This window comes from Pasteurella oralis (genome assembly GCF_002850605.1).
Lineage (GTDB): Bacteria > Pseudomonadota > Gammaproteobacteria > Enterobacterales > Pasteurellaceae > Pasteurella > Pasteurella oralis.
Window position 1 is genome coordinate 115,343 of record NZ_NXGB01000001.1, and the last position, 57,671, is coordinate 173,013.

Sequence of the window (57,671 nt, forward strand, 5' to 3'; positions counted from 1 at the left end):
TCAAGCCAAGTATTTTGCATTAAATTTGTGATGTTTAGCCCAAAAATATGGGTAAAATTTTAAATTGTGCTGCAACTTGTGCCACGATGTTTAATATGCCAAATAGCATCACAAAATAAATCATGAAGTTACCGCCATAGACAGTATAGCTACTTTGTGGAAATTTTTTTCTTGTGGCTTTAGCTAATAAAGCAGGGACAATGACAGCCCAAATTGTTGCCGCTAAACCAGCATAACCAATAGCAATCACAAATCCATATGGAAATTGAAGACTTAGTAAGAGTGGTGGTAAGAACGTAATTAAGGTCGTTTTGCTTCTACCCAATAGGCTATTGTCAAGCTTAAATAAGTCGGCAATATAGTCAAATAAACCTAAACTCACTCCTAAGAAAGAACTCGCAATTGCCATATAAGCAAAGAAATTTAATACTACGCTGATGTAATCTGTTTGAATGTATTTGCCTAACGCCGTTAATAATTCAGCGATATCACCACCTTTGGCGATGACGGGGGTAAATTCGTGGCGAGGGAGGTTCCCTTGTACTGCGAGTTGCCAGAAAACATAGATGATTAATGCGATGATGGTACCTAAAAATATTGCTTTCATCACACGTTTACCATCACGATCGTAATATTTCACTAGGCTTGGTACGTTACCGTGAAAACCGAAAGATACCAAGCAGACGGGGAGAGCACTAAGAATATAAGGTAAGTAATGTCCTTCATGTTGTGCAAGATAATTAAATAATACTTCTGTTTTTACAGAGCTGATTAGTCCACTGGTTGATAAGATAAAGGCGATAACCATTCCACCAATTAAGACGGTAGTAAAACGATCAACAGCTTTAGTTGATAACCAAACAAAAGCTGCTAATACCATACAAAAAAGTAATGAGGCCGAAGTTCGCCCAATCTCGACCGCACTTCCACTGCTGCTTAATACTTGGTTAAGGAAGTTTTGAGTGATGCTACCACCTGATGTGATATAGGCATAAGTTAAAATATACAATACAAAAGCAATAGAGAGCCCATTTACTATGTTCCAACCTTGTCCAAGTAAATCTTTAACTATGGTGTCAAAGCTCGCACCTGTTGGGTAATGCAGGTTGGCTTCCAGAATCATTAAGCCAGAAGTTGTCATACAGAACCAAGTATAAACGAGTAAAATAATGGATCCTAAGAACCAAACTCCTGCGGTTGCTGTTGGATTTGCTAACATACCTGCGCCAATTGCCGTGCCCGCAATAATCATTGCTCCGCCCAATAAAGAAGGGGTTTTTGTTGTTGTCATAAAAGTACCACTGTATTGTTGTTATAAATAAAATTATGCACTATTTTAATAGTGCAAAAACAAAAGGCAATAACTTTTTTGAAATTGGTGTATTTTTTATTTGTATTGGTTATTGGATTTTTCTGGAATGTTGTGGACCACAAATCTGTCAATAGCTCGACAACTTCGCTTAAATAAAGCTATAATTGAGCGATTTTATTTGTAATTAACTTGAAAATAAGGAATTAAAAATGGGTTTAGAAAATGTACCAGCAGGTAAAGAATTACCAGATGATATCTATGTTGTAATTGAAATTCCGGCGAATTCAGATCCGATTAAATATGAAGTCGATAAAGAAAGTGGTTCATTATTTGTTGACCGTTTTATGGCAACAGCAATGTTTTATCCTGCAAACTATGGCTATGTAAGCCATACGCTTTCTTCTGATGGTGACCCTGTGGATGTATTAGTTCTAACACCATATCCATTACAGCCAGGTTCAGTGATTCGTTGCCGTCCTGTCGGTGTGTTAAAAATGACTGATGAAGCAGGCGGTGATGCTAAAGTTGTTGCTGTGCCACATAGCAAATTAACCAAAGAGTATGATCATATTAAAGATGTGAATGATCTACCAGCCTTGTTAAAAGCACAAATTCAGCACTTTTTTGAAAGTTATAAAGCCTTAGAAGCTGGTAAATGGGTGAAAGTTGAAGGCTGGGAAGGTGTCGAAGCTGCACGTAAGGAGATTTTAGATTCATTTGAGCGTGCGAAAAAATAAAATTTTTGTTTTAATACCGCTTGAAAGAGCGGTATTTTTTCTCTGAGTGATAATCTTGAGTGAGGGATGTATGACTAAATTGATGAAAAGAATGTTATTGGTTTCTTCTGTGGCTCTCTTACTAAATGCTTGTGCTGATTCTGCCAGTATTAATGAGCAATCAGCTTCTTCTTATTTACAAGCAGTAAATAAAGCACGTAGTGAAGGAGTATTAGATACGACATCGGTAACAGCGAAACGTATTCATACTGTTTTTAATAAAATGGTGCTTTATGCTAATGCAGAAAATAAGACAGGACAGCCTTTTAATTGGCAAATTAGCGTTATCAAATCAAAAGAGCTAAATGCATGGGCAATGCCTGGCGGTAAAATGGCATTTTATACGGGGCTAGTGGATAACTTAAAGTTAACTAATGATGAAATAGCAACCGTAATGGGACATGAAATGGCACATGCTTTAAAAGAGCATGGTAAGAAAAGAGTGAACATGGGACAGTTTACGAATGTGCTAGCACAAGTCAGTCATACTGCCTTGTCAACTGTGATTGGTTCTGATAGTAGTGCTTTAGTTGTCACTTTAACTAAAGATTGGGCATTAGATAAACCTTATTCACGTAGTAATGAAACGGAAGCGGATGAAGTTGGCTTAATGTTAATGGCGAAATCAGGCTTTAACCCAGAAGCTGCACCAAAACTGTGGGAAAAAATGCAAAAAGCTGCTTCAGGGTCAAAAGGGGTATTGGCAGCTTTATCTTCTACTCACCCAAACGATGCTGATCGCCAGCAAAATTTGTTACGTTTAATGCCTGAAGCTGTCGCAATTTATCAGCAATCTAAACATTAATTATCTTAAATATCAATGACCGTAAAACGGGGTTAAAGTTTATCGCTTTAGCCCTTTTTTGTTAGTTGAGAAAGTAAATGATATTGAGTGATGATAAATAAGAGAAGAAATGCGTTGGCGCGATGTGGCTTATCAGGGGTTATTGGCGTATTGCAATAAAAAGTGCGGTAAAAATTACCGCACTTTTTATTAATTTGTGATTTTAAAACTCACTGGAACGCTGACATCATTTGCCATGCCTGCTGGAAGTGGTCCAATTGGGCGAGCATTATTTACGGCTGCGAGAGCGGCATTATCTAGCTCTTCTGTGCCTGATGATTTTACAATGCGCGCATTACTAATCGCTCCTGTATTATTGATATGAAATGATACAGTGACAACTCCCTGTTTACGCATCATTTTTGCTCGGTTTGGATAACGCTTATGTTTTTCAATTTCACGGCGTAAAGCAGAACGATAAGCATTAATTTCATTGGTATTCGTCCCTTTCCCAACTAAATTAGGGTTAGTACTCGTTACATTACCGGTTGTCGTTGCCTGTTGATTGATCGAAGAATCAGAATTAATTTCACGATCCGATTTTGGTAAATCTTTTCGTTCTTTCTTCGGCTTTTTGGGCTTATCCTTAGGTTTTTCCTTCGGCTTTTCTTTTGGCTTTTCAGGTTCCTTCGGTTTTTCTGGCTCTTTCACCTTTTCTGGTTCTTTTGGTGGCTCAGGTTTTACTGTTGGGTCTGCTACTTCTTCTTTTGGCTGCTCAGGTTCTACTACAGGTTCTGACGTAGGTTCAGGCTCTGGCTCTGGTTCGTTTAATATAGTTGCCGCTAGCATTTCCATTGAAATATGCGTACTGACGATGTCTGCAGCAAAGCCATTTGCACTTTCATCATCTTTTTGTACAGACCAATATAAGAACGCAACAAAACTCACGTGAAATAGCAAAGAAAAAGCAAACCCGACAAATGAGCGATTTTTTTGTATCATTGAGTTGCCTTTTCTTTCACAGTAACAATAGCAACATTACGAATTTCATTTTTTGCCATCATATCAGTAATGGAAACAAAATCTTGGAAAGTAGATTTAGCATCGACTTTCAGGGTCACTTTTTGATCTTTTGGCCAAGTACTGATTTCTTGCTCTAAAGCTTCAGCAGTAATTGGTTTGTCATTAAAAAAGATCTCGCCTGCTTCTGTCACAGTGAGTAGCTTAGCTAAGTCATCAGATTTAAAGGCAACAGTGGTACTTGCTTTAGGTACATTGACTTGAATTTTACCCTGCGAAATAAATGAGGCTGTAATTAATACAATTGCCAGCAGTACCAACATAATGTCGATAAAAGGAATAATGTTGATTTCATCAAACTTTTTCACGTTATCACCTATGCTTGTTTTGCTTTTTTCTCATTTAAGGCAAACCATTTCAAACGGTTGACTTCGATTTTTCGACCTAACCCGTTATAGAAAACCATTGATGGGATCGCAACTAAGATACCGACTGCCGTCGCTTTGAGCGCTAAAGATAAGTGTACCATGATTGAAGCTGCATCAATTTCGCCGCCAGAATGACCTAATTCAAAGAAAGTTAATAAGATACCAATAACAGTACCTAATAAACCAACATAAGGTGCATTTGAACCGATAATAGAGATCGCAGTGAGGTTACGCTGTAAATCAATGTCCAGTTCATGCACATTATCATAATTTGCTACATTTACTTTGCTTAAGAAAATAAAACGTTCCACAACTAGCCATACCATAATAAAACTCATCAAAGCAAGTAAACCAAGAATGATATAGTCGATATAGTTTTGTAAAAATTGAAACAACTGTGGCATAAAAAGAGTCCTTTAATTTGCAGCGAAAAATAAGTTTTGCATTATACGCTATTGAGAATTAATTTCAATTGCAAAATTCTAGCAAAAGGCATGCTAGAGGTAAACAAAAAAGACGATAGATTTTTGTACAGATAAAGGAGGATATTGAGGTAGATCAAAAGGTATTTGTACAGCATAAAAAGGCGATGATATTGATTTCATCGCCAGTAAAAGAGGATTAAAGTTTAACAACTTGTGCTTGTTTTATCATATTATCACCTACTTCTAAAATGGTGATTTGTAAGCCATTAATTTCACATACTGTGCCTTCTTCTGGGATCTCTTCTAAATGTTCAAGGATTAGGCCATTAAAGGTGCGAGCCTCTTCAGTATCTAGATTCCAATCGAATAGTTTATTTAAGTCACGTAAATTCGTTGAACCTTCAATGATCATTGAGCCATCAGATTGTGGGATAACTTCTTCTTCAATAGAAGGCGCTGTTGAAGTTGTAAATTCGCCTACAATTTCTTCCAAAATATCTTCTAAAGTAACTAATCCTTTGATATCGCCATACTCATCAACGACTAAACCAATACGCTCTTTATTATGGCGAAAGTTTAATAGTTGAGCATTTAATGCGGTACCTTCAGGAATGAAATAGACTTCATCGGCTGCTCTAATTAATGTTTCTTTGCTAAACTCGTTTTTGTCTAACATTAAACGATAAGCCTCACGAACACGTAACATACCAAGAATATTTTCATCCATGCTGCCTTTATATAACACGACACGACCATGTGCTGCATGATTAAGTTGGCGCATAATGGCTCTCCAGTCATCGTCAATATCGATACCGCCAATATCATTACGCGGTACCATAATATCATCGACAGTTACTTGCTCGAGATCTAAGATAGAAAGCAACATTTCTTGGTGAGCAGATGGAATAAATTTGCCAGATTCATTAACGATAGCACGTAGTTCTTCTGGGCTTAATGAAGGAGATTTATTATCCGATTTTAAACGTAGTAATGCCAAAATGCCTTGAATGATTAAATTCATTAAGTACACCAATGGTGTAAATAGGCGTAAGAAAATCGCAAGCAAATGGCTTGAAGTAAAGGCGACTCTCTCTGGATAACGCGCAGCAATTGTTTTCGGTAAAATTTCAGCAAAAATCAGCATAACAAAAGTGAGCGCTCCCGTTGCAATAGCCACACCTGCATCACCATATAGGCGCATACCAATGATAGTTGTAATTGCTGAGGCTGTAATATTGACTAAGTTATTACAAATTAAGATCAGACTGAGTAGTACATCTGTTTTTTTCAACAATTTTTCTGCTTTTTTGGCACCGCTATGACCTTTCTCAGCAAGATGACGAAGACGATAGCGACTGGCTGAGAGTAGACCTGTTTCTGAACCTGAAAAATAAGCCGAGATGATTAATAAAATGATAAGCGCAATAAATAAGGTACTAAGGGGAATACTGTCCAAAATGCATCCTTTTGTGAGTTAATCAAAAATTGAAAAGTGCGGTCATTTTTATTTGTTTAGACCGCACTTTTACTGTGTATAAGGATAAATAAATATTGTTTATATTTCAAGCATTACACGACTACCAAAATAAGCAATACTGAGTAATATCATACCTGAAATTGCACAAGTGACCATTTTCTTGCCACGCCAATGCAATCGCCAGTGCCCAATTAATCCAAACGCAAAGACTAACCAAGCAAGAAACGAAAAGACTGCTTTTTGGATATCTTGTAAGGCAAAGTCTTTGGCTAAGTGGAAAGAGCCAGAGATAAGGACAATAGTGAGCAATATTTCACCTGTCAGCATTAGGCGGAAAAAATGGCGTTCAACGGTCATTAAAGGCGGAATCATTGGTGAAAATGCTAGTTTTTTGTTTTTTAAGCTGTGATCAATCCAAAGTAATTGAATAGAATAAAGAGCGCTCATAAAGCAAATGGAATAAGTGAATAATGACAAGCCAACATGGAAGAAAAGTGCAATATTTTGGCTCAAATGGTACATGAATTGAGTTGGGAGTAATGTGCTTAAAATGAGATTGATGATAGTAAAAGAGTAGATAATTGGTAATAAAAACCACAATGTACGTACATGAAAAAGAAGTGCAAAAGTGGCGAGTGATGCGGTAATGACACTAATTAGTGAGCTGATCTCCATGACAGTAAAATTTTGTCCGCTAGTTAAATGCGTAAAAAGCGGCGTTAAGTTAGCAAAATGGAGTATGATTGCTAAAAGTGCGGTCGTAAAAAAGAGAATTTTATTAGGTTTCGATGCTGGCTCACCTGCTTGAATTTTTAATAGCATAGGCGTAATAAGCAATACACTAGCAAGATAGAAAAGCATTGAAAGAATTGCAAACCACATAGAGACTTCCTTATATCAATAATTGATTTATTCTAGCTTTCTCAGCGTTAAATCGCTATTAATTTATTTCAAAGGGTGAAAATCTATCGGATTTCAGTATAATTAACACAATTTTTTGTTGTGTAACTAGGGATAATTCATGTTTGAGAATTTATCAGAACGTCTTTCTAAAACTTTACGTAATATTAGTGGGCGTGGTCGTTTAACTGAAGACAATATTAAAGACACCCTACGTGAAGTGCGTATGGCATTATTAGAAGCAGATGTTGCCTTACCTGTAGTACGTGATTTTATTAATAAAGTAAAAGAACGCGCGATTGGTGTTGAAGTGAATAAGAGCCTCACGCCAGGTCAAGAGTTTGTCAAAATCGTACAGGCTGAACTTGAAATGGCAATGGGTGAAGCCAATGAAAGTTTAAATCTTGCGACACAGCCACCAGCTATTATTTTAATGGCAGGTTTACAAGGGGCGGGGAAAACCACTAGTGTTGGTAAGCTGGCTAAATTTTTAAAAGAGCGTCACAAGAAAAAAGTATTAGTGGTGTCCGCTGACGTTTATCGTCCTGCTGCGATTAAGCAATTAGAAACGCTTGCACAAGCAGTTAGTGCAGATTTTTTTCCATCGAATGTAAGCCAAAATCCTGTTGCGATTGCTCAAGCTGCTTTAGCTGAGGCGAAGCTCAAATTTTATGATGTATTGATTGTGGATACAGCAGGTCGTTTACACGTTGATAGCGAGATGATGGATGAAATTAAGCAAATTCATACCGCACTTAATCCAATCGAAACGCTATTTACTGTGGATGCAATGACTGGGCAGGATGCTGCGAATACAGCGAAAGCCTTTAATGAAGCATTACCTTTAACTGGGGTAGTATTAACTAAGGTAGATGGTGATGCGCGTGGTGGTGCAGCGTTATCTATTCGACAGATTACAGGTAAACCAATTAAATTTTTAGGGGTTGGTGAGAAAACCGACGCATTGGAACCTTTCCATCCAGAACGTGTTGCTTCACGAATTTTGGGTATGGGTGATGTGTTATCTTTGATTGAAGATTTGGAACGTTCGGTAGATCGTGAAAAAGCTGAAAAAATGGCACAGAAATTCAAGAAAGGTGACAATTTCACACTGGAAGATTTTCGTGAACAACTCATTGAAATGAAAAAAATGGGCGGCATGATGTCAATGTTAGACAAGTTGCCTGGTGCGAAAAATTTACCAGATCATGTTAGAAATCAAGTTGATGATAAGATGTTCAATAAGATGGAAGCAATCATTAATTCAATGACATTTAAAGAGCGTGCTAATCCAGAGATTATTAAAGGTTCACGTCGTCGTCGTATTGCGATGGGATCGGGTACTCAAGTACAAGATGTCAATAAACTATTGAAACAATTTGATGAAATGCAACGTATGATGAAAAAAATGCGTAAAGGTGGTATGGCGAAAATGATGCGAGGCATGCAAGGTATGATGGGGGGACTTGGTGGTTTAGGCGGAATGTTTAGACGTTAAGTTCGATCCTGTTTTATTAAAGAGAAAAAAGTGCGGTCAAAATTTTGGAAATTTTAACCGCACTTTTTGTTTTAGTGAGTTTAATTACTCTTCTTCAATTTTGGCAATTGCACCTTTGATTGTCAGCGTCACTTCTGTTGAAATCACTTGATTTAGAATTTCGATAATTTCACTGAGTTTTTCAGTATTTGCAATACCTTCATCATTGAAATAACCTTCTTGTTTGAGGCTAGCAATAAATGCGGAGAATACTGCTTTATCAAAAAATTCTGGCGCATTAATACCGTGCAATACAGAGAGACGTTGTGCTACTGATTGGCTATCTTTTTCTAAACTTGCACGTGGCGTAGTTGGATCTTTTTCTAAAATACTGACCGTGATGTAATAACGTTGTAAGATTTCACGTACACCAGAAGACCAAAGTTGTAACATTCTGACTCGTGATTTATTAATAGACAGCATATTAGCATTACATTTAATCACCTCTTGGCGTTCAAATTCAGCGATTATCTGGTCAACACGCTCTTGCAGTGCTTCTTGTGAGAAAGACAAGAATAATTCGCTTCTCAAGAATGGATAAATTTTACTAACAGCATCGTGGACTAATGGTTTTTGGATTGCTTCATAATGCAACACGATACTGGCTACTAATGATGGCAACACAAACAAATGTTGAATGTTATTACGGTAATATGTCATTAACACTGCCGCGTTACGTTCTAAACGGATAATTTCACCAAAATTATCTTTTTCCACAATCAGCCCTACTCGCTCTAGTTTGAGGATGTGTTCTAGCATCGTTTCAGGCGAATCACTTGGTACGACAATATCTTGTGAATAAGGCACATTTTGTAGAAATTGCTGGTAACTTTCTAACTGTTCTAAGAGCTGTTCACGTGATAGTGCACGTTGGCGCGAAGATAATAATGCAGTTCCAGTTAAGTTCATTGCATTAACTGCTGCAGCATTATTAATATTGACCATGACTTGATGCGATACGCTGTCTACTGCGTGGTTAAACCACTGTGGACGTTCTTCATTATTAATATTTTCTTTCCATTCAGGATAATGGCTGTTTAGGAAATTACTTAACGTGATTGGCTCACCAAAGTTCACGTAAGCTTTACCTAAGTTACGTAATTTTTTTATAACACGTAACACTAATCCTGCATTTTCTTTTTCTTTTGCTGCACCACGTAATTCTTTTGCATACGTATCAACCTCTAATACGTGTTCATAACCTACATAAACTGGCACTACAGAAATTGGGCGAGTTTGGCGTTGCAGAAGAGCTTGTAATGTCATTGACATCATACCTGTTTTAGGCGCAAGTAAACGACCAGTACGTGAGCGGCCACCTTCGATAAAATATTCGACAGGATAGCCACGATGGAAAAGCTCTGCCAAATATTCACGGAAAATTGTGGAATATAGTCGATTACCTTTGAAAGTACGGCGAATGAAGAATGCGCCTCCACGGCGGAACATGCCCCCCACAGGCCAGAAGTTGAGATTAATACCTGCGGCAATATGTGGTGGTACTAAACCTTGATGGTAAAGTAAGTAAGAAAGTAATAAATAATCAATATGGCTACGATGACAAGGCACATAGACAATCTCATGTCCATCGAGTGCTAGTTTGCGGACGCGATCGGCATTTTGTACATCAATACCTTGATACAACTTATTCCATAACCAGCGTAAAAAGCGATCGGCTACGCGTAAACCTTCATAATTTACGTTGGCTGCAATTTCATTCAGAATTTTTTTCGCTTCTTCTGTTGCTTTTTCTTCGCTAATGTTTTTTGATTTTGCTTCATCTTTTATAGCATCTAAAATAGTGGGCAATTCAAGTAGTTTATTGAACATTGCTTGACGGTTAGGTAAGCGTGGTCCCGTTGCTGAAATACGTTGTTTAGAAAAATGCATTTTGGCAACACGAGCTAATTTATGTGCAATCGCTTCATCAGAACCATGTTCATTAACCATATAGCGTAAAGAGACAGCTTGAGAGAAACGAACAAAGGTATCACGACCAAACCAAATGGCAGCAATGACTTTTTGAATACCACTTAATAAACGTAATTGTGGTAAACCTGATTTGCTTTCATGACCCGGTGAACGTCCCCATAACACCGAGCCAGGAATGAGCTGTACATCAAGCGTAGGCAAAGTGCGGTGTAATTCTAAGTATTTGTTAAATACATTGATCGTTTCTTGTTTTGCCCCTTTTGATTTAAAAAAGCGACGTCCCTCATCTAAAAAGACAAAACGAGGTAAGGTTTGATTTTCGATTTCATTTTTTTCAAAAGGATCGGGCAAGCCAACACTGAGGCAGTTTTTGCGGAAAATAACTAAATCAGTCTGCGATGTGTAGGGCAAAACATAAACGACTGGCTGAGTTGTATCAAGTTTCAATTCTTCAATAGGATTGTGTGGAATTGGATTGTTTTTTACTAAAAAGGATAAAGGCAATTCCAATACTTTGCGGTACATATTTAGAAAACTAAACATAGTGAATTTCCGTTTTTTATAGGTTTATTAGAAAAATTTACGTTAGTTTACCATAAAAATTAAAAAGCGTGAGTCGTTGAATAAAAGAACTGCATATACTTTTTTGTATAAAAAATAGTTAGCCTTAAGAAGTCAAATCTAAGTCGGGACAGAAGCATTAAGTGGCAAAAATCAAGTCGATGGCATAATAGTCGTGAGATTGAGAGTATCCTATTGTCATAATAGTGAATTTGTGATGGATAGCGCTACGGTTGGCAACATAATATGGATAAAATAAACAGCTTATTGCTGATTCAATAACAGTCCATCGCCATTTGGTCTAATGATTCCACTTTTTTGCTTGGATAAAATGGGGAGAGATATTTAATCAATCAGAAACTATATGTATTGTTTATATGGTTAATATATTACAAAAGTAATAGAAATTGATAATCGAAAAATTAAATTTCAAGCATTTGATAATGGTTTTTTAACGCTATATGATTATCTTACTTATGATATAGCTGAGTGACTAATTCATGTCTAAGTATTATTCACTGAATAATTGTCTTAATAATAAAGAAGAAAAGATTGCAATATTAGTATATCTGTATATAATGACAGTTATTCTGTATATAAAAACAGGGGTGATTTATGAAGCCATTTAAAGCACTGACAGCACGTCAGCAAGAAGTATATGATTTTCTAAAACATCATTTAGAAACTACTGGTATGCCACCGACTCGTGCGGAAATTTCGAAAGAACTTGGTTTTCGTTCACCTAATGCAGCTGAAGAGCATTTAAAAGCCCTTGCAAGGAAGGGAGTAATTGAAATTCTTTCTGGTACGTCACGTGGTATTCGGTTGTTGTTTGAAGATGAAGCCGTCAGTAATGAGAATGATGGATTGCCATTAGTCGGACGAGTAGCGGCTGGGGAGCCTATTTTGGCAGAACAACATATTGAAGGAACTTACAAAGTTGATGCAAATATGTTTAAACCACAAGCTGATTTTTTATTGAAAGTTTATGGACAATCAATGAAAGATATCGGCATCTTAGATGGTGATTTACTCGCAGTTCATAGTACAAAAGATGTACGTAATGGTCAGGTAGTTGTCGCACGTATTGAAGATGAAGTGACAGTAAAACGTTTGGAACGTAAAGGTTCGGTTATTTATCTTCATGCTGAAAATGAGGAATTTGAACCCATTGTTGTTGATTTGAATCAACAACCCAATTTTGAAATTGAGGGCATTGCGGTTGGCATTATTCGCAACAATGCGTGGATGTAAATTTAGGCTATTTATTAAGAGAACCGCGATCAAAAGTGCGGTTCTTTTTTATGTGATTTAGCGAGTGTAAAAAGAGTAAGATTTTTAAAAAACAGACCGCACTTTATCTTGCAAAACCCCTAATTATCTGTATAATTCACCACCTTACAGCTACATTGAATTTTCGTTCCTTGCTTCTGCAGATTGGTAGCTGGTCTAACAGTCAGAGGCTGATTAACCCGTAAGGAGCAGTAATGCGACACTACGAAATCGTGTTTATGGTTCATCCGGACCAAAGCGAACAAGTACCAGGCATGATTGAACGTTACACAGGTTCTGTAAAAGAAGCTGGCGGTCAAATTCATCGCTTAGAAGATTGGGGCCGTCGCCAATTAGCGTACCCAATCAATAAATTACACAAAGCACATTATGTGTTAATGAATGTAGAAGCGCCTCAAGAAGTCATCGACGAGCTAGAAACAACTTTCCGTTACAACGACGCAGTTCTTCGTAACGTAATCATTCGTACTAAGCACGCCGTAACAGAAGCGTCCCCAATGGTTAAAGCAAAAGACGATCGTAAAGCTTTAGCTGAAGTTGAAAACAACGATTTTGAGGATGCTGAAGAGTAATTTAAAAATTGATAATCGTTTTTCCTTGATGGGTCAAGTTGCCAGTCAATTAAAACGAACAAAAAGCCCTAATGGAATTGTGCATTGCCAATTTTTGTTAGAACACCGTTCTATACAGCAAGAGGCAGGATTAAGCCGGCAGGCTTGGTGTAAAATGCCAATTCAAGTGAGTGGTAATCAATTAATAGAAAAAACTCAAAGCATTACGGTCGGCAGTCAGCTTTTGGTGGTGGGTTTCGTTAGCTCACATAAAACCGCAAATGGTTTAAGCCAATTAGTATTACATGCCGAGCAAATCGAATTTATAGATTAGGAGACTAGCCAAATGGCACGTTATTTCCGTCGTCGTAAGTTCTGCCGTTTTACAGCGGAAAATGTAGTTGAAATCGATTATAAAGATGTTGCTACATTAAAGAACTATATCACAGAGAGCGGCAAAATTGTTCCAAGCCGTATTACCGGTACTCGTGCGAAGTATCAACGTCAATTAGCTCGTGCTATTAAACGTGCACGTTATTTAGCGTTACTTCCGTACACTGACAATCATCAGTAATTAAAGAGAGGATACGGTAATGCAAGTAATTCTTTTAGATAAAGTAGCTCACCTTGGTAACATAGGTGATCAAGTAAACGTTAAATCAGGTTTTGCACGTAACTTCTTAATCCCACAGGGTAAAGCAGTGATGGCAACTAAAGCTAACATTGAATATTTCGAAGCGCGTCGCGCAGAATTAGAAGCGAAAGCAGCTGAAGTTTTAGCTGTAGCACAAGCTCGTGCAGCAAAATTAGCAGAACTAGGTTCTGTAACTATCGCATCTAAAGCTGGTGATGAAGGTCGTTTATTCGGTTCTATCACTACTCGTGATGTTGCTGAAGCAGTAACAGCAGCGGGTGTTGAAGTGGCTAAAAGTGAAGTTCGTTTATCAACTGGTCCACTCCGTACTTTAGGTGAACACGACGTTAAGTTCCAACTTCATGGCGAAGTATTTGCAACAGTTAACGTTATCGTTGTTGCTGAATAATTTTCTGAAGTAAAAATTAAAAACCCAGCGTTTGCTGGGTTTTTTTATTTTACGTTTAATAAAAAATTATTTAATTTTTAGCATGAAGAAAATAAAATACCAACTCTGTGTGGCTATGATCTAATACCATTATTTTATGTAGTGGAGAAATTTTTAGTAAAAAAGTGATTAAATTATTCATTATGTCTATTTATAAAAATATATTTTATTCTACCTGACTCAGTAAATAAAGAATCTCAATAACGCAAGGTTAAAAATACACTTTATTACAATTAATATTTTTGACAGCGAGTAGTTAATAGCTTACCTGTTGTAGAATAATCACGAGCAGGATAAGTAAATATGTTTGTACCACTTTGCTCATGCCATTTTAATGTTCTTTTATCATTAACATAGAGTGTACCTGATTCAGTAGAAATCTTATTAATATAAGTGACATAATTATCCTTACCATCGCTAAATGCGATGCTTACTCGACCATTGTTTCTATATTTTATAGAGCCTTTATAGCCATTTTCACAACGAAATTTGCTAAATTGACCTGGTTCATCTTCTATTAAAGTACCAATTTCAACGTCAGTCAGGCTAAGGCAACCTGCTACTGAACAAGCTAATATGATAGAAATAGATTTTTTAAAGATATACATAATAGTAACTTCCTAATTTAGCGTAAATTTAGCTCTCTTATAGAGAGCTTCAGTGATAATGAAATTGAATAGTCTTTTTTATCTATGCGTAATACATTTCAAATTCCACAGGATGGGGCGTCATATTTAAACGTTCTACTTCTTTACGTTTAATAGCGATGAAAGCGTCAATGAACTCTTTAGTGAATACATTTCCTTTCGTTAAAAATTCATAATCTTTTGCTAATGCGCTGAGAGCATCTTCTAATGATGTGGCAACCGCAGGGATGTTTTGTAATTCCTCAGGCGGTAAATCATACAGATTTTTGTCCATGGCGTCGCCTGGATGAAGTTTATTCGTAATCCCATCTAATCCAGCCATTAGAAGCGAGGCAAAAGCAAGGTATGGGTTTGCTAGTGCGTCAGGGAAACGTGCTTCAATACGAATCGCTTTCGGGTTTGTGACTGCTGGGATACGAATTGAAGCCGTACGGTTGCTTGCAGAATAAGCTAATAAGACAGGAGCTTCAAAACCAGGGATTAAACGTTTATAAGAATTAGTGGTTGGATTAGTAAAAGCATTTAATGCTTTAGCATGTTTGATGATACCACCGATAAAATACAGTGCAGTTTCTGATAAACCTGCATATTTATCTCCTTGGAAGACATTTTTACCCGCTTTACTTAATGAAATGTTGCAATGCATTCCAGAACCATTATCACCTGTAATGGGTTTAGGCATGAAACAAGCAGTTTTGCCGTGCTCATAGGCAACATTTTGTACAACATATTTATAAATTTGGGTTTCATCCGCTTTTTTTGTTAAGGTATTAAATTTCGTGGCAATCTCATTTTGACCAGCGGTAGCGACTTCATGATGATGAGCTTCAATGACTAATCCCATTTCTTCTAAAATAAGACACATTTCAGAACGGATATCATGTGAGCTGTCAATAGGGGCAACGGCACAATATCCGCCTTTTTTTAATGGACGGTAGCCGTTGTTACCATCTTCATAGCGTTTATTACTATTCCAACTTGCTTCGATATCATCAACTGAATAAGCATTACTATTCATCGAAACATCAAAACGCACATCGTCAAATAGGAAAAATTCAGGTTCAGGACCTACGAATGCCTCATCTGCAATTCCTGTTGAACGCATATAATTTTCTGCGCGGATAGCAATTGAGCGAGGATCACGATCATAGCTTTGCATTGTTGTTGGTTCATAGATACTACAGCGAAGGGAAAGAGTGGGGATTTGTGCGAAAGGGTCAACGACGGCAGTTTCAGGTATTGGCATTAATAACATATCGGCTTTATTAATTGCTTTCCAACCTTCTACTGAAGAGCCGTCAAACATTTTTCCATCTTCAAATAAATCTTCGTCAACTAGACTTATTGGCAAGGAAACACCGTGTTCTTTGCCTTTAATATCTGTGAAGCGAAGTAGGACAAATTTGATATCGTATTCTTCAATTAACTTGAATACATTGGCGATGGCAGCTGTGTTTGGCATATAGTGAGTCCTTAGATTTAGAGTAGTATTTGGAATTAATGAATATAATAAAACTTATAGTATAAATCTAGTTTTAATTCGAGTTTTTATCACATGTATGTTACTCTTAAAATATATGTAACGTATAGTATGGGAGAATGATATGGACGAGGTTGAAAGGAGCCGAGAATGTAAGAGTGTTGTGGTTGCTGGTAATGGTGCTAGTTTAACTCAAGTTGATTACAGTTTATTACCTGTGAACTATGATGTTTTTCGTTGTAATCAATTTTATTTTGAGGATCATTACTTTTTAGGTAAAAAGATTAAAGCTGCTTTTTTTACTCCAGGAGTACTTTTAGAGCAATACTATACTTTATATCATTTGAGAAAGAATAATGAATATTCTGTTGATAAAATTATATTGTCTTCTTTTAATCATCCGACTGTAGATTTAAGCAAAAGTGAAAATATAAAAAAGTTATTCATAGATGTGATTAACGGGTATGAAGAATATTTATCTAAATTATCGGATTTTGATATTTATCTCCGTTATAAAGAATTATATGAAAGTCAGAGAATTACATCGGGTATTTATATGTGCGCTGTTGCTATAGCAATGGGTTATACTGATATTTATTTAACAGGTATTGATTTTTATGAGAGTAATAGCAAAAGTTATGCTTTTGAACCTAAAAAAACTAACATAATTAGCTTGTTACCTGATTTTAAAAATATTTCTAGTAAATTTCATTATCATAATAAAGATGCCGATCTTGAAGCACTATATTTTTTACAGAAAAATTATAGTGTTAATTTTTATTCTATTTCACCTGGTAGCTTATTATATGAACATTTCCCAACTTCTACTAAGAATATATCTAGTCAAACTAATTTAATTCCAGTTAAAAAAGAAAATTATATAAATGATATATTATTGCCTCCTGACTTTGTATATGAAAAATTAGGATTTGTGAACTCTAAAAAAGAACGATTAAATGCAAATCTTATATTTCGGATAATCAAAGACTTCATAAAGTTGCCAAGTGCAATTAAGCATTATTTAAGAGAAAAATAGTAGTTTTTTAATGACTAGAGAAGGGGCATATTGTATAATCTTGCCCCTTTCGCACATTTTTTAGCTAGAAGTGCGGTCAGAAAAAGAACTTTTCATATTTTCAATACATAAGATTTTTCTCAATGACAGATAAAATAGATATCAATAAATTGCGTAATATCGCAATTATCGCTCACGTTGACCATGGTAAAACCACCCTTGTTGACAAACTCTTACAACAATCAGGCACATTAGATGCATCACGTAATGATGGTGATGAGCGTGTCATGGATTCTAATGACATCGAAAAAGAACGTGGCATCACGATTTTAGCCAAAAATACAGCAATTAACTGGAATGATTATCGTATTAATATCGTTGATACACCGGGACATGCGGATTTTGGTGGTGAAGTAGAACGTGTGATGTCAATGGTAGACTGTGTGCTATTAATTGTAGATGCTTTTGATGGTCCAATGCCACAGACGCGTTTTGTGACGCAAAAAGCTTTTGCTCATGGTTTAAAACCAATTGTGGTTATTAATAAAGTTGACCGTCCCGGTGCGCGTCCTGATTGGGTAGTTGATCAAGTTTTTGATCTGTTTGTTAACTTAGGTGCAACGGATGAGCAGCTAGATTTTCCAATTATTTATGCTTCTGCGTTAAATGGTGTCGCTGGTTTAGAGCATGACCAGTTGGCATCTGATATGACACCATTATTTGAAGCAATCATAAAATATGTAGAACCGCCAAAAGTAGAACTTGAACAACCTTTCCAAATGCAAATTTCACAGCTTGATTATAATAATTATGTTGGTGTCATTGGTATTGGGCGTATTAAACGTGGTTCAGTGAAACCGAACCAAACAGTGACAATTATTGATACTGAAGGTAAAGCACGTGCAGGAAAAATTGGTCAAGTATTAGGTCATTTAGGCTTACAGCGTTATGAAACTGAGCGTGCTTATGCTGGTGATATTATTGCATTAACGGGATTAGGCGAATTAAACATTTCTGATACGATTTGTGATATCAATAATGTAGAAGCATTGCCTGCATTAAGTGTGGATGAACCAACGGTCACTATGTTCTTCTGTGTAAATACTTCACCGTTCTGTGGTAAAGAAGGTAAATATGTGACTTCTCGCCAAATTCTTGAGCGCTTAAATAAAGAGTTAGTACATAATGTAGCATTACGTGTTGAAGAAACGCCAGATCCAGATGCGTTCCGTGTATCTGGTCGCGGTGAATTACACCTTTCAGTATTAATTGAGAATATGCGCCGTGAAGGCTATGAGCTTGCTGTATCGCGTCCACGTGTGATCTATAAAGAAGTAGATGGTCGTAAACAAGAGCCATTTGAACAAGTAACGATTGATATTGAAGAACAACATCAAGGTGCAGTCATGGAAGCTTTAGGTATTCGTAAAGGTGAAGTCCGTGATATGGTGCCAGATGGTAAAGGTCGTACTCGTTTAGAATATGTTATTCCAAGTCGTGGTTTAATTGGGTTCCGTGGTGAATTTATGACCATGACTTCAGGTACAGGTTTGTTATATTCAAGCTTTAGTCACTATGATGATGTCAAAGCAGGCGAAATTGGTCAGCGTAAAAATGGTGTTCTTATTTCGAATGCAACAGGTAAAGCACTTGCCTATGCGCTATTTGGTTTACAAGAGCGTGGTAAATTGATGATTGATCACGGTACTGAAGTGTACGAGGGACAAATCATTGGTATTCATAGTCGTTCAAATGACTTAACCGTAAACTGTTTACAAGGTAAAAAACTAACCAATATGCGTGCTTCTGGTAAAGATGAAGCTTTAGTATTAGTGCCACCAGTCCGTTTCAGTTTAGAACAAGCAATTGAGTTTATTGATGATGATGAATTAGTTGAAGTTACACCAAGTTCGATTCGTATTCGTAAAAAATTATTAACAGAAGTGGATCGTAAACGTGCAAGTCGTACTACAACGAGCACCAGTACTTACTAATTTAAAATTTTGCCAACGTCGACCGTACTATTAAGTGCGGTCTTTTTTTGTAAAATTTTAACCTTTTGCTACTTGAATGGTCTTTTTGATGTGCTTTAAGTTCGCCACAATAGTAAAAGTCATCACAACTAACAATGTCCAAGCATTCCATTTACTAACATGCACTATTGACCACGCACCGATTTGATTTGGATAGCGCCAGATACCTATAAAAGTGGCTAGATTTTCAGCAATCCAAATAAAGAAGCCAATTAACATAAATGCAAGCAGGAGTGGCATTTTGCGAGGTTTATCATAAGGGGTGAAATATACAGTTGTCCTTGCATATAATCCTAAGACAAAAGCGGCTAAATACCAGCGATAATCCCCAATATAATGGTGTGTGAAAAAGTTAAGATAAATGAGAAGTGCAGTTAAGGTAGATAAAAAGTAAGGGGGATGGCTTTCTATCTTGAGATCAAATAAGCGCCAAGCTTGAATGATATAGCTACCAACAGCAGCATACATAAAGCCTGTAAATAAGGGTACACCAAATACTTTGCTGTAAGCAAAATCAGGATAGGACCAAGATTGAATGCTACTTGAGGTTTTAAAAAGTTCTAGTATAAAACCGATAAAGTGAAACAAAGTAATGGATTTGATTTCATCTACTGTTTCAAATTTTGTATAAAACATAATGAGTTGCACGAGAATAGCGAAAATCAGCAATACATCATAACGTGGCAAACCAAGTAGCCCTGATTTTGGTGTGATGAACATGGCGATAAAAAATAATCCTGCAAATAGGCAAGCGCGTATTTCTTTTAAGCCAAAAAATAAAAATTCAATATTAAAACGTTTGATGCCTATAAGATGGGGTGCGGGGAGTTGTTGAGTTAACCAGCGATCAATTTTATTTAACATTCTTATCTCAATTTGAAGTAGAGTTTATCGATATTATAAAAGAGAAAATTCATAAGTAGCGATTTTTTGAATAAAAAACACTCAATTGAGTAATTGTTAAGCTTTTCTTAATATTTCTATTGTTTAATACAACCATCAAAAGGCAATAAGCCATTTGAATACTCACTCAACTTACTTTTATTTATATAGGAATGTATTATGAAAAAATTAATCGCATTAGTTTCCGTATTAGCTGTATCAAGCGCTGCTGTTGCACAAGGTGGGTTTGCACCTAAGCATGATGGTAAACAAGGGAGAGGTGGCTTTTATGATGGTTCGACTGTCGTAAAAACAGCAAAAGAGGCTTTAAATTCAGCAGATAAAACACCTGTTACGATTGAAGGCCACATTATCAAACAAATTGATGATGATGAATTTGTGTTTCGCGATATCGCAGGTACTGAAGTCCAAATTGATGTAAGCAAGCGTGCTTGGCGAGGTCAAACGATCCAACCAACAGATAAAATTACTATTCAAGGATATGTTGATAAAGAGTGGAATAGAACTGAAATCGATGTGAAAAATATTTCTAAATAATTTGCTCGGTGCAGTCAGCTTTTGCTAAGTATGACTGCACTTTGATTTACAACGATACTGTAACTTCTTCAATATTTAAGACTATCACTTCATTTAAGCTATTTTCTTGCATTTTCCAACGAACATTAAATTCATGTAATCGAATACCATAGATGCGATCTGACAACTTATTTTGTTGGTAAGCAGGACGCGGATCTTGTGCAATAACTTCGGTAATAAAACGTTGAAAGTGCGGTCGATTTTTTTCAATTTTTTGTAGTGTACTTTGTGCTTGTTCACTGAAAGTGACGTGTAATTGGTGTATAGGTTTATCTTGGGCAAAACCAGATTTGGCGTTGGGCTGATTATCTGCATAAGCAAGATAGGGTTTGATATCAAAAATAGGTGTGCCATCAACTAAATCAATTGCACCTAAATGCAGTAGTACTTTACCGTGTTGACATTCGATATGGCGTAATTCAACTTTTGATAAGCCGAGTGGATTAGGACGATAGGTGGAACGTGAGGCAAAAACACCAATACGTTGATTACCTCCTAATCTAGGCGGACGAACGGTTGGACTCCACTTACCTGTTGGCACTTTATTAAATTGAAAAATTAGCCATAGATGGCTAAATTGTGCTAATCCTCTCACACATTCAGGTTGATTATAAGGGGGGAGTAATTCGATAATTCCAGTACCATCTTGTACTAAATCAGGTTGGCGTGGCACAGAAAATTTTTCTTTATAGGGGCTATGTACGATTGCAATAGGGGTCAAAGTAAGAGATAAGCCAGACATATTTTCCTTAATATTATGATTTCGTGTAGAATAAGGGCAAATTATGACTATTTTACGCAAAAGTGCGCTGTAGATCGTGCTTTTTTCTTTTTATAAGTGATTTTTATGACAAAAAATGCCGTTAGGATGTGGATTGAAACAGCAAGACCGAAAACATTGCCGCTTGCCATTGCCTCAATTATTACTGGTGCAGCATTAGCAGTGTGGTCTGGTAAATTCAATTGGACAATAACGTTACTTTGTTTACTTACCACAATTTTATTACAAATCTTATCAAATTTTGCTAATGACTATGGTGATCATCAAAAAGGCTCGGATACTGCGGAGCGTATTGGTCCTTTACGAGGAATTCAGCAGGGAATAATCAATGCTGAACAGCTAAAAATAGGCTTAATTGTTGTTGCGATTGCAAGTTTATGTTGTGGCGCTTTGCTTATTGTTGTGGCATATCAAAATATGGCAGATTTGTTAGCGTTTAGTTTATTGGGTGTATTAGCTGTTGTTGCAGCAATTACTTATACTGTGGGAACAAAACCCTATGGCTATATGGGGTTAGGCGATCTATCTGTATTACTCTTTTTTGGGATTTTAGGGGTGGGTGGCACTTATTATTTACAAGCTCAACAACTTAATTTTGCTATTTTATTACCTGCTATTGCTACAGGGTTACTGGCCAGTGCAGTGCTAAATATTAATAATTTGCGTGATATTGAGCAAGATCGTAAAGTTGGAAAAAATACGCTGGCAGTTCGTCTCGGTACAGAAAATGGACGGCGTTATCATTGCTTATTATTGATAGTTGCGATGTCATGTTATTGTATTTTCAATATCGTTTATGTGCAAAAGATGACTGCTTTTTTATTTGTTTTAGCTTTGCCTTGGTTAATAAAACATGGAGTTTTTGTTTATCGGCATAAAGATCCTCTTGCGTTACGTCCAATGTTGGCACAAATGTCGTTAATTGCATTACTTATCAACGGACTGTTTAGTTTAGGCTTGCTTCTCAGTTAGCAATAGGCATATACTAACAAAATTAATTTTCTGCAAAATAAGGTAATGTTATGTACATTGATACTTCTGAGCTTTGTGATATTTATCTTGATCAAGTAGATGTAGTAGAGCCTATTTTTTCAAGTTTTGGCGGTGTAAGTTGTTTTTATGGTAAAGTGACAACGGTAAAATGCTTTGAAAATAATGGACTGATTACAGAAATTTTAGAAGAAAACGGTGAAGGACGCGTATTACTGATTGATGGTGGTGGCGCTGTACGCCGAGCGTTGATTGATGCGGAGCTAGCTCAATTAGCAGCAGATAATGGTTGGGAAGGTATTATTGTTTATGGTGCAGTACGCCAAATTCAACAATTAGAAAATATTGATATTGGCATTCATGCCTTAGCACCAATTCCTGTTGGCGCGGATAGAGATAATAGTGGTGAAACTGATGTGCCTGTTAATTTTGGTGGTGTGACGTTTTTTCCCGAAGATTATGTCTATGCTGATTTAACTGGCATTATCCTTTCTCAAGAACCTTTAGAACTTGATGAATTTAGCGAAGAATAGCGTATTTTAATTTTAAGTAAAAATAAAGAGTGCGGTTAAAAAATTGTTAAAATTTTGACCGCACTTTTTTATTATTCGCTCATTTTTATGCGTTTGTTCACAAATCCATAAGAAATTTGTTGCTTTTTGTTAACATAATGCTAACTTTCTGATGAATTCTGCTTATAAGCTGAGCAGTCTTGTCTCTTTTGGTTGTTTATTTTAGAAGGATAATATTATGAATGTCGCAGAGACCCCAGTAAAAAATGGCTTGAATCGTAATGCCATTATTTTTCTATTAGATATTGTCATATTTTTTGTTTTACTCAATGCGCTACCTTTTGATGCAAAAGCTAATAAAGGTTTAGCATTACTTGTTTTTATTGCTGTACTCTGGTTGACAGAGGCATTACATGTCACAGTAACAGCACTACTTGTTCCTTTACTTGCTATTAGCCTAGGCTTAGTCACAACTAAAGCTGCTCTTGCTGAATTTGCGAATCCAACAATTTTCCTTTTCTTTGGTGGTTTTGCCTTAGCAACCGCATTACATATTCAACACCTTGATCGTATGATTGCCAATAAAATTATGGCATTAGCAAATGGTCGCTTGTTCCTAGCAAGCATTTACCTTTTCTCTATTACCGCGTTTTTATCAATGTGGATGAGTAATACGGCAACCGCCGCGATGATGTTACCACTCGCAATGGGTGTATTAAGCCAAATGGATAGAGAAGCGAATCATAATACTTATGTTTTTATTTTGTTAGGTATTGCTTATAGTGCCAATATCGGTGGGATGGGTACTTTAGTAGGTAGCCCGCCTAATGCAATTGTCGCTTCTCAATTAAATCTAACCTTTTCTGATTGGTTAGCTTATGGTTTACCAATTATGTTGATTTTAATGCCAATCATGATTGGTACACTTTATATTGTGTTTAAACCTAAATTAAATGTCCATTTTGAAAAAACATTTGATGCAATTGAAATGAATGGTAAACGCATTACAACATTAGTGATTTTCGTTGTTATTGCGTTGTGTTGGGTATTCAGTAGCAAGATTAATCCTGCGGTATCTAGCTTGCTTGGTTTAGAAAAGAATATTGCCAGTTTTGATAGTGTAATTGCATTATTAGCGGCTGTGGCAATTTGTACGACAGGCGTCGCAACTTGGAAACAAATTCAAGAAAATACGGATTGGGGAGTCTTGATGCTATTTGGTGGTGGTTTGACATTAAGTGCAGTATTAAGAGATTCTGGCGCAAGTAAAGTACTTGCAGATGGTATTGTATTCTTGATTGATGGTGGGCACTTCTATTTAATTGGTTTAGTGGTCGCAGCCTTTATTATTTTCTTAACTGAATTTACTTCCAATACAGCAAGTGCTGCGTTACTGGTACCGATTTTCATCTCAATTGCACAATCATTGAATATGCCAGAACTTGGTTTAGCCTTAATCATTGGATTAGGAGCATCTTGTGCCTTTATGTTACCAGTGGCTACACCGCCAAATGCAATTGTGTTTGGTACAGGTGATATTAAACAAAGCGAAATGATAAGAGCAGGTGTTGTACTGAATATTATTTGTGTCTTTGTGATTGCAACCATTGGCTATTATTTCTGGTTGGCAAGATAAGTCATTGAATAAACAAGATTTGTTACGAGTTAGATGTGTTTAGAACAAAGTGCGGTTGGAATTTTTAAAATTTTGACCGCACTTTGTTGCTGATCATTTACCAATACAGAATGAACTGAATATATTGCCTAATAAATCATCCGAAGTAAATTGACCTGTAATTTCACTTAAATGATTTTGTACCATTCGTAATTCTTCTGCTAATAGCTCGCCTGCGTAGAATTGAGTCAGTTGAATATAGCCTTGTTGTAAATGTTCTGCTGCTTTTTCGAGGGCTTCTAAATGGCGACGACGAGCAAGGAAACCACCTTCCATACTTGTTTGATAGCCCATAGATTGCTTCAAGTGTTCACGCAGTAAATCGATGCCTTGCTGTGTTTTAGCTGAGAGTGTTACCACAGTGTAACCATCTTGTTTTTTTAATGCTTCTGTTTCACCGCTTAAATCTGCTTTATTACGTACAATTGTCACTGGAATCGTTGTTGGGAGCTTAGTTAAAAATTCTGCCCGTACATTCTCTAAATCTTGGTTATTAGGCTCTGTACTGTCCAACATGAGTAAAATCCGATCTGCTTGTTCAATTTCACTCCATGCACGCACAATACCAATACGTTCAACTTCATCAGTTGCTTCACGTAAGCCCGCTGTATCGATAATATGCAATGGCATGCCATCAATATGAATATGCTCATGTAACACATCACGTGTTGTCCCAGCAATATCAGTAACAATAGCAGCTTCACGTCCTGCTAACGCATTTAATAAACTTGATTTACCTGCATTAGGTCGACCAGCAATAACAACTTTCATTCCTTCACGTAGAATTGAGCCTTGCTTGGCTTCAGAACATACTTTATCTAGTTGAGCAATAATTTCATTTAGATGCGCTTCAATTTTGCCATCCGCTAAAAAATCGATTTCTTCATCTGGGAAATCAATTGCAGCTTCTACATATGTTCGTAAATAAATCACACTATCTACTAGTTGATTTATTTTTTTGGAAAATTCACCTTGTAAAGATTTCAAAGCTGAACGTGCAGCTTGTTCAGAACTTGCATCAATTAAGTCTGCAATAGCCTCTGCTTGGGCTAAATCAAGCTTATCATTTAGGAATGCTTGTTCAGAGAATTCACCAGGACGTGCTAAACGTAATCCATCGATTTGTAAAATGCGTTTAAGTAGGAGATCAAGGACTATTTGACCGCCATGGCCTTGTAATTCTAGTACGTCTTCACCAGTAAATGAATGAGGTGATTTGAAATAAAGTGCAATGCCTTGATCTAATATTGTGCCATCAAGATCTTTAAAAGGTAAATAATCTGCTATACGTGGTTTGGGACATTTACCTAATACTGCATTTGCCACTTCGATAGCTTTAGGACCAGATACGCGTAGAATCCCAATGCCACCACGACCAGGTGCAGTTGCTTGTGCAACGATAGTTTCTTTCATAAAAATTCTCTTAAAAATAACCGCACTTTAGTATTAAAACAAAAGGCACCAAATTGATGCCTTTTAGATTCATTTAGCTCAGTTTATTTATGGCGAGAATGTAAACCTTTTTTCTCTAAGCCTCGATAAATGAGCTGTTGCTGAGCAATAGTAATCAAGTTGGATACTAACCAGTATAGCACTAAGCCAGATGGGAAGAATAGGAAGAATCCTGTAAATAATATTGGCATAAAGTTCATTACTTTTTGCTGTGTTGGATCAGCTACTGGCGTTGGTGACATTTTTTGCAATAAGAACATTGATGCTCCCATTAAAATTGGTAAGATATAGTATGGATCTTGTGCAGATAGATCTTGAATCCAACCGAAGAATGGAGCATGACGTAATTCTACTGCTTCTAAGAATGTCCAATATAATGCAATGAAAATTGGCATTTGAAGTAGAATTGGTAAACAACCACCTAATGGGTTTACTTTCTCATCTTTGTACAATTTCATCATCTCTTGACTCATACGTTGACGATCTTCACCAAAACGCTCGCGCATTTCTTGTAATTTTGGCTGAAGCATACGCATTTTAGCCATAGAAGTATATTGTGCTTTGGTTAATGGATATAGTAATGCTTTGACCACTAAAGTAACACCAATGATAGCAAGACCCCAGTTTTGTACAATGCTCTGGATGAATGTAAGTAACCAGAATAATGGTTTAGCAATGAACCATGCCCAACCATAGTCAACACTTAAATCTAAATGATTTGCAACTGTTGCCATTTCATTTTGTAGTTTTGGACCTGTCCAAAGCGTACTTTTAATCGTTTCTGTTGCGCCCGTTGGGATAACTGTCGCTGGACCACGATAACCAATAGACACAAGATTATTGGCTTTATCTGTTAAGCTGTAAAGTTGATTGTCATCATCTTGATTTGGGATCCAAGCGGATACAAAGTAATGTTGTAATACTGCAACCCAACCCGCTTTTGTTGAAATCGCCAGGTTGGCTTTTTGCATATCATCAAAACTATACTTTTTATAATTAGTTTCAGAAGAAGAATATGCACCACCAGTATAGGTTGGCATTGCAACATTACCTGTATCTTCAACTAAAGTATGGCGTAATTGACCATAAGGCTCAACTTCAATATTGTTACCACTTTGGTTATTAATTTCAAAGTTAACAGCAACATCATAAGCACTGCGTTTTAGAATGAAAATCTTACGATAAGTGATGCCTTCTTTTTCAAATACAAATGGAACAACAAGCTCGTTTTGACCTTCTGCAAGTTTAAATACATCGCTCTCAACTTGATAGTTAGCACGCCCAGCTTTAGTATCAATACCATCTTTACCCACTAAACCACTTTGCGCGATATATACATGATTAGGTTTATTTGTTAATAAAGTAAATGGTGTATTTGAGTTTAGCTCTGCATCATATTTTAATAATTCAGAACTAATAACATCACCACCTAATGTATCAACTTGTAAACGGAAAACATCATTTTCTAACGTAATAATACGTCCCTGCATTTGTGTAACAGTAGAAATATCTGATGTTGATGAGGCTGAACTTGCAGGCACATCGGAAGAAACTTTTACTTGTTCAGTTGCAATAGGCTTTGGTGCGTGATAATCAAGCTGCCATTGCTGATAAACAAGAAAAGAAATGAAGAGTAGTGCGATGACTAACAGGCTACGTCTTGAGTCCATTATTTTTTCTCTTTTTTGTTATTGATCTTTGGTGGAACTGGATCGTATCCACCCTCGGTTAAAGGATGACATTTTAATATACGTTTTAGTGTAAGCCAACTCCCTTTTATTGCACCATGTGTTTTTAATGATTCAATACCATAACAAGAGCAAGTCGGGGTAAAACGACAGCGAGGACCAATAAGTGGACTAATGACAACTTGGTAAATACGAATTAATCCAATCAAGATTTTTGAGCCAAACGAATATGTCGTTGCCATAATTTATCCAGTGTTTGATTCAAAGTACGGTTATCTAACCTGCCTATACCTTGTTTTGCTACAATCACAAAATCGTAATGAGGAAGTTTGTGTTGTAATAAACGAAAACTTTCACGGCATAAACGTTTAACACGGTTACGCTCATGCGCTCTTTTTAAATGTTTTTTCGCAACAGTAAGACCTAAACGTGGGTGTGAAAGGTTATTTGGACGGGCAAGAATAGTGATTTCAGGCGTACTAGCACGGAACGGCTGTTCAAAGACGTATTTAAAATGAATGGGAGTTAACAAACGTAACTCCCTCGAAAAATTCAGCTTAATCACACTAATAGTGTGTGGATTATGCCGATAACGATTTGCGACCTTTAGCACGACGACGAGCTAAAACTTGACGGCCGTTTTTTGTCGCCATACGCGCACGGAAACCGTGTGTACGGCTACGTTTTAATACTGATGGTTGAAATGTACGTTTCATAACTATAATTTACCTAAATCAAAAAATTGTTCAGTAATCTTGAAAACAAGGATTAATAAAATTAAGGAACGGAATTGTAATCATAAATTCAACGTTCGTCAAATTAGAATAGGCAAAATGAGTAAATAAATCTCAGTTTTCCTAGTAAAAAGCAAAAGTGCGGTCAAAATTATACGGTTTTTAGTGAAAATCTCAAGCAACCTTTTTCGTTTTTTTTAAGCCTTAAATGCAGATCTTTACCCGAGTTTATTGTAGAATTGACTTTCTTAAAACCGCGCTTTTGGCGGAATTTCTTTCAATAAATTTTTAACTATAACGATAATAGAATATGAAACCAGACCTGTCTTCCCTTTGGCAAGAATGCCTATTACAGCTGCAAGACCAAATTTCACTGACGGATTTTAGTACATGGCTACGTCCGTTACAGGCAGATTTTAGTGCGCCAAATATGATTGTTTTGTATGCTTCAAATGTATTTATTAAGCAGAAAGTGGATGAAAGTTATTTAGCACAATTAACCAAAGTGGCACAAGAGTTAAGTGGGCAGGCTGAATTAGTGGTTCAAGTGAGAGTGGGAGTGAAACCTGAAGTAAAACCTATCCAAGCTGAAAATAAACAACCTAAGGTTAACAAAGACGAAAAGCCACAAATGGTAATTCGTTCTTATTTAAATCCCAAGCATCTATTTGAAAATTTTGTTGAAGGTAAATCTAACCAATTAGCGCGTGCTGTTGCACAAAAAGTCGCGGATAATCCTGGTGAACAAAGCTCTAATCCATTATTTCTATATGGTGGAACGGGTTTAGGTAAAACGCACTTATTACATGCAATTGGTAATGGCATCTTATTACGTAACCCCAATGCACGCGTGCTCTATATTCATGCTAATAATTTTATGCAGCAAATGGTCAATGCCGTGCGCGATAATAAAATGGATGAATTTAAAAAATTCTACCGTTCTTTAGATGCGTTGTTAGTCGATGACATTCAATTTTTCGCAGAGAAAGAGAAAACACAAGAAGAATTTTTCCATATTTTTAATAGTTTATTTGATACTGGGCGTCAAATTATTTTGACTTCTGACCGTTATCCAAAAGAAATTGAAAAGCTCGAAGAACGTTTAAAATCACGTTTTGGTTGGGGTTTAACCACAGCGATCGAACCTCCAGAATTAGAAACTCGTGTTGCTATTCTGCTAAAAAAAGCTGAAGAAAAGAATATTTATTTACCTGAAGAAGTGGCATTTTTCATCGGACAAAAATTACGTACCAATGTACGTGATTTAGAAGGGGCATTAAATCGAGTGAGCGCGAATGCAGAATTTATGGGCGCGCCAATTACGATTGATTTTGTGCGAGAAACGTTAAAGGATATGTTGGCGTTACAAGATAAGCTTGTGACAGTTGAAAATATTCAGAAAGTGGTCGCAGAATATTATCGGATTAAAGTCTCTGACTTGAAAGGAAAAAGCCGTTCCCGTTCCATTGCCCGCCCGAGGCAATTAGCGATGGCACTATCAAAGGAATTAACAAATCGGAGCTTGCCAGAAATTGGTAAGAATTTTGGTGATAAAGATCATACAACAGTATTGCATGCTTGTCGAAAAATTGCTGAATTAAGGGAGCAGGAACATTCTTTGCAAGAAGATTGGTCAAATTTAATTCGCACACTATCTGTGTAAAAAGGGGAAAATATGCAGTTTATTGTTTCAAGAGAAAATCTATTAAAGCCATTGCAACAAGTTTGTGGTGTATTGAGCAGTCGCCCGAATATTCCTGTATTAAATAATGTATTGCTGCAAATTCATGCGGATAGTTTAGTCATTACTGGTACAGATTTAGAAGTTGAGCTGTCAACTCAAACTGAGTTATTAAGTTCACCTCAACAAGGTAGCTTTACGATTCCAGCGAAAAAATTTTTAGATATATGTCGTAGTTTACCTGAAGGTTCAGAAATTTCTGTCAGTTTTGAAGAAGACCGCGCAATTGTAAAATCGGGGCGTAGTAAATTTAATCTTTCAACATTGCCAGCAGAAGAGTATCCAAATTTAACAGATTGGCAATCTGAGGTTGATTTTACCATTGAGCAAAGCACATTACGCCGCTTAATTGATGCTACTCAGTTTTCTATGGCAAACCAAGATGCGCGTTATTTTTTAAATGGTATGAAGTTTGAAACCGAAGGGAATTTATTACGTACGGTGGCTACAGATGGTCATCGCCTAGCAGTTTGTACTATTGCTTTAGAGCAAGATTTACAGAATCATTCTGTTATTGTGCCGCGTAAAGGGGTATTGGAATTAGCACGCTTACTGGAAAATGCTGATTTGCCAGCACGTTTACAGATCGGTACCAATAATTTGCGTATTGAATTAGGGAATATTATTTTTACTTCAAAATTGATTGATGGCCGTTTTCCTGATTATCGTCGTGTTTTACCACGTAATGCAACACGTATTCTTGAAGCAGACTGGGATTTACTAAAACAAGCCTTTGTACGTGCAGCAATTTTATCTAATGAACGTTTTCGTAGCGTACGTTTACAGTTGAGTGAAAACCAACTTAAGATCACGGCAACTAATCCAGAACAAGAAGTTGCAGAAGAAATCATTGATGTATCTTATGGTGGTGAGGAAATGGAAGTGGGCTTTAATGTTAGTTACATTTTGGATGTGCTTAACGCATTGAAATGTAGTCAAGTGCGTATGCGTTTAACAGATGCCTCTTCAAGCTGCTTAATTGAAGATTGTGAAGATGCGAGCGCTGAATATGTCATTATGCCTATGCGTTTATAGTTAAGTTTTATTGTCTTTATGGCTATTTCTCGCTTACTGATTGAAAATTTTAGAAATTTAACAGCCGTGGATCTTGAATTAGATCACGGCTTTAACTTTTTAGTAGGGAATAACGGCAGTGGGAAAACCAGTTTATTAGAAGCGATTTTCTATCTTGGGCATGGTCGCTCCTTTAAAAGTGCGGTCAGTAATCGCATAATTTCGTATGAACAGCCACATTTTACTTTGCATGCTAAAATCCAAGAACGGCAACATCAATGGTCAGTTGGCTTACAAAAAACACGGCAGGGCAATAGTATCGTCAAAATTAATGGGGAAGATGGGAATAAAATTTCCGATCTTGCTCATTTATTGCCGATGCAGCTTATTACTCCCGAAGGGTTAACTTTATTAAATGGTGGACCGAGCTACCGACGTGCTTTTCTTGATTGGGGGTTATTCCATCATCATAATCATTTCCATCTTGCTTGGGTAAATTTAAATCGTTTATTAAAACAACGTAATGCGGCGTTACAACAAGTGACAAGTTATCCTCAATTAGCGATTTGGGATATTGAGTTAGTCAAATTAGCCGCTCAAGTGAGTGAATGGCGAGCAGAATATGCAGAAGCGTTGCGACCAGAAATTGAGAAAACCTGTCAGTTATTTTTACCTGAATTAGAAATTGGCGTGAGCTTTCATCAAGGATGGGAAAAAGAACGTGATTATGCGGAGTTACTTGCACAAAGCTTTGAACGTGATCGTGCAATTGGTTACACTGTTTCTGGTCCACAAAAGGCAGATTTTCGTTTTAAAGTAAACAGTTTGCCTGTAGAAGATGTGCTTTCACGTGGACAATTAAAACTACTTATGTGTGCTTTACGTTTGGCACAAGGCGAGCATTTGATGAATCAGAAGCAACGTCATTGCCTCTTTTTGATTGACGATTTTGCTTCTGAATTGGATGAATATAAGCGAGCTTTATTAGCGGAACGTTTGAAAAAAAGTGGATCACAAGTTTTTGTGACTGCAATTACAGAATCTCAATTAAAACAAATGCAACCAGAACAGCACTGCACTTTTCGTGTAGAGGATGGTTGCATTTTACCCATTTAAGTGTTTATTTTTGGCTACATACGGCGATAAAGTGTAATTTATCTTTTGGATCATTGAATGTTTTAAACATACGTTTAAACTGTTCACGATTTTCTGATTTCAGCGCATTTTTAATAATTTTAAAAGTACCAAGTACTCCTTCATCATGAATAAGACCCGTTGGTGATAAGAGCGTCATTTCGCCTGAATAAGTATCTACATTACGAAATCCACATTCATTAAATAGCGCTTTCCAACCTTCTTTTGTTAATGGGGTGACTGTGACATTAATTGCGCTGCGCATATTTTCCAGAATTTGTTGATGGTTATCACCAACTAACATAACATCATGAGTTAATAAAAAGCCATTTGGTTTGAGTACGCGAAGATATTCTTTGATTGCTTTCTGTTTGGCTTCAATAGGCAGCATTGTCAGCATGGCTTCATTAATTACGATATCGAAACTATTGTCTTCAAAAGGCAATTTCATCGCGTTAGCGCGTTGTACATGAATTAAATCTTGTAGCCCTTCATTAGTAATATTTTCACGTGCTTTTTCTAGCGCATTTTCATCTAAATCGACACCTTCAATATAGCAGCCATATTGTTTGGCTAAACCAATTGCCGTTGTTGCCATATTACAAGCAACTTCTAATACTTTTTTATTCGCATCAAAGTCACCGTTTGCAATTAGCCAATCTGTTGCCTTGCGACCACCTGGACGTAAACGTGTTTTACCCAAACGTGCGAGGAAATTATGCCCAACTTCTTCTTTTCCCATTTTTTACTCCTTTACTCATTATTTTTTCGGATAGATTATCACTTTTAAATAGAAATAAGAATTATTAAGCATTATTTCATGGATAAAAAATACGGTCAAAAATGACCGCACTTTTATCATCAAAACTTAACGGGTACCGTAGACAACGATGGTTTTACCATGTGCAGAAATTAAATGTTGATCTTCTAACATTTTGAGAATTCGCCCTACTGTTTCACGTGAACAGCCAACCATTTGACCAATTTCTTGGCGAGTAATTTTAATTTGCATACCATCGGGGTGTGTCATTGCTTCTGGCATTTTAGCAAGATTTAATAATGTTTGAGCAATACGACCTGTCACATCTAAAAAAGCAAGATTACTCACTTGTCTTGATGTATTTTGTAAACGACGTGCAAGTTGCGCAGATAAATGCATTAATATATCAGGGTTTACTTGGATCAATTGACGGAATTTTTTATAAGAAATTTCTGCAATTTCACAAGGGCTTTTGGCTTTAATCCAAGCAGAACGTAATTGCCCTTCTTCGAATAATCCTGCTTCACCAAAGAAATCACCTTGGCTTAAATAGGTCAAAATCATTTCTTTGCCATCTTCGTCTTTGACTAAAACAGCAACAGATCCTTTAATTAAATAATAAAGTGTTTCAGCTTTTTCACCTGCATGAATCAATGTACTTTTGGAAGGATATTTATGAATATGGCAATGAGATAGAAACCATTCTAACGTGGGATCTATCGATTGAGTAGTTTGCATTTGTTCTTGCACGGAAGACCTCCATAAACTAATTTTGTTTCCGACAAAGTAGAATTATTTAAGCAAGTCCATTTTGTCTTTAATATCAATTGATTCGTGCAGTTCAGACCAAACTATCACGATATTTCCTTGTTGAATTTGAGAAATTAAATTTTGTTTTTTTTGTGCGAGAGAAAGTTCTTGTACACCGTAATCTGTTCCTTCTCTTAAAATGAAACTTTCAACAATATTATTGAGTGTTTCTTCATCTAATTCTTGCCAAGGAATAATCATATTCTTACCTAAATTTACATTTTATGCAAATAACGTTTCAATTAATCGCCATTGTTGCTCAAAACTCTGGTTTGGTGAATGGCGGAAATTAGAGCGTACATAGCGCATGAAATGTCCTTCGCACAAGCTAACGAGATGTGAGGCAATGATTCGTTCATCATACTGAAAACCTTTTCCTTCTCGTAACTTTCGCATTTGCAAAATATTTACAAATTGAAGCTCAAGGCGATCAAAAAACTGTGCAACCCGTGCTTGTAATTGTGGTTCTTCAAACATTAATGCATGCCCAGTTAAAATACGAGTTAATCCTGGATTTTTACGGGCAAAATCTAAAATCATCTGCATAATATTATGAATGCGTGCTGCCGTGTTAGTTTCATTTTTTACAGATTGTGTGATACGAGTAAATAAATGATTTTCTAAATTATCGATCAGTGCTTCGAACATCTTTGTTTTACTTGGATAGTAACGATACAGTGCTGCTTCTGAAACACCTACTTCCTCAGCAATTCGAGCGGTTGTCATACGTTCCATTCCTCGTTCAGAATGTAACATATGAGTAAGGACAGTAAGAACTTGCTGGCGTCGTTCCTTCAGACTACGTTTTGCTGGCTTTTCCATGATTTATTTTTTACCTGAATGACCAAAACCACCTTCACCACGATCAGTTTGTGTGAATTCGTTGACAAGATTAAATTCAGCTTGAACAACAGGTACAAAAACTAACTGTGCAATACGGTCACCAATATCAATTTTAAAAGGTTCATTACTACGATTCCATAACGAAACCATTAATGGACCTTGATAGTCTGAATCAATCAAGCCTACTAAATTACCTAATACAATACCATGTTTATGACCAAGTCCAGAACGAGGTAAAATCACTGCTGCAAGATTAGGATCTGCAATATAGATAGATAACCCTGTTGGGATTAACAATGTTTGCCCTGCTGCGACAGTGATTGGTTCATCAATTAATGCTCTTAAATCAAGACCTGCTGAGCCTGTTGTAGCATAAGTTGGTAAGGGAAATTCAGAGCCAATACGTTGATCGAGAATTTTGACATCAATTTTTTTCATTATTTTTCCTATTTTCTTAAAAAACGTGATACACCATATTTTATGATGATATTAATATTTCACAAGGTAACCAACCTTGATAACTTTTTCTAACTATTGCTTATTGATAGTGAAGTTCTAATAACTTAACCTGTTCGCCTGCCTCAACAACTAATTCTGTAGGGTTATAATCTCTAACTAATACATTATCGTAAACAAAATGTATAGGAACATAAGTTTGCTGTTGTTAATAATACAGAAATACCAATGTGGATATTGTGTACAAGCTTTTTTGAGGGTTTTTACCAAAACTTGCAAACAGCGTTCTACCAAGATGTTGATGAGTAACTTTAAGATACATTATTGTACTTCTTTGAAACGAGCGATGATTTCATTAACAAGTTGTTTGGCTAGTTCGTTCTTATTTGTTAATGGCAACTTTTTATTACCTTGTAGCCAAAACAAATGTAGGCTATTCTGCTCTTGACCAAATACCTGTCCTCCTGACACATCATTAGCACAAATCATATCAAGTCTTTTACGTTTCAACTTATCTTGGGCATATTGTTCGATGTGCTGTGTTTCTGCAGCAAAGCCAACAGTGAATGGACGATTTACTGTTAAATGCCCTACATCAGCAATAATATCAGGATTTTTAATGAGTGTTAGGTTAATTTCATTGTCTGATTTTTTTATTTTTTGTTGGGCAATTTCAGCAACGCGATAATCTGCTACAGCGGCACAACCAATAAAAAGCTGATGTTCGATCGCGCTTTGAAGTGCTTGTTGGTACATTTCTTGAGCGGATGTTACATCAATTCGTCTAACATTTGATGGGGTAGCTAAATTAACCGGACCAGTAATTAAAGTAACTTTTGCGCCCCTTTTAGCAAAGGCTCGTGCAATAGCAAAGCCCATTTTGCCAGAACTATGATTGCTTATATAACGAACAGGATCAATAGCTTCACGTGTTGGTCCCGAAGTAATCGCAACAGATAAGTGAGAGAGATCTTGCTGTTGGTTAAAAAGCTTGCTGAGTGCATCATAAATTTCTTGCGGTTCTGACATTCGCCCAAAACCTCTGTCACCACAGGCTTGTTCGCCACTATTTGGTCCAATAAAAGCCATTCCTCGGACAGAAAGTGCGGTCAGGTTTTGCTGAGTTATGGATTGCGCAAACATTTGTTGATTCATCGCAGGAGCAAGCAAAATTGGGGCAGTTGTCGCTAAACAAAGAGTAGAAAGTAAGTCATTTGCCATGCCTACGGTTAAGCGTGCGAGGAAATCCGCACTTGCTGGTGCAATCACAATTGCATCTGCCCATTTGGCTAATTCGATATGCCCCATGGCAAGCTCTGCTTGTGGATCTAATAAGGATTGCGATACAGCATTACCTGAAATAGCTTGTAACGTCAACGGTGTAACAAATTCAGCTGCAGCAGGAGTTATAACAACTCGTACTTCCGCGTTGCTTTTACGCAATAAACGGATTAATTCAATGGACTTATAGGCTGCAATACCACCTGTAATCCCGACTACAATTCGTTTTGATTGAAGCTGTTGCATTGTGAATCCTTCTGCTGAATTTTTATTCAAATGAATGAATTCCTTATTCTACTGTAATTTTCTTGAAGAAAGAATTGTATTTTTGCGATCTGTGTTGTAAAACCTTGCGGTGTGAATGTTATTTTAAAAAGTAGTTTGTTAATTTTTTCACTTGTTCTAGTGAGTTAAGGGAAAAACACATTGTCAAATAAAATGAATGAAAGAATAGCTCTAATGCCGCGTGAAAAATTATTGCAATTTGGCGCAAGCACGCTTACTGATGAGGAGCTTTTAGCTATTTTTTTACGAACAGGAATCAAAGGTTGTCCTGTGATGAGTTTATCTCAACAAGTTTTACAATATTTTGGTTCATTACGAGGATTAATTTCAGCAACACAAAAAAATTTTTGTGCAGTAAAGGGGATTGGGATTACTCAGTTTATTCAATTACAAGCTTGTACTGAAATGACTAAACGCTATTTATTAGAGGAATTAGAACTTACACATGCGTTTGAAAGCTCTGAAAATGTGAGATTTTATTTACAAATGGCTTTGGAGCACAAAGAAAGAGAAATTTTTCTCGTGTTATTTTTAGATAATCAACATCGTTTAATTAAACAAGAAGAAATGTTTTTAGGTACAATTAATACCGCTTCTGTTTATCCACGAGAAATTATTAAAAGTGCACTTTATTGTAATGCTGCTGCATTAATTCTAGCGCATAATCATCCTTCTGGGCTAGCTGATCCTAGTATTTCTGATAAAAGAATTACTCAAACCATTCAAAATGCAGCAGAATTAGTTGAGATTCGGGTCCTAGATCATTTTGTGATTGGCAAAGGTAATTATTACTCTTTTGCTGAAAATGGACTGTTATAGTCTTTTCAATTATGATTCGATTTCTCATATAAAATTTTCATATTTATTTGGGGAAATGTAGTATTTAGGCTTGAGAATAAAACATAAAGTGAGTATAATTCACCACCTTTAATATAGTATGCGGGTCGGTTACAGCGACCTGACGAGGTAGCTATCGAAATTGATAACATTAAGAATGAAGGCAATTTTGAAGTAATCCGAACCCTAAGCTCGAGCTTATATTTGATTTATTGGAGATTAATATGTCTAGAGTCTGTCAAGTAACAGGCAAGCGTCCAACTGTTGGTAACAACCGTTCACACGCTATGAATGCGACTCGTCGTCGTTTTCTTCCAAACTTACACACTCACCGTTTCTGGGTTGAGAGTGAAAAACGTTTCGTAACTTTACGCTTAACTGCGAAAGGTATGCGTATTATTGATAAAAAAGGCATTGATGCAGTTTTAGCTGATATCCGTGCTCGTGGCGAGAAAATCTAAGGAGCTAAAAAATGGCAGCTAAAGGACCTCGTGAGAAAATTAAATTAGTTTCAACTGCTGAAACTGGTCATTTTTATACTACTACTAAAAATAAACGTAATATGCCTGAAAAAATGGAAATCAAAAAATATGATCCTGTAGTGCGTAAACACGTTATTTATAAAGAAGCTAAAATCAAATAATTTTGGTGGAATATCAAAAGCCCGACAATGTTCGGGTTTTTTTATAACAAAAATTTAAGGATTCATCATGCCTGAATTACCTGAAGTTGAAACAACAAAAAATGGTATTGCGCCTTATCTTGATGGTTTTATCATAGAAAAAGTTATTGTACGCCAACCTAAATTACGCTGGATGGTGAGTAATGAGTTAATATCTATTGTTCAGCAAAAAGTCACAGGACTTAGTCGGCGTGCTAAATATCTTATCATTCATACTGAGTGCGGTTACATTATTGGGCATTTAGGTATGTCAGGAACTTTACGAATCGTTGAGCTGTCAGATTCTATTGATAAACATGATCATCTTGATATTGTAATGAATAATGGCAAGATTCTGCGCTATAACGATCCACGTCGTTTCGGTGCATGGTTATGGGCAGATACATTAGATGATTTTCATTTATTTCAAAAGTTAGGACCAGAACCACTTTCTGAGATGTTTAATGCTGACTATTTATGGAGAAAAAGCCGTAAAAAAGTGACTGCACTTAAGACTTTTCTAATGGATAATGCGATTGTTGTTGGTGTAGGTAATATTTATGCTAATGAGACCTTATTTTTATGTGGATTACATCCACAGAAACAGGCTGGTACTTTAACAAAAGCGCAATGTATTCAACTCGTTGATATGGTAAAAAAAGTACTTGCTACAGCAATTCAACAAGGAGGAACGACTCTAAAAGATTTCCTTCAACCTGATGGGCGTCCTGGATATTTTGCTCAAGAACTATTAGTTTATGGGAATAAAGGCAAACCTTGCCCAAAATGTGCTACAAAAATTGAAAGTGTTGTTATCGGACAAAGAAATAGCTTTTATTGTCCGAAATGTCAGGTAGTTTAAATAAAAAATTACGTGGAATTGTATATCTTAATTATTATTTTAATCAATGCTAGTAGCTTACTTGTATTTAGAAATAAGCTTTGGTTATTAAGACGTTAGTGATGTAAAAAATTAAACCCTGTTGAAGCAGGGTTTAATTTTTTACTAGTTATTATTTTGTACCTGGAATGTTGAAACGTTTGTTGAAACGTTCTACACGACCACCAGTATCAACAACACGTTGTTTACCAGTATAGAATGGGTGGCAATTGCCACAAACGTCTAGATTTAAATCTTTACCCACAGTTGAGCGAGTTTTAATCACATTACCACAAGAGCAGGTTGCAGTAATTTCTACATAATTAGGGTGAATACCTTGTTTCATGGAAAACCTCGATTTGAAGCCACGCCGCTATCGAGTTCAGAGACTGACACCGCGTGTAGTTAATATTACGCCAAAATGGCAAGTTATGTGTAAGGTGGCAAATTCTACAAAAAAATGATCGAATATTCAAGCCAAATTACCTAAATAGACAAAGATATTCAGGAGTGCTATATTTCTGTGAATTTCGGAGACCTTGACCATTCATTGACCAAACTATGCAACTCATCCGTATTGCACTTGCTGTGCCGTTATTTCGTTTTTTTGATTACTTTTTGCCTTCAGAACTTAATGCTGTGATAGGAGGGCGGGTTGTGGTGCCTTTTGGTACACAGAAGCGGGTTGGGATTGTAGTGGATTTTCCTCAGCAGACAGATGTGCCAGAAGCACAACTTAAGTTCGTATTTGAGGTAATAGATCAACATTCTCTATTTAATCAAGCAAGTTGGGATTTGTTACATTGGGCAGCAAATTATTATCAAAGTCCATTAGGTGAAGTTTTATTTCAAGCGTTACCTGTAAAGTTGCGTCAGGGGGAAAGTGCGGTAGAAAAAAGTAAAATTTTTTGGAAATTGACCGCACTTGGTGAACAGGCTTTGCAGCGGGCTAAGTTAACGCGTGCGAAAAAACAGTTTGAAGCTTTAACTGCATTGTCTTTGGCACCATTAGAAAAGGGAAATAATTCTTTCAGTTCAGGCATTTTTTCTAGTCTAAAACAAAAGCAGTATATTACTGAAGTTGAAGTGGTTTCTTCTTCTCGAATGTGGCAAACGCACTTAGGACAACAGCCCATAGTCAATAATGAAAATCGTTTAATATTAAATAAACAACAAGCACTTGTTTTTAGTCAGCTTGTGTTTAACGATGGGTTTTCTGCTTGGTTGCTTGATGGTGTAACAGGCTCAGGCAAAACTGAAATTTATTTGCAGTTTATTGAAGAAGTGTTGAATAGGGGAAAGCAAGTATTAGTGCTTGTTCCTGAGATTGGCTTAACGCCGCAAACAGTGCAGCGTTTTGCTGCACGTTTTAATGTTGTTATTGATACGCTACATTCTAACTTAAATGATACGCAACGTTTACAAGTGTGGCAGCGTGCTCGAACAGGGCAGAGTGCTATTGTTATTGGTACGAGATCAGCATTATTTACTCAATTTCGTGATCTTGGCTTGATCGTGATTGATGAAGAACATGATATGTCTTTTAAACAGCAAGACAGTTTTCGTTATCATGCCCGTGATTTGTCAGTCGTTTTGGCGAGGCAATTAAATATTCCTGTGTTAATGGGATCGGCAACGCCAAGTTTAGAAAGTTTAAATAATGTCACTAATGGTAAATATCGACATTTAGTTTTATCTAAAAAAGCGGTAAATTCGACCGCACTTCGCCATTCTGTGATTGATTTAAGGCAGCAACGATTACATAACGGTTTGTCTGAACATTTGTTAACACAAATGGAACGACATTTACAAAAAGGTAATCAAGTATTGCTGTTTTTAAATCGGCGTGGTTTTGCACCAGTATTACTATGTCATGAATGTGGTTGGATCACAGAATGTCAACATTGTGATAAGCCTTATACTTATCATCAACATCAACGTGCATTGCGTTGTCACCACTGTTCTTCTCAAAAGCCAATTCCAATACAGTGTGAACATTGTGGTTCTACTCATTTAATAACAACAGGGTTGGGTACTGAGCAACTAGAATTGACTTTAAATACTTATTTTCCACAATATAAAGTGACGCGAATCGATCGGGATAGCACTGTTCGTAAGGGGAAATTAGATGCATATTTAGCGGATATTCAACAAGGACGAAGCCAAATTTTAATTGGTACACAAATGTTAGCAAAAGGGCATCATTTCCCTGATGTGACTTTAGTTGCCTTAGTAAATGTTGATAGTGCGTTATTTTCGGTAGATTTTCGTGCTGAAGAACGCCTAGCACAACTTTATGTACAAGTTGCTGGGCGTGCTGGGCGTATGGAAAAGCAAGGTGAGGTAGTACTGCAAACGCATTATCCAGATCATCCACTATTACAAACTTTGTTGACTCGAGGTTATGATGAATTTGCGCAGCAGTCGCTAATGTTACGTCAAAATATGGGATTACCTCCTTTCAGTGCACAGGCTTTATTTAAAGCACAAAGTCGCCATGGACAAGAAGCTGAACAAGTTTTGCAACAAGTTGCCTGTTATTTTGAGCGCTGGAATGAAAGAGAAAAAGCTGATTTGTCTATCTTGGGACCTATCGTGGCTCCTTTTAGTAAAAAAGCAGGGCAATATCGTTGGCAGTTATTATTACAACATCCTTCAAAGCAGCAACTACAACGTGCGTTATCTGCATTTCAGCAAACACAACCAGTTAAATTTGGGCAAGTACGTTGTGTATTAGATGTTGATCCGCTTGATTTAACTTAGCTTTGGTTTGAGTTAACAGGGTTTTTTCAGTAAAATTGCACAGATTTTTTACAAATTATGTTAGGAATAGGTTTTTAGCGTGGCAAGACGAGATTATGCCCGTCGTGGCAGTAAGAAGAAAAGTAAAAAAGGAACAAATAAAATTACATTATTGTTGATTGCTGGTGTATTAATTGCTGGTTTCGCAATTGCTTTATTTTTAATGAAAGAAAAAGCACCAGAAAAAGTAGTTATTGTCCCCAAAGTAGATAATACTCAACCGCAAAGCGTGTTGCCAAACCGGCCAGAGGAAGTGTGGAGCTACATTCAAGCATTAGAAACACGTACTGTGCCGGTAAATGATGATCCAAAATCTTTAGATAAAAATATGCGCTTGACGGAAGAACAAAAGAAAATTTTGTTAGCAATGGAGCAAGAGCAAAAGGCCGCAGAGCAAGCACGTTTGAAGCAGCAAGAAACAATAAAGAAAACAGAAGAAATTACGTTAAAAGAAACAGCACTTTCGACATCGAAAGCGATTGACGCCAAAGCAGAAGTGAACAAGCCTGTCAATAAACCAGTGGCAGTAGTGGAGGTAAAAAAAGCAGAGCCTGCCAAAGAGCCGATTAAAGTAGAGCCTGTTAAGAAAGTTGATAAAGCAGAAGTTGTGAATATCACTACAAGTGAGAGAAAATATGGTTTGCAATGTGGTGCTTTTAAAAATAAAACGCAGGCGGAAAATTTGCAAGCACGTTTAACCATGAAAGGATTACATGCTCGTGTGAATTCAAGTGAAGAGTGGAATCGAGTGATTGTTGGACCTATTGGCGATCGTGCTTCAGCAGTGAAAGCACAGGAAAAGACCAAAGTTATTACTAATTGTGTTGTTATTGGCATGTAAGGTAAGTTAAAAAAAACGTGGGTAAATTACCCACGTTTTTTGTTTTTCGACTTGCGTAAATGTAAAAAATCCTTAAAATGAACGAACGTTCATTCAGCTATGTTTTGTCTGTTTGTGACCTATCTTAATTTCCAATTACATTTATTCAATATTTATTATGCGTCAATCTGATTTAGATATGACCGAGCATATTTTTATGGCGATAGATCAGCTGATGGCAAAAGATGGCTTACATAATTTGTCAATGCATAAAATTGCAAAGGCAGCAAAGATCTCGCCGGGGACGATTTACATTTATTTTAAGTGTAAAGAGCAGTTACTCGAACAATTTGCTCGGCAAGTATTTACACGTTTTCAGCGTGCGCTCGAAAAAAATTATGATGCTAATCAGAGTTTTTTTGAGCAATATCGTCAAATGTGGTGGAATGTTTGGCACTTTTTAGAAGAAAATCCAAACATCTTATTAAATATGTACCAATATCAATCTTTACCTGGTTTTGATACGGTAATCAAAGAATGGGATCGTAGTCATTGGACTGTATTTTGTGAGCGCGCGCAGAATGCTGGCGAACTTTGTGATTTACCGACCAATGTTCTATTTACATTAGGTTTAGACAGTGCAATCCAAATTGCATGGAAGAAAGTGTATTTTAAAGAATTACTTTCCACTGAGATTCTTGAATCAGTGATCCAACGTACTTGGTGTGCGATACAGAAATAATTTATATAGTGATATTTTACGGAGCCTCTGTATGAGTGAAACTCAAGCAACTCAACCAAAACGTTCTCACGTTTTTTTGATGAAAATTATTCTTGGAATCATCGTATTAGTGTTTGCTGGTGTGATCGTTTTCAATATTATTCAAGCTAAAATGGTTGAAAAGTTTATTTCAAATATGGGAGAAAAAGCTTATCCCGTTACTGCAATGACGGTTATTAGTCAGCAATGGACACCTGTGATCGAAACAACGGGTCTAGTTCGCCCTAATCAAGGCGCGATGTTGAGTGCTCAAACTTCAGGTGCGGTAAGTAAAGTTCTTGTTCAATCTGGGCAGATTGTGAAAAAAGGTGATGTGTTAGTTGCATTAGATAGTGCGGTAGAAATGGCAAATTTACAAGCTTCACAAGCACAACTTGCGTCTGTTAAAGCCACTTATCAGCGTTATTTATCTTTATATAAAACAAAAAGCGTATCACAACAAGAGCTTGATAACGCAAAATCTGCTTATGATGCATTAGTGGCTAATATTGCTGCGTTGAAATCATCAATTGAACGCCGACAAATTGTTGCTCCTTTTGATGGTAAGGCAGGGATTGTGAAAGTCAATGTAGGACAATACGTGAATCCAGGAATGGAAATTGTTAGGGTCGAAGATACGAGCTTGATGAAAATTGATTTTGCGTTATCGCAAACTCAATTAGATAAGCTGCATATTGGGCAAAAAGTAACGGCTACTGCCGATGCACGTACGGGAGAAACGTTCGCTGCTAAGATTACAGCTATTGAACCTGCGATTAGTTCAGCAACAGGCTTAATTGATGTACAGGCAACGTTTGAACCTGAAGATGGTCGTAAATTGCTATCAGGTATGTTTACTCGCTTACGTGTTGCTTTACCAACAGAATATGATCAAGTCGTTGTGCCACAGGTTGCAGTGAGTTACAACATGTATGGTGAAATTGCTTATGTATTAACAGCACTTTCAGCAGAAGAACGTGAGGTATTAGCGGGTCGTAAGGATTTCGATAGTAATAATCTTGATAAGACTTATCGTGTTAAACAAGTGACTGTGTTTACTAAAGATCGTCAAGGTGTATATGCTCAGTTGAAAGGAGATGAGATTAAACTTGGCGATAGAATTGTGACAGGTGGTCAGCAAAATTTATCTAATGGTAGTTTAGTGTTAGTTGTTGATAAAGTAGGCGTAGGTACAGCTCAGCCTGCAGAAAAAACAAACCTATAAAGTGCGGTCAGAAATAGGGAAAAATTGATGAATTACACTTTATTATTAAAACAATTAGAAGAAATGTTGGCACCTGAAAGCTATATGATTTCACGTATGGCTAATATGTCAGCATTTTTATATGAGCATATGCCAAATCTGAATTGGGTTGGCTTTTATATTGTGCGAGATGGTGTACTCAAAGTAGGTCCTTTTCAGGGCAAAGTGGCTTGTTCAGATATTAGTTTTGGCAAAGGTGTATGTGGTTATACATGGCAAACAGGCAAAACGACGGTTGTAGATGATGTTCACCAGTTTGATGGGCACATTGCTTGTGATAGTGCATCACAATCAGAGGTGGTGATACCTATCTTTAGAGATAGTGAGATGATTGCAGAGCTTGATGTAGATTCTCCATTTTTGGCAAGATTTAGTCCAGAAGATGTTGAATTCTTAGAAAAATGCGTTGAGTTTATCTGAATAAAAGAATAGGGATTTAAAATGCGATTTACCGATATTTTTATTCGTCGTCCTGTATTGGCTGTTTCGATTAGTTTGTTGATTATTATTTTAGGTTTACAAGCAATTGCAAAACTAGCAGTACGTGAATATCCAAAAATGACTACAACAGTAATTAATGTGTCTACCGTTTATCCTGGTGCGGATGCTAGTTTAATTCAAGCCTTTGTGACCTCGAAATTAGAAGAAGCTGTTGCACAGGCAGATAGCATCGATTATTTATCATCCAAAAGTAGTCCGAATAGTTCGTTAATTACCGTAAAGATGAAGCTAAATACGGATCCAAATGCCGCATTAGCAGATGTGTTAGCGAAGGTAAATTCTGTTCGTTCTCAATTACCATCAGGTATTGATGATCCCGTTATTACTTCTTCTACAGGGGGAACTGGGATGATGTATATCCAATTTAATTCAACTAAATTGGATGCAAGTCAAGTCACAGATTATATTGAACGGGTGATTAAACCACAGTTCTTTACTATAGAAGGGGTGGCAGAAGTACAAATTTTTGGTGCGTCTGATTATGCATTACGGATTTGGCTTGATCCTGCTAAGATGGCGGCGCAAAATTTATCAGCAATGGCGGTTAGAAGTGCGTTATCTTCTAATAATGTACAAACCGCAGCAGGTAATGACAATGGTTTCTATGTCACTTATAAAAATAAAGTTGAAACTACCACAAAATCAGTTGAGGAACTAGGGAATCTGATTATTAGTTCTAAAGGCGATAAATTAGTGCGTTTGCGTGATATTGCTGATATTGAGTTAAATAAATCAAGTGATAGTACTCGTGCTGTCGCGAATGGTTTTGAGTCTGTTGTACTCGCAATTAATCCAACATCTTCAGCTAATCCTCTTGTTGTTGCAGAGAATGTGCGTCCATTATATGAGCAAATTAAAAACAATTTGCCAGACAGTATGGATGCGGAAATTTTATACGATACAACTATTGCGATTAATAGCTCAATTGATGAAGTTGTTAAGACAATTTTAGAAGCGACCTTGATTGTATTAGTTGTTATTACTTTATTCATTGGTTCATTACGTGCAATTTTGATCCCTGTCATTACGATTCCGATTTCGTTAATTGGGGTGATTATGCTGTTACAAGCATTTGATTTCTCGATTAATTTAATGACTTTACTAGCTTTAATTTTAGCGATTGGTCTTGTCGTAGATGATGCGATTGTTGTGTTAGAAAACGTTGACCGTCATATTAAATTAGGAGAGACCCCTTTTAGGGCTGCAATTATTGGTACACGTGAGATTGCCGTACCTGTTATTTCAATGACAATTGCACTTATGGCAGTATATTCACCGATGGCATTAATGGGCGGAATTACTGGTGCATTATTTAAAGAATTTGCGTTAACACTTGCGGGTGCGGTATTTATTTCAGGTATTGTAGCGTTAACGTTATCTCCAATGATGAGCAGTAAGTTATTAAAACCGCATACAGATCCAAGTCGTTTAGAGCAGTGCATTGAACAAATGCTAACGAAAATTAATAACGGCTATAATTATGCACTAAATCTTGTTATGGCGAGCCGTAAATGTATGCTAGCGTTTGCAGCAATTGTTTTTGTAACTTTACCTTTCTTATTTACTTCACTTTCTAGTGAATTAACACCTGCTGAAGACAAAGGTGGGTTTATGGCAATTGGTCGTTCGCCATCGAATGTGAATGTCGATTATGTGCAAGGAGCAATGAAAGAGTTCGAGCAGATTTTAAAAGACACACCTGAAGTTGATTTTTCGATGGTAATTTCAGGTATTCCTGGTGGTAATCAATCATTAAGTGTGATTACATTAAAAGATTGGAATGAGCGGAGTCGTAGCCAGGCTGAAGTATTAAATGAATTAAATAAAAAAGCAGCAAGTATTCCTGAAATTTCGATTACTGGTTTTAATTTTCCTGAAATTAATACAGGGGAGCAAGGTCCTCCAATTGGCTTTGTGATTAGTACTGCGAATAACTACCAAGAATTGGCTAATGTGGCAGGTAGTTTATTAGAAGAAATGAAGAAATCAGGTTACTTTGTTTATACTGCGTTAGATTTAAAATTTGATACTGCACAAATGCGCATTACGGTAGATAAGGAAAAAGCAGGTACTTATGGTGTCACTATGCAACAAATTAGTGCCACTTTAGGTAGTTTCCTTTCTGCAGCAACAGTTGAACGGGTAGATATTGATGGACGTGCATACCGTATTATTATGCAAGTAAAACGTGATCAACGTTTATCGCCAGAGAGTTTAAATAATTATTATGTAACGGCAAGTAATGGTCAATCGGTACCATTGAGTAGTTTTTTAACGATGACATTAGAGCCTCAGCCAACTTCATTACCTCGTTTTAGCCAATTGAATTCTGCTGTAATTAGTGCAGTACCTCTTCCAACTAAAAGTACAGGTGATGCTATTGAGTGGTTAAAAGTCGCAGCGAAGGAGCATTTACCACAAGGATATAATTATGATTTTACAGGTGAAGCACGTCAATTAGTACAAGAAGGAAATGCTTTAGCGTTTACTTTTGTACTTGCTGTTATCATTATTTTCTTAGTATTAGCAATTCAGTTTGAATCTATTCGTGATCCATTAGTGATTATGATCTCAGTACCGTTAGCCGTCAGCGGGGCATTACTCACATTGAATTTCTTAGGAAGTATGCTGCCAGGTATATTGCGAATTTTTGGTATTGTGATTTCATTCCCAGGCACAACATTGAACATTTATTCTGAAGTAGGCTTAATTACTCTGGTAGGATTGATCACTAAACATGGTATTTTGATGTGTGAAGTGGCAAAAGAGGAGCAATTAAATCATGGCAAAAATCGTATTGATGCGATTACCGAAGCTGCTAAAGTACGTTTGCGCCCAATTTTAATGACAACAGCAGCGATGGTTGCTGGGGTTATTCCATTGTTGTTTGCTTCTGGTGCTGGTGGCGTATCTCGTTTTAGTATTGGTATTGTGATTGCATCTGGGCTAACAATTGGTACATTATTTACTTTGTTTGTGTTACCAGTGATTTACAGCTACATTGCGACAGAACATAAACCTTTGCCTGAATTTGATGAGAGTATTAAGCCTTTAACTGAGAAAAGTGTACATTCAGAGTAAAATTTTGCAAAAACAGACCGCACTTTGAAGCGGTCTTAGATAAATGCAAAAGTTGCAAAGGGCAGATCAATTTTGATCCGCCCTTTTGTTCGAGTATTCGTATTAAGCTAGAATGATTATATCAATAGTGAATTATTATTTTGTTTCTTTAGAACACCCACACTATTTTATTCAAACATGAGTTTGTGATTCATTTGATGGCCAAGCGTTAACAACGGCTTTGACTAATGTTGCTAAAGGAATTGCGAAAAATACGCCCCAAAAACCCCATAATCCACCAAAAATAAGTACTGCAATAATGATAAGGAGAGGATGTAAGTTGACGGCTTCGGAGAATAAAAATGGGACTAACAAGTTACCATCTAAAATCTGACTAACTACATAGGCGGCCAATAGATACCAAAATGTTGGTGTAACACCAAATTGTGCAGCAGCAACTAAGGCAATAGGGATAGTGACTAATACTGCACCAATATAAGGAACCAGTACTGATAAACCAACGGCAACTGCCAATAATAAAGCATAATTCAAGCCAAACAATAAGAAAATTAGATAAGTAACGGCTGTCACAATAATGATTTCAACCAGTTTACCTCGAATATAATTGGCAATTTGTAATTGCATTTCTTTCCAGACATTTGACGCTAGTGTACGATTACGTGGTAAAAAACGACTGACTCCCTTAATTAGCTCATCTTTATCTTTTAGTAAGAAAAATACCATTAAAGGCACTAAGAAGGCATAAATACCTAAAGTTACTAAACTGAGTAATGAAGTAAGCGAAAATTTTAAGGCAGATTCCCCAAAAGCGAGAATTTTTTCACGTACTGTTTTTAAAACAGAATCAATAGTTTGGTAATCAACAAGTTCAGGATAATGTTCTGGTAATGAGAGCAGCCATTCATTTAGCTTATTAAACATATGGGGAAGATCAGTAACTAAATTGATTGTTTGAGTCCACAAGGTTGGAATTAAAACGAGTACAATAATTAAGATCAAACCAAGAAACCCACCAAATACTAGGGCTGTAGAGAGTAAACGTGGTAGTTTAAGCTTTTCAGTGAGGATGCGAATTGGCCATTCAAGTAAATAAGCTAATACAATAGCAATTAAAAGCGGGGCAATTAAGTGACTGAAAAAATAGATTGATATAAAACCAAACAATAAAATAGCGAATAATCCCATTGCTTGCGGATCACTAAAGCGGTTGTTATACCAATTTTTTAACATTTCAAACATGATATTCCCTCAATTCAAGCATTTTGCTCGATTATAAGGTAAAATCTAGGCAGATCATATCATTAAGCGAGGAAATTCTATGGTGATTACGATTTATCATAACCCACGTTGTTCAAAAAGCCGAGCGGCATTAACCTTATTAGAAGAAAAGCAAATCCAGCCACAAGTTAAGTTGTATTTAGAACAGCAATTTACTGTGCCAGAATTACAAGCGCTAGTGCAAAAATTAGGTATAGGTAGTGTACGAGAGATGATGCGTACTCAAGATGAATTATATCGCAATTTAGGATTAGATAAGCCTGAAGTTACGGAGCAGCAGCTGTTAGAGGCACTTTCTCAGTATTCAGCGCTGCTTGAACGACCGATCGTAGTACATGGCGAAAGAGCAAAGATTGGAAGACCACCAGAAAGTGTACTTGAGATTCTGTAATTTCGTTTTATAATGTTGCCCGCTTGTTTGTTACAAGTTGGCAACATTTTTATCACAATACTAATTGAGGAAAAACGATGACAAAGAAAATACAAACACCACAAAGCGCATTGCCTTATCAGCATCAACGTGGTGTCATTCGTGATAATGCACTACAAGCATTGTTACATGATCCTTTGTTTCGCCAGCGCGTAGAAAAGAAACGTAAAGGCAAAGGGAGTTATCAACGTAAAGAAAAACATGTAGGGCGATATTTTGCAAAGCCCGATGATAAAATTTTTAATGTTAAAGATTTTATCATCGGGTTTTTTATAACCACGTTTTTTCTTATTAATATGCAACTCATTTAAGCTCAGCGAGGTAAATTTATGACGATGCAAACGAAATTATTATTTAGTAATAATTGGAATGTGAGAATTAGTGACCCAGGTGAAGAAGGGACACATAGCCATTTCTTTGAAACAATTTACATCACGCTAGCTGCACATATTGATAGTAATGGGATTAGCTATGAGTTTACGCGAAAAATAGAAGATCAAGTTAAAACTAACCGCACTTTTACAGATTTAGCTGAACTCTTTAAGTTTTTAGGTGATTATGTAGATCCTGTTAGTATGGGATTTCTTGGTATCAAAATTGGTAATTTAGGCGTACAAGCTTAAGATTTTTTATCATTCCTCAAAAAAACGATGCCCCTTGTAATTTTCATTACAGGGGGCAGAGCGTTACGGTCATTCTTTTCAGAAGCCTTATTGTAGCAACGTCTCTCATTTCGCAGTGCAACAATATGTGAACCACTCTACATTATTAGATAAATATGATCAACACTTTTGTGCTTTTGCTTTAAACTATTTAGAGGGAATGTTCTTCAATAAAAATAAGGAAAATAATATGCAGCAACCATTAAATCAGAAATTTCAATATATTTTAGGATTAGATCTCGGTATCGCTTCGGTGGGTTGGGCTGTAGTAGAAATTGATGAGAATGAATACCCAACGAGGTTAATTGATGTTGGAGTAAGGACTTTCGAACGAGCAGAAGTGCCTAAAACTGGTGAATCTTTAGCGCTTTCTCGCCGTTTAGCAAGAAGTACGAGACGTTTAATCCGCCGTCGAGCATATCGTTTATTATTAGCAAAGCGTTTATTTAAGCAACAAGGGATGATTACGCAATCCGATTTGAGCGAAGGGTTGCCAAACCAAGTATGGCATTTACGAGTTGAAGGATTAGAAAGAAAATTATTACCAAGAGAATGGAGCGCCGTTTTATTACATTTATTGAAACATCGTGGTTATCTTTCTCAGCGTAAAAATGAGAGTAAAACGGATAATAAAGAATTAGGCGCTTTGTTGTCTGGAGTCAACCAAAATCATCAGTTATTACAATCTGAATCTTACCGTACCCCTGCTGAATTAGCGGTGAAAAAATTTGCAGAGGAAGAGGGGCACATTCGGAATCAACGTGGTTCTTATACCCATACATTCAATCGATTAGATCTTTTAGAAGAACTTAATTTACTTTTTGTTCAACAGCGTCAATTTGGCAATGAAGATGCAAGTGAGATTTTACAGCAGCGGGTGACTGAATTATTAATGTGGCAAAAGCCTGCATTATCAGGCGAAGCTATTCTTAGAATGTTAGGAAAATGTACTTTTGAACCGACAGAATATAAAGCGGCGAAAAATACATACAGTGCTGAGCGATTTGTATGGTTAACTAAACTGAATAATTTACGTATATTGGAAAACGGTATTGAACGTGGATTAATAGAAGATGAGCGTCAATTATTGATTAATCAACCTTATGAAAAAGCGAAGTTAACTTATCTACAAGTGAAAAAATTATTACAACTTCCAGAAAATACAATTTTTAAGCATCTACGTTATAGTCAAAATAATGCTGAGTCAGCAACATTCATGGAATTGAAAGCATGGCACGCTATTCGTAAAGCATTGGAAGGCAATGGGCTTAAAACAGAATGGCAAGGACTTGCAACTAAACCTGAATTATTAGATGAAATTGGGACAGCCTTTTCGTTATATAAGACGGATGAAGATATTAGTAAATATCTAAATGGTCAATTGCCAAATACCGTGTTGCAGGCGCTATTAGAACAGTTAAATTTTGATAAGTTTGTTCAGCTATCTTTGCAAAGCTTACGAAAAATTTTGCCATTGATGGAACAAGGTAAGCGCTATGATGAAGCATGTAGAGAAATCTATGGTGATCATTATGGTAAACAGAGCAAACAAGAACTGGTTTTCCTTTCCGCGATTCCTGCTGATGAAGTTCGTAATCCTGTTGTATTAAGAACGCTTTCTCAAGCTCGTAAAGTGATTAATAGTATTGTTCGCTTATATGGCTCACCTGCGCGTATACATATTGAAACAGGTAGAGAGCTAGGTAAATCTTTTAAAGCACGACGTGAAATCCAAAAACGACAAGAAGAAAATCGTAGTGAGCGAGAAAGAGCGGTTAAAAAATTCCAAGAATGCTTTCCTGATTTTGTCGGGCTACCGAAAGCGAAAGATATTTTGAAGTTGCGTTTATATGAGCAACAGCATGGAAAATGCCTTTATTCTGCTAAAAATTTAGATATTACTCGCCTTAATGAAGAAAATTATGTTGAAATTGATCATGCTCTCCCATTTTCGCGCACTTGGGATGATAGTTTTAATAATAAAGTGTTAGTACTGGCTAATACAAATCAAGAAAAAGGAAATAGAACACCTTATGAATGGCTAAGGGGAGAGGAAAATTCAGCACGCTGGAAAAGTTTTGTTGCTTTAGTAATGGGAAGTTGCTTTTCTCATGCTAAGAAACAACATCTTTTAACTCAGAAATTAGATGAAGATAGTTTTATTAAGCGAAACTTAAATGATACACGTTATATTGCTAAATTCTTGTCAAATTATATTGCAACTCATATGCAATTAGTTGGGAACGGGAAACATAATGTTTTTGCCTCAAATGGTCAAATTACCGCGCTATTACGTCGTCAATGGGGATTCACAAAAGTACGTGAGAGCGATAGGCATCATGCTTTAGATGCGATTGTTGTTGCCTGTACTACTAGGGCAATGCAACAAAAAATTACGCGTTTTATTCGTTTTGAAGAAATGAGTCCGTTTACAGGAGAGAGAATTGATAAAGAAACGGGAGAAATAATTCCTCTGTATTTTCCGAAGCCTTGGCAATATTTTAGAGAAGATGTGAATATACGCGTGTTTGATGACCAACCTAACATTACATTGAAGAAGATGCTGCCAGATAGACCAGAAGCAAATCATGAATTTGTACAACCCTTATTTGTTTCACGTGCACCAACACGAAAAATGCGTGGTCAAGGCCATATGGAAACCGTTAAATCCGCCAAACGTTTATCAGAAGGTGTTAGTGTTTTAAAAGTTCCATTGACACAGTTAAAGCCAAATTTATTAGAAAATATGGTTAATCGAGAACGGGAAAGTGAGCTTTATCATGCCTTAAAGACTCGTTTAACTGAATTTAATAATGATCCCGCTAAAGCATTTGCTATACCATTTTATAAAAAAGGAGGTCAACGAGTAAAATCAGTTAGAGTAGAACAGGTACAAAAAACGGGTGTACTTGTACATAAATGTAAAGGGATCGCAGATAATGCTTCAATCGTGAGGACGGATGTATTTGTTAAAAACGGTAAATTTTTCTTAGTACCAATTTATACTTGGCAAGTAGCAAAAGGTATTTTAGCTAATAAAGCGATTATTGCGAATAAACACGAAGATGAATGGGAAGAAATGGATGAAAATGCGATCTTCAAATTCAGTCTTTTTCCAAATGATCTTGTGGAATTAAAAACCAAAAAAGAGCGCTTTTTTGGTTACTATATAGGATTAGATCGTGCAAATGGTAGTATTAGTATCAGAGAACATGATTCTGCGGTTTCGAAAGGTAAAGACGGCATTTACCGTGTTGGTGTGAAATTAGCCCTTTCTTTTGATAGATATCAAGTCGATGAGCTTGGCAAAAATATTCAAGTGTGCCGTCCGAGTAAAAGACAACCTGTTTGCTAACACATTAATCCCAATTTTCCTTTTGAGAAAATTGGGATTTTTTTAAGGAGTCAGAATGAGCTGGCGTAGTATTTTAATTAGTAATGGAGGTAAGCTGTCATTACAACAAAAACAAATGTTAATTCAGCAATCAGATAGTGAGTTTACAATTCCATTAGAAGATATTGCTGTCATCGTCATTGAAAGTAAAGAAACTGTAATTACTATTCCTCTGCTGTCCGCATTAGCCCAAAATGGAATTACGCTGTTAACTTGTGATGAACAATTTTTACCTTGTGGACAGTGGTTACCTTTCGGGCAATATTATCGACAATTGAAAACCCTTAAATTGCAGTTAGAGGCAACACAGCCACAAAAGAAGCAACTTTGGCAAAAAATTGTTCAGCAAAAAATTCGTAATCAAGCTTTTGTATTAGCACAGGTTGATTATATTGACGAAGCGAAGCGTTTAAATCGAATGGCTGATGCAGTTAAGTCTGGAGATAAAGAAAATATTGAAGGGCAAGCAGCATTAATTTATTTTCAAACCTTGTTTGGTAAAGCATTTAGGCGTACTGAAGAAAATAGGATAAATGCACATCTTAATTACGCCTATACTGTTTTACGTTCAGCTGTAGCTCGTGCTTTAGTGCTTTATGGTTGGCTACCACAATTAGGGTTATTTCATCGTAGCGAGTTAAATCCTTTTAATTTGGCCGATGATTTTATTGAACCTTTCAGACCATTAGTCGATTTAATGGTATGGCAGTTATGGTCAGAAGATAAATTACAGCAAGGATTATCTCCTTTAACTAAGCAAGCACTGATTAAAATATTACATTATCAAATGCTGTTTCGAGAAGAAACTTTTAGTGTATTAGCAGCTATAGATCGTACAGTAGGTTCTTTGCAGGTAGCATTAGTTTCACAAAATGCGAAATTGTTAAAACTACCTGAAATGATGCCATTAAAGGAGCATCATTATGAGTGAGGGTAAATTTATGCGTTTAATTGTGTTTTTTGATTTGCCAGTGACAACTAAAGAAAAACGAAAAGCAGCAAGTCAATTTCGTCATTTTTTATTGAAAGATGGCTATCAAATGTTACAGCTTTCTGTTTATGCACGAATTATTAGAGGAAGAGATGCTATGCAGAAACATAATAAGCGATTATGTGAACATTTACCTGAAGAAGGATCAATTCGTTGTTTAGAAGTCACTGAAAAACAGTTTGCGAGTATGACAATTTTATTAGGCGAATTAAAGCCTCAAGAGAAAAAAGTAAATGCAAATCAAATGCTACTTTTCTGACTATTTAGTATTAGATGTTTGCTTATTATATAACACATAAAAATATATTTGATTGCTTGTTTTTTGTTCTTTTATTGTCTTGTCTTAGCAGAAAATTTACTCTTTTTTATCTTATTAAAGAATATTCTTGAGGCAATTTTTGCTTAAAAATTTAAAAGACTATTTGAAAATAGTAAAAAATGTCTCTCTTTTTTGTCATAAAAAACGCTCTCATTCTTTGGTATATAAGGAATGAGAGCGTTGAGATTGTAGCACTGCGAAATGAGAGAGGGAACTACAACATTATTTATCTCGCGGCTATGATTACGTGAATTGTAGCACTGCGAAATGAGAGAGGGAACTACAACCCCACTCCACTTCGGTGGAGTGGTTTATCCATTGTAGCACTGCGAAATGAGAGAGGGAACTACAACCAAGGTGCTTGATAAAAACGATGATATTTTATTGTAGCACTGCGAAATGAGAGAGGGAACTACAACTCATCTCGAGTTGCTGTGTATAGATAAAGCATTGTAGCACTGCGAAATGAGAGAGGGAACTACAACTTGATCAGCGTTTCAAGCCAATATTTTTTAATTGTAGCACTGCGAAATGAGAGAGGGAACTACAACGATCAATTTATGGTTTGATTTGTACGGTCAATTGTAGCACTGCGAAATGAGAGAGGGAACTACAATTGCTTGTAACTGACTGTAACTTCACTTGCAATTGTAGCACTGCGAAATGAGAGAGGGAGCTACAACTCTTTATGACCTTTTTAGCCATGCTTCATTATTGTAGCATTATGAAACTAAATAGAGAATTAATAACTTAATTACTTTTATAAGTTGTGAACCATTTTTACTCTTTTCTTAGTTAGGTGATGATAAAAACGCAATCTATGAGATTGCGTTTTTGCTATTCATTAGCACTAGCTTAATCTTTGTTTTGCTTCGTTGATAGCTTCGGCGACGCGTAATGGGGATACTCCGCCTTTGGCACAGCGCTTATCTAAACAAGATTGAAGTGAAAGGATTTCATAGACATCTTCTTCTACTACATCACTGAATTGCTTAAATTCAGCGACAGTTAATGCTTCAAGCGCTTTGTGTTGTTGAATTGCATAGACGACTGTTTCACCTACAATATGATGTGAATCACGGAATGGCACACCTTTTGCTACGAGATAATCTGCCAATTCCGTCGCATTCGAATAACCTTTTAATGCTGCTTCTTTAGTACGTTCTACATTAACATGGATCCCCTCTAATACTAAGGTTGCCATATCAATACAATCTTGCCATGTGTCTAGTGCATCAAAGATACCTTCTTTGTCTTCTTGCATATCTTTGTTATAAGCTAGTGGTAAGCCTTTTAATGTCATTAACATACCTGTTAGTGCTCCCATGACACGACCTGCTTTGCCTCGAATTAATTCACATGCATCAGGGTTTTTCTTTTGTGGCATAAGGGATGAACCAGAAGTAACACGATCAGAGAGCTCAACAAAGTTTGCTTCGCCACTATTAAAAATAATCATATCTTCGGCAAATCTTGATAAGTGTGCCATACTCAGTGATGCGGTAGAAAGTAATTCAACGATATGATCACGATCTGATACACTGTCTAAGCTATTACGAGTAGCAAATGCAAAGCCTAAATCCTGCGCAAGTTGTTCACGATCTACAGCATAAGCTGTACCTGCCAAGGCACCACTTCCTAGTGGACAATAATCCATACGTTTATAAGCATCAGTTAAACGTGAATGATCGCGTTCTAACATTTCTACGTATGCCATACACCAGTGGGCAAAAGTGATTGGTTGAGCGCGTTGTAAGTGAGTGTAACCGGGCATGACAGCATGTTGATTGTTTTCTGCCGTACTGACTAATTTACGTTGTAATGTTCTGATAGATAACTGTAATTCAAGCACACGCTGTTTACACCACATTTTGATATCCAGCGCGACTTGGTCGTTACGGCTACGTCCAGTATGTAATTTTTTACCTAAATTACCGACTTTATCAATGAGTTTACTTTCTACCCAACTGTGAATATCTTCGGCATCATCTTGTAAAATTGCTTGTGGATTTGAGCGTACCTCTATTAATAATTCGTTTAGTGCAATTTCTAGTTGTTGTTGTTCTATGCTGTTTAATACACCAACACTAACTAAGGCTTTTG

Annotated in this window: 58 protein-coding genes and 1 CRISPR repeat array (1 of these 59 cut by a window edge); of the genes, 33 read left to right on the forward strand and 25 right to left on the reverse strand. The window is 36.6% G+C overall.

The window, feature by feature from the left end:
• Positions 1-34: 34 nt before the first annotated feature.
• Positions 35-1,291 (reverse strand): tryptophan permease, encoded by a 1,257-nt coding sequence (mtr, locus tag C0975_RS00585; RefSeq protein WP_101774472.1) that lies wholly within the window; start codon positions 1,289-1,291, stop codon positions 35-37.
• Positions 1,292-1,521: 230 nt separating this feature from the next.
• On the opposite strand from mtr, the gene ppa reads away from it, so the two are divergent.
• Both ppa and C0975_RS00595 read left to right on the forward strand, forming a co-directional pair.
• Positions 1,522-2,049 (forward strand): inorganic diphosphatase, encoded by a 528-nt coding sequence (ppa, locus tag C0975_RS00590; RefSeq protein ID WP_101774473.1) that lies wholly within the window; start codon positions 1,522-1,524, stop codon positions 2,047-2,049.
• Positions 2,050-2,119: 70 nt separating this feature from the next.
• Positions 2,120-2,893, forward strand: a complete 774-nt coding sequence (locus C0975_RS00595; protein WP_101774474.1) for a M48 family metallopeptidase — start codon at positions 2,120-2,122, stop codon at positions 2,891-2,893.
• 189 nt (positions 2,894-3,082) lie between these two features.
• On the opposite strand, the gene C0975_RS00600 is transcribed toward C0975_RS00595, so the two are convergent.
• The 5 genes from C0975_RS00600 to C0975_RS00620 all read right to left on the reverse strand — a co-directional run bounded on the left by C0975_RS00600 (position 3,083) and on the right by C0975_RS00620 (position 7,104).
• A complete protein-coding gene (locus C0975_RS00600) occupies positions 3,083-3,874 on the reverse strand; it encodes an energy transducer TonB family protein (protein WP_101774475.1) in 792 nt (263 codons plus the stop codon).
• On the reverse strand, positions 3,871-4,260 hold the full coding sequence (gene exbD, locus C0975_RS00605; protein WP_101774476.1) for a TonB system transport protein ExbD: 390 nt from the start codon (positions 4,258-4,260) through the stop codon (positions 3,871-3,873). Before exbD ends, C0975_RS00600 begins: the two co-directional genes overlap by 4 nt.
• A gap of 8 nt (positions 4,261-4,268) precedes the next feature.
• Positions 4,269-4,724: a TonB-system energizer ExbB gene (gene exbB / locus C0975_RS00610; protein WP_101774477.1), complete on the reverse strand. Its 456-nt coding sequence runs from the start codon at positions 4,722-4,724 to the stop codon at positions 4,269-4,271.
• A gap of 217 nt (positions 4,725-4,941) precedes the next feature.
• Complete coding sequence (locus C0975_RS00615; RefSeq protein WP_101774478.1) at positions 4,942-6,201, reverse strand: HlyC/CorC family transporter; 1,260 nt, start codon at positions 6,199-6,201, stop codon at positions 4,942-4,944.
• A 99-nt stretch (positions 6,202-6,300) separates the two neighbouring features.
• Complete coding sequence (locus C0975_RS00620; protein ID WP_101774479.1) at positions 6,301-7,104, reverse strand: cytochrome C assembly family protein; 804 nt, start codon at positions 7,102-7,104, stop codon at positions 6,301-6,303.
• Positions 7,105-7,243: 139 nt separating this feature from the next.
• Here C0975_RS00620 and ffh point away from each other — a divergent pair, with 139 nt between their 5' ends.
• Positions 7,244-8,620 (forward strand): signal recognition particle protein, encoded by a 1,377-nt coding sequence (gene ffh / locus C0975_RS00625; protein WP_101774480.1) that lies wholly within the window; start codon positions 7,244-7,246, stop codon positions 8,618-8,620.
• Between the two features lie 84 nt (positions 8,621-8,704).
• Here ffh and plsB read toward each other — a convergent pair whose 3' ends face one another.
• Entirely contained in the window at positions 8,705-11,134 is a 2,430-nt protein-coding gene (gene plsB, locus C0975_RS00630; protein ID WP_101774481.1) for a glycerol-3-phosphate 1-O-acyltransferase PlsB, read from the reverse strand.
• A 633-nt stretch (positions 11,135-11,767) separates the two neighbouring features.
• Here plsB and lexA point away from each other — a divergent pair.
• The 5 genes from lexA (at position 11,768) to rplI (ending at position 14,039) form a co-directional block, all read left to right on the forward strand.
• Positions 11,768-12,406, forward strand: coding sequence for a transcriptional repressor LexA (lexA, locus tag C0975_RS00635; RefSeq protein ID WP_101774482.1), 639 nt, complete (start codon positions 11,768-11,770; stop codon positions 12,404-12,406).
• Between the two features lie 233 nt (positions 12,407-12,639).
• Complete coding sequence (gene rpsF, locus C0975_RS00640) at positions 12,640-13,017, forward strand: 30S ribosomal protein S6 (protein ID WP_046339564.1); 378 nt, start codon at positions 12,640-12,642, stop codon at positions 13,015-13,017.
• Positions 13,004-13,330 (forward strand): primosomal replication protein N, encoded by a 327-nt coding sequence (gene priB / locus C0975_RS00645; protein ID WP_101774483.1) that lies wholly within the window; start codon positions 13,004-13,006, stop codon positions 13,328-13,330. Before rpsF ends, priB begins: the two co-directional genes overlap by 14 nt.
• Before the next feature lie 12 nt (positions 13,331-13,342).
• On the forward strand, positions 13,343-13,570 hold the full coding sequence (gene rpsR / locus C0975_RS00650) for a 30S ribosomal protein S18 (protein WP_005717555.1): 228 nt from the start codon (positions 13,343-13,345) through the stop codon (positions 13,568-13,570).
• Positions 13,571-13,589: 19 nt separating this feature from the next.
• A complete protein-coding gene (gene rplI / locus C0975_RS00655; protein WP_101774484.1) occupies positions 13,590-14,039 on the forward strand; it encodes a 50S ribosomal protein L9 in 450 nt (149 codons plus the stop codon).
• A 272-nt stretch (positions 14,040-14,311) separates the two neighbouring features.
• On the opposite strand, the gene C0975_RS00660 is transcribed toward rplI, so the two are convergent.
• Entirely contained in the window at positions 14,312-14,686 is a 375-nt protein-coding gene (locus tag C0975_RS00660; protein ID WP_101774485.1) for a hypothetical protein, read from the reverse strand.
• Between the two features lie 82 nt (positions 14,687-14,768).
• On the reverse strand, positions 14,769-16,187 hold the full coding sequence (glnA, locus tag C0975_RS00665) for a type I glutamate--ammonia ligase (protein ID WP_101774486.1): 1,419 nt from the start codon (positions 16,185-16,187) through the stop codon (positions 14,769-14,771).
• A 142-nt stretch (positions 16,188-16,329) separates the two neighbouring features.
• Between glnA and C0975_RS00670 the strand changes: the two genes are divergently transcribed.
• A complete protein-coding gene (locus tag C0975_RS00670) occupies positions 16,330-17,241 on the forward strand; it encodes an alpha-2,3-sialyltransferase (protein WP_101774487.1) in 912 nt (303 codons plus the stop codon).
• Between the two features lie 122 nt (positions 17,242-17,363).
• Positions 17,364-19,214, forward strand: a complete 1,851-nt coding sequence (gene typA / locus C0975_RS00675) for a translational GTPase TypA (RefSeq protein WP_101774488.1) — start codon at positions 17,364-17,366, stop codon at positions 19,212-19,214.
• A 57-nt stretch (positions 19,215-19,271) separates the two neighbouring features.
• On the opposite strand, the gene C0975_RS00680 is transcribed toward typA, so the two are convergent.
• The gene (locus tag C0975_RS00680) at positions 19,272-20,117 is read right to left on the reverse strand and encodes a DUF817 domain-containing protein (protein ID WP_101774489.1); all 846 of its coding nucleotides are present in this window, start codon (positions 20,115-20,117) and stop codon (positions 19,272-19,274) included.
• A gap of 198 nt (positions 20,118-20,315) precedes the next feature.
• Between C0975_RS00680 and C0975_RS00685 the strand changes: the two genes are divergently transcribed.
• Positions 20,316-20,693 carry a YgiW/YdeI family stress tolerance OB fold protein gene (locus tag C0975_RS00685; protein ID WP_101774490.1) on the forward strand — a complete coding sequence of 126 codons (378 nt, stop codon included), beginning with the start codon at positions 20,316-20,318 and terminating at the stop codon, positions 20,691-20,693.
• A 46-nt stretch (positions 20,694-20,739) separates the two neighbouring features.
• Here C0975_RS00685 and tsaA read toward each other — a convergent pair whose 3' ends face one another.
• The gene (gene tsaA / locus C0975_RS00690) at positions 20,740-21,474 is read right to left on the reverse strand and encodes a tRNA (N6-threonylcarbamoyladenosine(37)-N6)-methyltransferase TrmO (protein ID WP_101774491.1); all 735 of its coding nucleotides are present in this window, start codon (positions 21,472-21,474) and stop codon (positions 20,740-20,742) included.
• Positions 21,475-21,579: 105 nt separating this feature from the next.
• Between tsaA and C0975_RS00695 the strand changes: the two genes are divergently transcribed.
• The 3 genes from C0975_RS00695 to C0975_RS00705 all read left to right on the forward strand — a co-directional run bounded on the left by C0975_RS00695 (position 21,580) and on the right by C0975_RS00705 (position 24,651).
• Entirely contained in the window at positions 21,580-22,485 is a 906-nt protein-coding gene (locus tag C0975_RS00695) for a 1,4-dihydroxy-2-naphthoate polyprenyltransferase (RefSeq protein WP_101774492.1), read from the forward strand.
• Positions 22,486-22,535: 50 nt separating this feature from the next.
• On the forward strand, positions 22,536-23,036 hold the full coding sequence (rraA, locus tag C0975_RS00700) for a ribonuclease E activity regulator RraA (protein ID WP_101774493.1): 501 nt from the start codon (positions 22,536-22,538) through the stop codon (positions 23,034-23,036).
• A 217-nt stretch (positions 23,037-23,253) separates the two neighbouring features.
• On the forward strand, positions 23,254-24,651 hold the full coding sequence (locus C0975_RS00705) for a DASS family sodium-coupled anion symporter (RefSeq protein ID WP_101774494.1): 1,398 nt from the start codon (positions 23,254-23,256) through the stop codon (positions 24,649-24,651).
• A gap of 93 nt (positions 24,652-24,744) precedes the next feature.
• Here C0975_RS00705 and mnmE read toward each other — a convergent pair whose 3' ends face one another.
• The 5 genes from mnmE to rpmH all read right to left on the reverse strand — a co-directional run bounded on the left by mnmE (position 24,745) and on the right by rpmH (position 28,546).
• Positions 24,745-26,103 (reverse strand): tRNA uridine-5-carboxymethylaminomethyl(34) synthesis GTPase MnmE, encoded by a 1,359-nt coding sequence (mnmE, locus tag C0975_RS00710; protein ID WP_101774495.1) that lies wholly within the window; start codon positions 26,101-26,103, stop codon positions 24,745-24,747.
• An 83-nt stretch (positions 26,104-26,186) separates the two neighbouring features.
• Complete coding sequence (yidC, locus tag C0975_RS00715; RefSeq protein ID WP_101774496.1) at positions 26,187-27,812, reverse strand: membrane protein insertase YidC; 1,626 nt, start codon at positions 27,810-27,812, stop codon at positions 26,187-26,189.
• A complete protein-coding gene (gene yidD, locus C0975_RS00720) occupies positions 27,812-28,072 on the reverse strand; it encodes a membrane protein insertion efficiency factor YidD (protein ID WP_101774497.1) in 261 nt (86 codons plus the stop codon). Before yidD ends, yidC begins: the two co-directional genes overlap by 1 nt.
• Positions 28,036-28,395: a ribonuclease P protein component gene (gene rnpA / locus C0975_RS00725; protein ID WP_101774498.1), complete on the reverse strand. Its 360-nt coding sequence runs from the start codon at positions 28,393-28,395 to the stop codon at positions 28,036-28,038. Before rnpA ends, yidD begins: the two co-directional genes overlap by 37 nt.
• Before the next feature lie 16 nt (positions 28,396-28,411).
• Positions 28,412-28,546, reverse strand: a complete 135-nt coding sequence (gene rpmH / locus C0975_RS00730; protein ID WP_005539760.1) for a 50S ribosomal protein L34 — start codon at positions 28,544-28,546, stop codon at positions 28,412-28,414.
• A 328-nt stretch (positions 28,547-28,874) separates the two neighbouring features.
• Between rpmH and dnaA the strand changes: the two genes are divergently transcribed.
• From dnaA to recF, 3 genes are read left to right on the forward strand one after another with little or no spacing between them, the layout of a single operon-like run.
• The gene (gene dnaA / locus C0975_RS00735; RefSeq protein ID WP_101774499.1) at positions 28,875-30,227 is read left to right on the forward strand and encodes a chromosomal replication initiator protein DnaA; all 1,353 of its coding nucleotides are present in this window, start codon (positions 28,875-28,877) and stop codon (positions 30,225-30,227) included.
• Between the two features lie 12 nt (positions 30,228-30,239).
• Positions 30,240-31,340, forward strand: a complete 1,101-nt coding sequence (dnaN, locus tag C0975_RS00740) for a DNA polymerase III subunit beta (RefSeq protein WP_101774500.1) — start codon at positions 30,240-30,242, stop codon at positions 31,338-31,340.
• Between the two features lie 18 nt (positions 31,341-31,358).
• Positions 31,359-32,435 carry a DNA replication/repair protein RecF gene (gene recF, locus C0975_RS00745; RefSeq protein WP_101774501.1) on the forward strand — a complete coding sequence of 359 codons (1,077 nt, stop codon included), beginning with the start codon at positions 31,359-31,361 and terminating at the stop codon, positions 32,433-32,435.
• Positions 32,436-32,439: 4 nt separating this feature from the next.
• Here recF and C0975_RS00750 read toward each other — a convergent pair whose 3' ends face one another.
• From C0975_RS00750 to coaBC, 6 genes are all read right to left on the reverse strand, one after another.
• The gene (locus tag C0975_RS00750) at positions 32,440-33,195 is read right to left on the reverse strand and encodes a class I SAM-dependent methyltransferase (protein WP_101774502.1); all 756 of its coding nucleotides are present in this window, start codon (positions 33,193-33,195) and stop codon (positions 32,440-32,442) included.
• Positions 33,196-33,321: 126 nt separating this feature from the next.
• Positions 33,322-33,963, reverse strand: coding sequence for a cAMP-activated global transcriptional regulator CRP (gene crp / locus C0975_RS00755; RefSeq protein ID WP_046339545.1), 642 nt, complete (start codon positions 33,961-33,963; stop codon positions 33,322-33,324).
• A gap of 42 nt (positions 33,964-34,005) precedes the next feature.
• Complete coding sequence (locus C0975_RS00760; RefSeq protein ID WP_101774503.1) at positions 34,006-34,224, reverse strand: YheU family protein; 219 nt, start codon at positions 34,222-34,224, stop codon at positions 34,006-34,008.
• A 21-nt stretch (positions 34,225-34,245) separates the two neighbouring features.
• Positions 34,246-34,845, reverse strand: a complete 600-nt coding sequence (gene slmA, locus C0975_RS00765; RefSeq protein ID WP_101774504.1) for a nucleoid occlusion factor SlmA — start codon at positions 34,843-34,845, stop codon at positions 34,246-34,248.
• Between the two features lie 3 nt (positions 34,846-34,848).
• Entirely contained in the window at positions 34,849-35,304 is a 456-nt protein-coding gene (gene dut / locus C0975_RS00770; RefSeq protein ID WP_101774505.1) for a dUTP diphosphatase, read from the reverse strand.
• A gap of 339 nt (positions 35,305-35,643) precedes the next feature.
• Positions 35,644-36,849: a bifunctional phosphopantothenoylcysteine decarboxylase/phosphopantothenate--cysteine ligase CoaBC gene (gene coaBC, locus C0975_RS00775; protein ID WP_101774506.1), complete on the reverse strand. Its 1,206-nt coding sequence runs from the start codon at positions 36,847-36,849 to the stop codon at positions 35,644-35,646.
• A gap of 192 nt (positions 36,850-37,041) precedes the next feature.
• Between coaBC and radC the strand changes: the two genes are divergently transcribed.
• The 4 genes from radC to mutM all read left to right on the forward strand — a co-directional run bounded on the left by radC (position 37,042) and on the right by mutM (position 39,248).
• On the forward strand, positions 37,042-37,707 hold the full coding sequence (gene radC, locus C0975_RS00780; protein WP_101774507.1) for a RadC family protein: 666 nt from the start codon (positions 37,042-37,044) through the stop codon (positions 37,705-37,707).
• Between the two features lie 242 nt (positions 37,708-37,949).
• Positions 37,950-38,186: a 50S ribosomal protein L28 gene (rpmB, locus tag C0975_RS00785; RefSeq protein WP_046339539.1), complete on the forward strand. Its 237-nt coding sequence runs from the start codon at positions 37,950-37,952 to the stop codon at positions 38,184-38,186.
• A gap of 11 nt (positions 38,187-38,197) precedes the next feature.
• On the forward strand, positions 38,198-38,368 hold the full coding sequence (gene rpmG / locus C0975_RS00790) for a 50S ribosomal protein L33 (RefSeq protein WP_049214582.1): 171 nt from the start codon (positions 38,198-38,200) through the stop codon (positions 38,366-38,368).
• A 67-nt stretch (positions 38,369-38,435) separates the two neighbouring features.
• Positions 38,436-39,248 (forward strand): bifunctional DNA-formamidopyrimidine glycosylase/DNA-(apurinic or apyrimidinic site) lyase, encoded by an 813-nt coding sequence (gene mutM / locus C0975_RS00795; RefSeq protein ID WP_101774508.1) that lies wholly within the window; start codon positions 38,436-38,438, stop codon positions 39,246-39,248.
• A 151-nt stretch (positions 39,249-39,399) separates the two neighbouring features.
• On the opposite strand, the gene rpmE is transcribed toward mutM, so the two are convergent.
• Positions 39,400-39,612 (reverse strand): 50S ribosomal protein L31, encoded by a 213-nt coding sequence (gene rpmE, locus C0975_RS00800; protein WP_101774509.1) that lies wholly within the window; start codon positions 39,610-39,612, stop codon positions 39,400-39,402.
• A 215-nt stretch (positions 39,613-39,827) separates the two neighbouring features.
• Between rpmE and priA the strand changes: the two genes are divergently transcribed.
• The 6 genes from priA (at position 39,828) to acrB (ending at position 48,494) form a co-directional block, all read left to right on the forward strand.
• Positions 39,828-42,029, forward strand: coding sequence for a primosomal protein N' (gene priA / locus C0975_RS00805; RefSeq protein WP_101774510.1), 2,202 nt, complete (start codon positions 39,828-39,830; stop codon positions 42,027-42,029).
• 79 nt (positions 42,030-42,108) lie between these two features.
• Positions 42,109-42,909 (forward strand): cell division protein FtsN, encoded by an 801-nt coding sequence (ftsN, locus tag C0975_RS00810; RefSeq protein WP_101774511.1) that lies wholly within the window; start codon positions 42,109-42,111, stop codon positions 42,907-42,909.
• 157 nt (positions 42,910-43,066) lie between these two features.
• On the forward strand, positions 43,067-43,630 hold the full coding sequence (locus C0975_RS00815; protein ID WP_101774512.1) for a TetR/AcrR family transcriptional regulator: 564 nt from the start codon (positions 43,067-43,069) through the stop codon (positions 43,628-43,630).
• A gap of 31 nt (positions 43,631-43,661) precedes the next feature.
• Entirely contained in the window at positions 43,662-44,873 is a 1,212-nt protein-coding gene (acrA, locus tag C0975_RS00820) for a multidrug efflux RND transporter periplasmic adaptor subunit AcrA (RefSeq protein ID WP_101774513.1), read from the forward strand.
• 27 nt (positions 44,874-44,900) lie between these two features.
• Positions 44,901-45,332, forward strand: coding sequence for a GAF domain-containing protein (locus C0975_RS00825; RefSeq protein ID WP_101774514.1), 432 nt, complete (start codon positions 44,901-44,903; stop codon positions 45,330-45,332).
• A gap of 21 nt (positions 45,333-45,353) precedes the next feature.
• Complete coding sequence (acrB, locus tag C0975_RS00830; protein ID WP_101774515.1) at positions 45,354-48,494, forward strand: multidrug efflux RND transporter permease subunit AcrB; 3,141 nt, start codon at positions 45,354-45,356, stop codon at positions 48,492-48,494.
• Positions 48,495-48,665: 171 nt separating this feature from the next.
• Here acrB and C0975_RS00835 read toward each other — a convergent pair whose 3' ends face one another.
• Entirely contained in the window at positions 48,666-49,733 is a 1,068-nt protein-coding gene (locus C0975_RS00835) for an AI-2E family transporter (protein WP_101774516.1), read from the reverse strand.
• A 79-nt stretch (positions 49,734-49,812) separates the two neighbouring features.
• Here C0975_RS00835 and arsC point away from each other — a divergent pair, with 79 nt between their 5' ends.
• From arsC to cas2, 6 genes are all read left to right on the forward strand, one after another.
• Positions 49,813-50,163, forward strand: coding sequence for an arsenate reductase (glutaredoxin) (gene arsC / locus C0975_RS00840; RefSeq protein WP_101774517.1), 351 nt, complete (start codon positions 49,813-49,815; stop codon positions 50,161-50,163).
• Between the two features lie 77 nt (positions 50,164-50,240).
• Positions 50,241-50,513, forward strand: coding sequence for an alternative ribosome-rescue factor A (locus C0975_RS00845; RefSeq protein WP_101774518.1), 273 nt, complete (start codon positions 50,241-50,243; stop codon positions 50,511-50,513).
• 18 nt (positions 50,514-50,531) lie between these two features.
• Positions 50,532-50,825, forward strand: a complete 294-nt coding sequence (locus C0975_RS00850; RefSeq protein ID WP_101774519.1) for a DUF5377 family protein — start codon at positions 50,532-50,534, stop codon at positions 50,823-50,825.
• Positions 50,826-51,054: 229 nt separating this feature from the next.
• Positions 51,055-54,219, forward strand: a complete 3,165-nt coding sequence (gene cas9 / locus C0975_RS00855) for a type II CRISPR RNA-guided endonuclease Cas9 (protein WP_101774520.1) — start codon at positions 51,055-51,057, stop codon at positions 54,217-54,219.
• A gap of 55 nt (positions 54,220-54,274) precedes the next feature.
• A complete protein-coding gene (gene cas1 / locus C0975_RS00860; RefSeq protein ID WP_101774521.1) occupies positions 54,275-55,189 on the forward strand; it encodes a type II CRISPR-associated endonuclease Cas1 in 915 nt (304 codons plus the stop codon).
• The gene (cas2, locus tag C0975_RS00865; RefSeq protein ID WP_101774522.1) at positions 55,182-55,508 is read left to right on the forward strand and encodes a CRISPR-associated endonuclease Cas2; all 327 of its coding nucleotides are present in this window, start codon (positions 55,182-55,184) and stop codon (positions 55,506-55,508) included. The genes cas1 and cas2 overlap by 8 nt, the downstream gene beginning before the upstream one ends.
• A 245-nt stretch (positions 55,509-55,753) precedes the next feature.
• Positions 55,754-56,251: a CRISPR direct-repeat array (repeat unit 36 nt; unit sequence ATTGTAGCACTGCGAAATGAGAGAGGGAACTACAAC).
• A 167-nt stretch (positions 56,252-56,418) separates the two neighbouring features.
• On the opposite strand, the gene argH is transcribed toward cas2, so the two are convergent.
• Positions 56,419-57,671 carry the 3' portion of an argininosuccinate lyase gene (argH, locus tag C0975_RS00870; protein WP_101774812.1) on the reverse strand. The gene runs 121 nt beyond the window's last position, so the window shows 1,253 of its 1,374 coding nt (coding positions 122-1,374); its start codon lies beyond the right edge, outside the window; it ends in the stop codon at positions 56,419-56,421.

Excerpts from the sequence above, each read along its gene's own strand:
- ppa (WP_101774473.1), top strand. The coding sequence starts at position 1,522 with ATGGGTTTAGAAAATGTACCAGCAGGTAAAGAATTACCAGATGATATC.
- rraA (WP_101774493.1), top strand. The coding sequence starts at position 22,536 with ATGTACATTGATACTTCTGAGCTTTGTGATATTTATCTTGATCAAGTA.
- plsB (WP_101774481.1), bottom strand. The coding sequence starts at position 11,134 with ATGTTTAGTTTTCTAAATATGTACCGCAAAGTATTGGAATTGCCTTTA.
- cas1 (WP_101774521.1), top strand. The coding sequence starts at position 54,275 with ATGAGCTGGCGTAGTATTTTAATTAGTAATGGAGGTAAGCTGTCATTA.
- arsC (WP_101774517.1), top strand. The coding sequence starts at position 49,813 with ATGGTGATTACGATTTATCATAACCCACGTTGTTCAAAAAGCCGAGCG.
- rpmH (WP_005539760.1), bottom strand. The coding sequence starts at position 28,546 with ATGAAACGTACATTTCAACCATCAGTATTAAAACGTAGCCGTACACAC.
- dnaN (WP_101774500.1), top strand. The coding sequence starts at position 30,240 with ATGCAGTTTATTGTTTCAAGAGAAAATCTATTAAAGCCATTGCAACAA.
- dut (WP_101774505.1), bottom strand. The coding sequence starts at position 35,304 with ATGAAAAAAATTGATGTCAAAATTCTCGATCAACGTATTGGCTCTGAA.
- C0975_RS00695 (WP_101774492.1), top strand. The coding sequence starts at position 21,580 with ATGACAAAAAATGCCGTTAGGATGTGGATTGAAACAGCAAGACCGAAA.
- C0975_RS00595 (WP_101774474.1), top strand. The coding sequence starts at position 2,120 with ATGACTAAATTGATGAAAAGAATGTTATTGGTTTCTTCTGTGGCTCTC.
- C0975_RS00845 (WP_101774518.1), top strand. The coding sequence starts at position 50,241 with ATGACAAAGAAAATACAAACACCACAAAGCGCATTGCCTTATCAGCAT.
- mtr (WP_101774472.1), bottom strand. The coding sequence starts at position 1,291 with ATGACAACAACAAAAACCCCTTCTTTATTGGGCGGAGCAATGATTATT.
- C0975_RS00750 (WP_101774502.1), bottom strand. The coding sequence starts at position 33,195 with ATGGGAAAAGAAGAAGTTGGGCATAATTTCCTCGCACGTTTGGGTAAA.
- recF (WP_101774501.1), top strand. The coding sequence starts at position 31,359 with ATGGCTATTTCTCGCTTACTGATTGAAAATTTTAGAAATTTAACAGCC.
- dnaA (WP_101774499.1), top strand. The coding sequence starts at position 28,875 with ATGAAACCAGACCTGTCTTCCCTTTGGCAAGAATGCCTATTACAGCTG.
- rpsF (WP_046339564.1), top strand. The coding sequence starts at position 12,640 with ATGCGACACTACGAAATCGTGTTTATGGTTCATCCGGACCAAAGCGAA.
- C0975_RS00850 (WP_101774519.1), top strand. The coding sequence starts at position 50,532 with ATGACGATGCAAACGAAATTATTATTTAGTAATAATTGGAATGTGAGA.
- yidC (WP_101774496.1), bottom strand. The coding sequence starts at position 27,812 with ATGGACTCAAGACGTAGCCTGTTAGTCATCGCACTACTCTTCATTTCT.
- coaBC (WP_101774506.1), bottom strand. The coding sequence starts at position 36,849 with ATGCAACAGCTTCAATCAAAACGAATTGTAGTCGGGATTACAGGTGGT.
- typA (WP_101774488.1), top strand. The coding sequence starts at position 17,364 with ATGACAGATAAAATAGATATCAATAAATTGCGTAATATCGCAATTATC.
- C0975_RS00680 (WP_101774489.1), bottom strand. The coding sequence starts at position 20,117 with ATGTTAAATAAAATTGATCGCTGGTTAACTCAACAACTCCCCGCACCC.
- priB (WP_101774483.1), top strand. The coding sequence starts at position 13,004 with ATGCTGAAGAGTAATTTAAAAATTGATAATCGTTTTTCCTTGATGGGT.
- mnmE (WP_101774495.1), bottom strand. The coding sequence starts at position 26,103 with ATGAAAGAAACTATCGTTGCACAAGCAACTGCACCTGGTCGTGGTGGC.
- C0975_RS00600 (WP_101774475.1), bottom strand. The coding sequence starts at position 3,874 with ATGATACAAAAAAATCGCTCATTTGTCGGGTTTGCTTTTTCTTTGCTA.
- C0975_RS00705 (WP_101774494.1), top strand. The coding sequence starts at position 23,254 with ATGAATGTCGCAGAGACCCCAGTAAAAAATGGCTTGAATCGTAATGCC.
- ffh (WP_101774480.1), top strand. The coding sequence starts at position 7,244 with ATGTTTGAGAATTTATCAGAACGTCTTTCTAAAACTTTACGTAATATT.
- rpmB (WP_046339539.1), top strand. The coding sequence starts at position 37,950 with ATGTCTAGAGTCTGTCAAGTAACAGGCAAGCGTCCAACTGTTGGTAAC.
- C0975_RS00760 (WP_101774503.1), bottom strand. The coding sequence starts at position 34,224 with ATGATTATTCCTTGGCAAGAATTAGATGAAGAAACACTCAATAATATT.
- glnA (WP_101774486.1), bottom strand. The coding sequence starts at position 16,187 with ATGCCAAACACAGCTGCCATCGCCAATGTATTCAAGTTAATTGAAGAA.
- C0975_RS00660 (WP_101774485.1), bottom strand. The coding sequence starts at position 14,686 with ATGTATATCTTTAAAAAATCTATTTCTATCATATTAGCTTGTTCAGTA.
- C0975_RS00835 (WP_101774516.1), bottom strand. The coding sequence starts at position 49,733 with ATGTTTGAAATGTTAAAAAATTGGTATAACAACCGCTTTAGTGATCCG.
- priA (WP_101774510.1), top strand. The coding sequence starts at position 39,828 with ATGCAACTCATCCGTATTGCACTTGCTGTGCCGTTATTTCGTTTTTTT.
- cas2 (WP_101774522.1), top strand. The coding sequence starts at position 55,182 with ATGAGTGAGGGTAAATTTATGCGTTTAATTGTGTTTTTTGATTTGCCA.
- acrB (WP_101774515.1), top strand. The coding sequence starts at position 45,354 with ATGCGATTTACCGATATTTTTATTCGTCGTCCTGTATTGGCTGTTTCG.
- C0975_RS00825 (WP_101774514.1), top strand. The coding sequence starts at position 44,901 with ATGAATTACACTTTATTATTAAAACAATTAGAAGAAATGTTGGCACCT.
- yidD (WP_101774497.1), bottom strand. The coding sequence starts at position 28,072 with ATGGCAACGACATATTCGTTTGGCTCAAAAATCTTGATTGGATTAATT.
- C0975_RS00670 (WP_101774487.1), top strand. The coding sequence starts at position 16,330 with ATGGACGAGGTTGAAAGGAGCCGAGAATGTAAGAGTGTTGTGGTTGCT.
- acrA (WP_101774513.1), top strand. The coding sequence starts at position 43,662 with ATGAGTGAAACTCAAGCAACTCAACCAAAACGTTCTCACGTTTTTTTG.
- C0975_RS00685 (WP_101774490.1), top strand. The coding sequence starts at position 20,316 with ATGAAAAAATTAATCGCATTAGTTTCCGTATTAGCTGTATCAAGCGCT.
- rpsR (WP_005717555.1), top strand. The coding sequence starts at position 13,343 with ATGGCACGTTATTTCCGTCGTCGTAAGTTCTGCCGTTTTACAGCGGAA.
- C0975_RS00620 (WP_101774479.1), bottom strand. The coding sequence starts at position 7,104 with ATGTGGTTTGCAATTCTTTCAATGCTTTTCTATCTTGCTAGTGTATTG.
- rplI (WP_101774484.1), top strand. The coding sequence starts at position 13,590 with ATGCAAGTAATTCTTTTAGATAAAGTAGCTCACCTTGGTAACATAGGT.
- radC (WP_101774507.1), top strand. The coding sequence starts at position 37,042 with ATGAATGAAAGAATAGCTCTAATGCCGCGTGAAAAATTATTGCAATTT.
- rpmE (WP_101774509.1), bottom strand. The coding sequence starts at position 39,612 with ATGAAACAAGGTATTCACCCTAATTATGTAGAAATTACTGCAACCTGC.
- mutM (WP_101774508.1), top strand. The coding sequence starts at position 38,436 with ATGCCTGAATTACCTGAAGTTGAAACAACAAAAAATGGTATTGCGCCT.
- cas9 (WP_101774520.1), top strand. The coding sequence starts at position 51,055 with ATGCAGCAACCATTAAATCAGAAATTTCAATATATTTTAGGATTAGAT.
- tsaA (WP_101774491.1), bottom strand. The coding sequence starts at position 21,474 with ATGTCTGGCTTATCTCTTACTTTGACCCCTATTGCAATCGTACATAGC.
- exbB (WP_101774477.1), bottom strand. The coding sequence starts at position 4,724 with ATGCCACAGTTGTTTCAATTTTTACAAAACTATATCGACTATATCATT.
- lexA (WP_101774482.1), top strand. The coding sequence starts at position 11,768 with ATGAAGCCATTTAAAGCACTGACAGCACGTCAGCAAGAAGTATATGAT.
- slmA (WP_101774504.1), bottom strand. The coding sequence starts at position 34,845 with ATGGAAAAGCCAGCAAAACGTAGTCTGAAGGAACGACGCCAGCAAGTT.
- rpmG (WP_049214582.1), top strand. The coding sequence starts at position 38,198 with ATGGCAGCTAAAGGACCTCGTGAGAAAATTAAATTAGTTTCAACTGCT.
- C0975_RS00815 (WP_101774512.1), top strand. The coding sequence starts at position 43,067 with ATGCGTCAATCTGATTTAGATATGACCGAGCATATTTTTATGGCGATA.